This is a genomic window from Thioalkalivibrio sp. ALMg13-2, from assembly GCF_000381185.1.
Lineage (GTDB): Bacteria > Pseudomonadota > Gammaproteobacteria > Ectothiorhodospirales > Ectothiorhodospiraceae > Thioalkalivibrio > Thioalkalivibrio versutus.
The window spans coordinates 1-55,012 of record NZ_KB906117.1; the positions used below are offsets into that span (position 1 = coordinate 1).

Annotated in this window: 44 protein-coding genes and 4 pseudogenes; 37 read left to right on the forward strand and 11 right to left on the reverse strand. The window is 63.5% G+C overall.

What is annotated here, in order from left to right:
• The first annotated feature begins 438 nt into the window (after positions 1-438).
• Positions 439-2,337: an ATP-binding cassette domain-containing protein gene (locus F618_RS0111110; protein WP_019568582.1), complete on the forward strand. Its 1,899-nt coding sequence runs from the start codon at positions 439-441 to the stop codon at positions 2,335-2,337.
• A gap of 164 nt (positions 2,338-2,501) precedes the next feature.
• Positions 2,502-4,517 (forward strand): methyl-accepting chemotaxis protein, encoded by a 2,016-nt coding sequence (locus F618_RS0111115; protein ID WP_019568583.1) that lies wholly within the window; start codon positions 2,502-2,504, stop codon positions 4,515-4,517.
• Between the two features lie 10 nt (positions 4,518-4,527).
• Here the strand turns inward: F618_RS0111115 and F618_RS0111120 are convergent, their stop codons facing one another.
• A complete protein-coding gene (locus F618_RS0111120; protein ID WP_019568584.1) occupies positions 4,528-6,474 on the reverse strand; it encodes a GNAT family N-acetyltransferase in 1,947 nt (648 codons plus the stop codon).
• A 231-nt stretch (positions 6,475-6,705) separates the two neighbouring features.
• On the opposite strand from F618_RS0111120, the gene F618_RS0111125 reads away from it, so the two are divergent.
• The 26 genes from F618_RS0111125 to F618_RS0111255 all read left to right on the forward strand — a co-directional run bounded on the left by F618_RS0111125 (position 6,706) and on the right by F618_RS0111255 (position 34,861).
• A complete protein-coding gene (locus F618_RS0111125) occupies positions 6,706-7,020 on the forward strand; it encodes a lipid asymmetry maintenance protein MlaB (protein ID WP_019568585.1) in 315 nt (104 codons plus the stop codon).
• Complete coding sequence (locus F618_RS0111130) at positions 7,013-7,375, forward strand: response regulator (RefSeq protein ID WP_018169253.1); 363 nt, start codon at positions 7,013-7,015, stop codon at positions 7,373-7,375. The genes F618_RS0111125 and F618_RS0111130 overlap by 8 nt, the downstream gene beginning before the upstream one ends.
• A 2-nt stretch (positions 7,376-7,377) precedes the next feature.
• Positions 7,378-9,447 (forward strand): chemotaxis protein CheA, encoded by a 2,070-nt coding sequence (locus F618_RS0111135; protein WP_019568586.1) that lies wholly within the window; start codon positions 7,378-7,380, stop codon positions 9,445-9,447.
• A gap of 20 nt (positions 9,448-9,467) precedes the next feature.
• A complete protein-coding gene (locus F618_RS0111140; RefSeq protein WP_018938350.1) occupies positions 9,468-9,989 on the forward strand; it encodes a chemotaxis protein CheW in 522 nt (173 codons plus the stop codon).
• A gap of 21 nt (positions 9,990-10,010) precedes the next feature.
• Positions 10,011-10,790, forward strand: a complete 780-nt coding sequence (locus tag F618_RS0111145; RefSeq protein ID WP_018951507.1) for a ParA family protein — start codon at positions 10,011-10,013, stop codon at positions 10,788-10,790.
• Positions 10,791-10,814: 24 nt separating this feature from the next.
• The gene (locus F618_RS0111150) at positions 10,815-13,058 is read left to right on the forward strand and encodes a methyl-accepting chemotaxis protein (protein WP_019568587.1); all 2,244 of its coding nucleotides are present in this window, start codon (positions 10,815-10,817) and stop codon (positions 13,056-13,058) included.
• A gap of 35 nt (positions 13,059-13,093) precedes the next feature.
• Positions 13,094-13,915, forward strand: a complete 822-nt coding sequence (locus F618_RS0111155; protein ID WP_018951509.1) for a protein-glutamate O-methyltransferase CheR — start codon at positions 13,094-13,096, stop codon at positions 13,913-13,915.
• A complete protein-coding gene (gene cheD / locus F618_RS0111160; protein ID WP_019568588.1) occupies positions 13,915-14,538 on the forward strand; it encodes a chemoreceptor glutamine deamidase CheD in 624 nt (207 codons plus the stop codon). Before F618_RS0111155 ends, cheD begins: the two co-directional genes overlap by 1 nt.
• The gene (locus F618_RS0111165) at positions 14,539-15,618 is read left to right on the forward strand and encodes a chemotaxis response regulator protein-glutamate methylesterase (protein WP_019568589.1); all 1,080 of its coding nucleotides are present in this window, start codon (positions 14,539-14,541) and stop codon (positions 15,616-15,618) included.
• A gap of 11 nt (positions 15,619-15,629) precedes the next feature.
• A complete protein-coding gene (locus F618_RS0111170; RefSeq protein ID WP_019568590.1) occupies positions 15,630-16,829 on the forward strand; it encodes a methyl-accepting chemotaxis protein in 1,200 nt (399 codons plus the stop codon).
• Positions 16,830-17,005: 176 nt separating this feature from the next.
• Complete coding sequence (locus F618_RS0111175; RefSeq protein WP_019563018.1) at positions 17,006-17,311, forward strand: STAS domain-containing protein; 306 nt, start codon at positions 17,006-17,008, stop codon at positions 17,309-17,311.
• 9 nt (positions 17,312-17,320) lie between these two features.
• The gene (locus tag F618_RS0111180) at positions 17,321-19,105 is read left to right on the forward strand and encodes a SpoIIE family protein phosphatase (protein ID WP_019563019.1); all 1,785 of its coding nucleotides are present in this window, start codon (positions 17,321-17,323) and stop codon (positions 19,103-19,105) included.
• On the forward strand, positions 19,102-21,261 hold the full coding sequence (locus tag F618_RS0111185) for a bifunctional diguanylate cyclase/phosphodiesterase (protein WP_019563020.1): 2,160 nt from the start codon (positions 19,102-19,104) through the stop codon (positions 21,259-21,261). The genes F618_RS0111180 and F618_RS0111185 overlap by 4 nt, the downstream gene beginning before the upstream one ends.
• A gap of 290 nt (positions 21,262-21,551) precedes the next feature.
• A complete protein-coding gene (locus F618_RS0111195; protein WP_018650621.1) occupies positions 21,552-22,271 on the forward strand; it encodes an SDR family NAD(P)-dependent oxidoreductase in 720 nt (239 codons plus the stop codon).
• 285 nt (positions 22,272-22,556) lie between these two features.
• Positions 22,557-22,778 carry a cold-shock protein gene (locus F618_RS0111200; RefSeq protein WP_196799411.1) on the forward strand — a complete coding sequence of 74 codons (222 nt, stop codon included), beginning with the start codon at positions 22,557-22,559 and terminating at the stop codon, positions 22,776-22,778.
• 404 nt (positions 22,779-23,182) lie between these two features.
• Positions 23,183-24,754 carry a murein biosynthesis integral membrane protein MurJ gene (gene murJ, locus F618_RS0111205; protein WP_019568591.1) on the forward strand — a complete coding sequence of 524 codons (1,572 nt, stop codon included), beginning with the start codon at positions 23,183-23,185 and terminating at the stop codon, positions 24,752-24,754.
• A 54-nt stretch (positions 24,755-24,808) separates the two neighbouring features.
• Positions 24,809-25,771 carry a bifunctional riboflavin kinase/FAD synthetase gene (gene ribF, locus F618_RS0111210; protein WP_018650622.1) on the forward strand — a complete coding sequence of 321 codons (963 nt, stop codon included), beginning with the start codon at positions 24,809-24,811 and terminating at the stop codon, positions 25,769-25,771.
• A gap of 34 nt (positions 25,772-25,805) precedes the next feature.
• Positions 25,806-28,652 carry an isoleucine--tRNA ligase gene (gene ileS, locus F618_RS0111215; RefSeq protein ID WP_019568592.1) on the forward strand — a complete coding sequence of 949 codons (2,847 nt, stop codon included), beginning with the start codon at positions 25,806-25,808 and terminating at the stop codon, positions 28,650-28,652.
• Positions 28,652-29,155, forward strand: coding sequence for a signal peptidase II (lspA, locus tag F618_RS0111220; RefSeq protein ID WP_018169269.1), 504 nt, complete (start codon positions 28,652-28,654; stop codon positions 29,153-29,155). Before ileS ends, lspA begins: the two co-directional genes overlap by 1 nt.
• Before the next feature lie 12 nt (positions 29,156-29,167).
• Positions 29,168-29,602, forward strand: a complete 435-nt coding sequence (locus F618_RS0111225) for a peptidylprolyl isomerase (protein ID WP_018169270.1) — start codon at positions 29,168-29,170, stop codon at positions 29,600-29,602.
• A gap of 18 nt (positions 29,603-29,620) precedes the next feature.
• Entirely contained in the window at positions 29,621-30,571 is a 951-nt protein-coding gene (gene ispH, locus F618_RS0111230; RefSeq protein ID WP_018175583.1) for a 4-hydroxy-3-methylbut-2-enyl diphosphate reductase, read from the forward strand.
• 399 nt (positions 30,572-30,970) lie between these two features.
• A complete protein-coding gene (gene purU, locus F618_RS0111235; protein WP_019563025.1) occupies positions 30,971-31,825 on the forward strand; it encodes a formyltetrahydrofolate deformylase in 855 nt (284 codons plus the stop codon).
• A gap of 119 nt (positions 31,826-31,944) precedes the next feature.
• The gene (locus tag F618_RS0111240) at positions 31,945-32,790 is read left to right on the forward strand and encodes a S1C family serine protease (protein WP_019568593.1); all 846 of its coding nucleotides are present in this window, start codon (positions 31,945-31,947) and stop codon (positions 32,788-32,790) included.
• A 55-nt stretch (positions 32,791-32,845) separates the two neighbouring features.
• The gene (gene galE / locus F618_RS16370; protein WP_019563027.1) at positions 32,846-34,087 is read left to right on the forward strand and encodes a UDP-glucose 4-epimerase GalE; all 1,242 of its coding nucleotides are present in this window, start codon (positions 32,846-32,848) and stop codon (positions 34,085-34,087) included.
• Positions 34,088-34,154: 67 nt separating this feature from the next.
• Complete coding sequence (locus F618_RS0111250) at positions 34,155-34,499, forward strand: nucleotidyltransferase family protein (protein WP_026330466.1); 345 nt, start codon at positions 34,155-34,157, stop codon at positions 34,497-34,499.
• Entirely contained in the window at positions 34,496-34,861 is a 366-nt protein-coding gene (locus F618_RS0111255; RefSeq protein ID WP_019563029.1) for an HI0074 family nucleotidyltransferase substrate-binding subunit, read from the forward strand. The genes F618_RS0111250 and F618_RS0111255 overlap by 4 nt, the downstream gene beginning before the upstream one ends.
• A 54-nt stretch (positions 34,862-34,915) precedes the next feature.
• Here the strand turns inward: F618_RS0111255 and F618_RS0111260 are convergent, their stop codons facing one another.
• Together F618_RS0111260 and F618_RS0111265 are read right to left on the reverse strand one after the other, a co-directional pair.
• Positions 34,916-38,116, reverse strand: a complete 3,201-nt coding sequence (locus F618_RS0111260) for a DEAD/DEAH box helicase (RefSeq protein WP_019568594.1) — start codon at positions 38,114-38,116, stop codon at positions 34,916-34,918.
• Positions 38,113-38,526 (reverse strand): (deoxy)nucleoside triphosphate pyrophosphohydrolase, encoded by a 414-nt coding sequence (locus tag F618_RS0111265; RefSeq protein WP_019568595.1) that lies wholly within the window; start codon positions 38,524-38,526, stop codon positions 38,113-38,115. Before F618_RS0111265 ends, F618_RS0111260 begins: the two co-directional genes overlap by 4 nt.
• A 458-nt stretch (positions 38,527-38,984) precedes the next feature.
• Here F618_RS0111265 and F618_RS15960 point away from each other — a divergent pair, with 458 nt between their 5' ends.
• The 4 genes and pseudogenes from F618_RS15960 to F618_RS14865 all read left to right on the forward strand — a co-directional run bounded on the left by F618_RS15960 (position 38,985) and on the right by F618_RS14865 (position 42,402).
• Positions 38,985-39,647, forward strand: a complete 663-nt coding sequence (locus F618_RS15960; RefSeq protein ID WP_155998004.1) for a hypothetical protein — start codon at positions 38,985-38,987, stop codon at positions 39,645-39,647.
• Positions 39,648-39,862: 215 nt separating this feature from the next.
• Complete coding sequence (locus F618_RS0111275) at positions 39,863-41,380, forward strand: SEC-C metal-binding domain-containing protein (RefSeq protein WP_038071560.1); 1,518 nt, start codon at positions 39,863-39,865, stop codon at positions 41,378-41,380.
• Between the two features lie 222 nt (positions 41,381-41,602).
• Positions 41,603-41,923 carry a hypothetical protein gene (locus F618_RS0111280; RefSeq protein WP_019568598.1) on the forward strand — a complete coding sequence of 107 codons (321 nt, stop codon included), beginning with the start codon at positions 41,603-41,605 and terminating at the stop codon, positions 41,921-41,923.
• A gap of 59 nt (positions 41,924-41,982) precedes the next feature.
• Positions 41,983-42,402, forward strand: a pseudogene (locus tag F618_RS14865) (SRPBCC family protein).
• A 3-nt stretch (positions 42,403-42,405) separates the two neighbouring features.
• Here the strand turns inward: F618_RS14865 and def are convergent.
• The gene (gene def, locus F618_RS0111290) at positions 42,406-42,942 is read right to left on the reverse strand and encodes a peptide deformylase (protein WP_019568601.1); all 537 of its coding nucleotides are present in this window, start codon (positions 42,940-42,942) and stop codon (positions 42,406-42,408) included.
• A 215-nt stretch (positions 42,943-43,157) separates the two neighbouring features.
• On the reverse strand, positions 43,158-43,592 hold the full coding sequence (locus F618_RS16610; RefSeq protein WP_081620888.1) for a helix-turn-helix domain-containing protein: 435 nt from the start codon (positions 43,590-43,592) through the stop codon (positions 43,158-43,160).
• A 69-nt stretch (positions 43,593-43,661) separates the two neighbouring features.
• Here F618_RS16610 and F618_RS16615 point away from each other — a divergent pair, with 69 nt between their 5' ends.
• The gene (locus tag F618_RS16615; protein WP_038071563.1) at positions 43,662-43,862 is read left to right on the forward strand and encodes a helix-turn-helix domain-containing protein; all 201 of its coding nucleotides are present in this window, start codon (positions 43,662-43,664) and stop codon (positions 43,860-43,862) included.
• A 445-nt stretch (positions 43,863-44,307) separates the two neighbouring features.
• Positions 44,308-44,730 (forward strand): hypothetical protein, encoded by a 423-nt coding sequence (locus tag F618_RS15965; protein ID WP_155998006.1) that lies wholly within the window; start codon positions 44,308-44,310, stop codon positions 44,728-44,730.
• Between the two features lie 306 nt (positions 44,731-45,036).
• Here the strand turns inward: F618_RS15965 and F618_RS15970 are convergent, their stop codons facing one another.
• The 6 genes and pseudogenes from F618_RS15970 to F618_RS15990 all read right to left on the reverse strand — a co-directional run bounded on the left by F618_RS15970 (position 45,037) and on the right by F618_RS15990 (position 50,809).
• Positions 45,037-45,855 (reverse strand): hypothetical protein, encoded by an 819-nt coding sequence (locus tag F618_RS15970; protein WP_155998008.1) that lies wholly within the window; start codon positions 45,853-45,855, stop codon positions 45,037-45,039.
• Between the two features lie 826 nt (positions 45,856-46,681).
• A pseudogene (locus F618_RS16620) lies at positions 46,682-48,430 on the reverse strand (cytochrome c biogenesis protein ResB); the annotation flags it as partial.
• 281 nt (positions 48,431-48,711) lie between these two features.
• Positions 48,712-48,945, reverse strand: coding sequence for a hypothetical protein (locus F618_RS15980; protein ID WP_155998010.1), 234 nt, complete (start codon positions 48,943-48,945; stop codon positions 48,712-48,714).
• Positions 48,946-49,142: 197 nt separating this feature from the next.
• A complete protein-coding gene (locus tag F618_RS0111310) occupies positions 49,143-49,895 on the reverse strand; it encodes a hypothetical protein (protein ID WP_019568603.1) in 753 nt (250 codons plus the stop codon).
• Between the two features lie 326 nt (positions 49,896-50,221).
• Positions 50,222-50,494 (reverse strand): annotated as a pseudogene (locus tag F618_RS16625) (transposase); the annotation flags it as partial.
• Positions 50,495-50,515: 21 nt separating this feature from the next.
• Complete coding sequence (locus F618_RS15990) at positions 50,516-50,809, reverse strand: hypothetical protein (protein WP_019568605.1); 294 nt, start codon at positions 50,807-50,809, stop codon at positions 50,516-50,518.
• A gap of 225 nt (positions 50,810-51,034) precedes the next feature.
• Here F618_RS15990 and F618_RS16630 point away from each other — a divergent pair.
• The 3 genes and pseudogenes from F618_RS16630 to F618_RS0111335 form a co-directional block, all read left to right on the forward strand.
• A pseudogene (locus tag F618_RS16630) lies at positions 51,035-54,107 on the forward strand (BPTD_3080 family restriction endonuclease).
• Positions 54,108-54,117: 10 nt separating this feature from the next.
• The gene (locus F618_RS0111330; RefSeq protein ID WP_019568606.1) at positions 54,118-54,741 is read left to right on the forward strand and encodes a hypothetical protein; all 624 of its coding nucleotides are present in this window, start codon (positions 54,118-54,120) and stop codon (positions 54,739-54,741) included.
• Positions 54,742-54,798: 57 nt separating this feature from the next.
• On the forward strand, positions 54,799-55,012 hold a 214-nt coding region (locus F618_RS0111335; RefSeq protein ID WP_019568607.1), incomplete at its 3' end, for a transposase.

Genomic DNA, 55,012 nt, shown 5'->3' on the forward strand with positions numbered 1-55,012 from the left:
CCTCCCCGTTGTCGTCGCGCCGAGTGGAGAGGCTTTTCGCGGGACGATTCTAAATAGACACGGGGCGCTGGATGTCTGAGCGGAGCCGAAGGCGTAGCGAGTTCAGCGCCGCCCGCGAAAAGCCTCGGAGCGAGGGAAACCCCGGCCCGCGCAGCGGGCCGGGGTCGCGGCAGTCGGGCGTGTTTCTTGGGTACTTCTTTGCACGAGCAAAGAAGTACCTCGCGGCGCGCTGGCGAGTCAGCGCCTGGCAGGCGGCCGGACGAAAGCACCGTAAACACCAGATGGCGAACCAGGCCCGGCCTCTCCCGGCAGGCAGTAGAAAGAACGCAATTCGCGCTCCGGGATGGCGAGCCTGAAAGGCCTCACGGTGCGCGCTACGGCACGCCAAGGTGATAGGCTTGGCGCCCGCAACAACACTTGCTCGCGACCGGAATTCGAATGGCACTGCTCACCCTGCGCAACATCCACCTGGCCTACGGCATGGCCTCCCTGCTCGATGGCGTCAACATGAGCCTGGAGCCCGGCGAACGCGTCGCGATCGCCGGGCGCAACGGCGAGGGCAAGTCCACCCTGCTCAAGGTCATCACCGGCGAGGCCCAGGCCGATTCCGGCGAACTGACCCGCCAGGATGGCCTGACCACCGCCTACCTGACCCAGGAACTACCGCCCGGAATCGAAGGGACGGTCTTTGACGTGGTCGCCGAGGGCCTCGGCGAGGCCGGCCGGTTGCTGGAACGCTTCCACCACCTGAGCCAGGCCGCGGCATCGGGTGACATGGACGCTCTGGACAAGATGGGGCCGGTGCAATCGAAACTCGACGCCATCGATGGCTGGAGCCTGCAGAACCGGGTAGAGACCACGATTTCGCACCTGAGCCTGGATCCCGAGGCGCAGTTCGCCGCGCTGTCGGGCGGGCTGAAGCGACGGGTGTGGCTAGCGCGCGAGCTTGTGCAACGCCCGCAACTGCTTCTGCTCGACGAACCCACCAACCACCTGGACGTGGCCGCGATCCGCTGGCTGGAACAGTTCCTGATCGAGAGCGGACTGACCGTGGTGTTCATTAGCCATGATCGTCAGTTCATGGAGAGCGTGGCCACGCGCATCCTCGAGTTGGACCGCGGGCATCTGTACGAGCACCCACCATCCATCGAGGCCTTCCGCGAGCGCCAGGCCGAAAGGCTGGAAACGGAGGCCACCCAGCGCGCGGAGTTCGACCGCAAGCTGGCCCAGGAGGAGGTCTGGGTGCGCCAGGGCATCAAGGCGCGACGCACCCGTAACGAAGGCCGCGTGCGGGCACTCCAGGCATTGCGTCGCAAGCGTGCCGAACGCCGCGAACGCGGCGGCCAGGTGAAGATGAAGCTGAGTCCGGAGCAACGCTCCGGACGCCTGGTGATCGAGGCGGAACACGCCGATTTCGGCTACGACACGCCCATCGTGCGCGACGTGAACCTGCTGCTGCAGCGCGGGGATGCCCTGGGCATCGTCGGACCCAACGGGGCCGGAAAGACCACCCTGCTGCGCGGACTCCTGGGCCAGATGGAGCCGCTCGCAGGCAGCGTCAAGCTGGGCACCCAGCTGGAGATCGCCTACTTCGACCAGGCCCGTGCCCGTCTGGACGAGGCGACCACGGTTCAGGATGCGGTCGGCGAGGGTCGCGACCGGGTCATGGTCAACGGCGAGAGCCGCCACATCCTGTCCTATCTGGAAGACTTCCTGTTCCCGCCCGCGCGTGCCCGCCAGCCGGTATCGGCGCTGTCGGGGGGCGAGCGCAACCGCCTGCTGCTGGCGAAGCTGTTCCTGCGCCCGGCGAACCTGCTGGTGCTCGACGAGCCGACCAACGACCTCGACGTGGAGACCCTGGAGCTGCTGGAGCAGCTGCTGATCGAGTACACCGGCACCGTTATCGTGGTCAGTCACGACCGCTCGTTCCTCGACAACGTCGCGACCTCCACTCTGGTCCTGCCGGGCGATGGCGCGGTCGAGGAGTTCGTCGGCGGCTGGTCCGACCTGCCCGAACGGATCACCCGGCGCCTGCTGGAGGGCGAGTCCGGAGCGACCGCGAAGGCCGAGCCCGCGGCCAAACCCGCGGCGCCCGCACCCGAGCCGGCACCGGCGACCCCACGCAAACGGTCCTACAAGACCGCGCGCGAACTGGAGGCCCTGCCGGCACAGATCGAGGCCCTGGAACAGGAACAGCAAAGCCTGACCACGGCCATGACCGAGCCGGATGCCCTGCGCGACGGTGACCGCATGCGCGAACTGCAGACGCGGCTCGAAGCCGTCGAGTCTGAACTGGCCCTCTGCTACGAGCGCTGGGAACAGCTGGAATCCGACTGAGCCCCGGCACGTCTATCCTCCGGCGACTCCCTGAATAACCGGCTCAACTCTGAGCGCGGCCGGCCGTAACAGGGGTTGAATCACCACCTTTCGAGTCCACGGTCGTAATGGTCGCGGCCGGTTCGTGAAGCGCCGGACACAAGGCGCCCAGAAGGAGTCATCGCATGCTGGACAAACTCTCCATTCGGGGGCTACTGATCGCCGGCTTTGGCCTGGTGGTTGCCATCCTGATCATCAACTCCCTGCTGGCCCTGCGCGCGATGAGTACGGGCAGCCAAGGGGTTGAACAGCTCACCCAGGCCGACTACCCGGCGGTAGCCCGGGTCAATGACGTCGAGCAATTGCTGCAGGAGAGCGCGGCGTTTCTCGGGTTCTACCTGATGAGCGAGGAGCAGTCCCACCGCGACGCGTGGCAAAACGCGATGCGTGACCTCGATGGCGCAACCCGCGCCCTGAACGAAAACCCGGTGATCGCCGCCGACGAGGAACTGTCCGCCAGCGCGACCGAGGTCCGCCGGCTGGTCAACCAGTTCGCCAGCTTCGAGGACCGACTGATCGAGGTGGCCGAAAACCCCGCCGAAAACATGCCGGCGCTGGGCATCGCCAATGCCCGGGCCAACCCCGCCAGCCGCGAGATGACCCAGCAGACCAACATGATGATCAGCGCCGAGATGGGGCTCCCGCGCTTCCAGCGGTCCTGGGATCGTCTCGACACCCTGCATGACCTGCGTATGTCGGTGGTGCAGGTCACCTCGAACCTGCGCGGCTTTATCGCCTTCCGGGACGATGCATTCCGCGAGAATGTCCGACTGTTCTCGACCCGCACCAACGACATCACCGCACAACTGATGGACCAGTTCGACGATCTGGACTTCGAACAGCAGATCGCGCTGGAGGACTTCCAGGGGGCGCTGGACACCCAGAACACGGCGCTGGATGACCTGATCGAGATCCACGGCAGTGAACAGGCACTGCAAGACGCCTACCTGATCCGTACCGAGATCGGGCCCGTGCTGATCGAGGCGCGTGACCACCTCCAGGGACTCAGCGAGCGGATTACCAATCGCGCCGAGCGCAGCGCCGCCGCGCTGACCGCCGACATGCGCGCGACCCAGACCACCCAGGGCGTACTGGCCCTGATTGGCGTGATCCTGGGCTTGGCCGGCGCGGTGTTCATCATCCTGGTGGTCCGGCGCGCCCTGGCCCACTCGACCGCGGCACTCGAGGAGATCGCGGACGGCGACGGCGACCTGAGCCGCCGCCTGGACGAGAACGGCCTGATCGAAACCGCACAGCTGGGCCGGGCCTTCAACCGCTTCACCGACAAGATCGCCCAGGCCATCGGCAATGCCCGCGGCGGCACCGAGACGCTGAATCGCGCCACCGAGAACCTGAACCAGGAGGCCTACCAGGCCCGCGAGGCCGTCTCGCGCCAGCGCGACGAGACCGACCGCGTCGCCACCGCGATCAACGAACTGCAAAGCAGCGCCGAGGAGATCGCCCGCAACACCGATGCGACCTCCCAGGCGGGCCAGGAGGCCGGGAATGCAGTGAACAACGGCTCCGAGGTGATGAGCAAGAACATCGAGTCCATGGCCTCGCTGCTCGGGACGGTCGAACAGGCGGCCGACACCGTGGCCAAACTGGGCGAGGACTCGAAGCAGATCGGGACCATCCTCGAGGTGATCCGTGGCGTGGCCGAACAGACCAACCTGCTGGCCCTGAACGCGGCCATCGAGGCCGCCCGCGCCGGTGAACACGGCCGTGGCTTCGCGGTGGTGGCCGACGAGGTACGCAAGCTGGCGACCCGTACGCAGGAATCCACCGACGAGATCGAAACCATGATCGCGCGCCTGCAGTCCGCCACCACCAGCGCGGTGAAGGCCATGCAGCACGGCCAGGAAGAGGCCGAGAACACCATGGAGCACACCTCCGAGGTGAACGGTGCTCTGCAACAGATCCGCCAGTCGGTGACCACGATCGTGGAGATGACCGAGCAGATCGCGGTCGCCTCGCGCGAACAGAGCACTGTAGTCGAGGACATCAACCGCAACATCGTGCAGATCTCCGACGAGGCGGATCAGTCGGCCAATACCGCCGACCGCGTCAGCGCCGCCTCCGACGAGCTCAAGCAGGTAGAGAAGGAGATCCAGCAGGCACTGGCCCAGTTCCGGCTCTGACCGGGCGGGGTTACAGGCTCCGGGCCTCCAGCCAGTTCCGGGCGGCGCGACGCAACCTTCGGGTGACGCCGCGCCGCCCGGAAACCTCCAGCTCGCGTGCCAGTCGGTCCCAGTCGATGGGCTGCGCCAGGCTCGCCTCGAGCAGCTGACCTTCCGGCTCGTCCGGCGGCGCCACCGCCAACTGCCGCAGCAACGCGGGAAGCGCCCACTCCAGGGGCCGCGCCCGCCGGGAAAAGGCACGGACCTCCTTCAGATCCGCCACCGGGTCAACCGGCGACAAACAACAATCTCCCTCCGCATCCTGATCCCCAAGGACTTCACTCACCATGGCTGCGGTCGTGCCCGGCAGGAACCGTGGATGCCAGGCCGGCCAGTCGCGCCGAAAGGCCGCCAATGCTTGTTGCAGCCGGGGCTGCAATCGGGGCGCGGTCGCACGCAGGACCACACCGCTCACCTGGCCACTGGCCGCATCCGGCTGGATGCCGACTCGCACCAGGCCATAACCCGCGCGCAGCCAAAGGTGCAGCAACACAGGTTGCAGCCCGAAACTCGCGCCAATCAGCGCCATCCCCTTGGCACCAGCCCGGTCCTCGACCGCACGCAACAGACGGCTCCCCAGGCCGCGCCCCTGCCAGTGCGGATGCACCGCAATGCGCTGAATGCGCCACGCGCCCTCCCCCGCCAGGTCGAAGTCACCCCGGGCCGCAACGGTGCACGGCAGGAAATGCCCCTGCGGGCGCCGTTCGCCCGACCAAACCGCTTCGGCTATCGCGCGCTCCAGTCCGCCCTCTTCCTGGATCAGAACCACCCCGAACAGGGCGCCATCCGCCGCCCCTTCCAGCAGCAGCAGGTGAACACCCGCATCATCCAGCCAGCGCGCCAGATCGGAGGGCCGTGTGCGGTAATGGGCATCCGCCAGCAGGCCCATTACCGCCTCCAGGGTTTGCGGCATGTCCGCAAGCGCCGCGCCCGTGCTCCAGCGCAGCCGCACGGCCTGGGAGACCGGGGGGCGACTCGCCGCCTCCAACAGGAACAGCCGATTCAGCCAGTCCTCGAGCGGATCGCCCGGGGCCCAGCGAACCGGTGTATCCAGGGTCTGTAGCCGTACGCGAAAGCCCGCCCCCTCCAGGGCCGGCAGCCCACGCAGCCGAAAGCCCTGCCCGCTCCCCTCGAAGCCGCCGGTCGTGGTCGCCAGCACCAGGCGCCATGCCAACCGGGCCAACTGAAGCAGGCGCTCGACCGGCATGCTCGCAGCCTCGTCGATGATCAAGGTATCCAGCGGTTCCGCCTGTTCCAGCAAAACGTCCGGGGCCCGGTAGTGCCGTTCCGGCGCGTGTGTCCAATGTCGGGCGCGTGCCAGCAATGCGTCCACGGCCCGTGGTGTCGGCGCAGTCAGCGTGATCGTGGATTCGCCGCGCTGCAGTGCCGCGCCCAGGAACTCGCCCAGCAGGGTCGACTTGCCGCGGCCACGCGGGGCGGTCAACGCCACACATTCGCCCGGCGCGAGTCCCGCCAAATGCCCCAGCGCGACGGCCTGATCCGGCGTCCACGCAAACGGGCCCGCCGCCCTCGGCAAGATTCCGGGCCGTCGATCCGCCGACGGCGGCTCCACCGTCCGCACCCACGGCTCGGCCAGCGCCGCCTGCCAGCGGCGGGCAAACGCCCCGTCTCCGCCGGTGCCGTCGAGGATGACCAGGGTGCCGCCGCCGACCAGCAGGCCAGCGACCGTGACCAGCGCGTCCACCGCGAGCGGTTGCCCGGCCTCGAATACCAGGGCCTGTACCTCGTGCCCCAGCCAATGCCCAGCCTGCGCCGATGCCACATGTGGCACCCCGTCGGGCGGCGAGCGGCCCACCCACAGCACCGGCCCCTCCACCGCCGCAGCCCGCAGCCAGTTCGCAGCCACCTGACAGGCTGCGGCATCGGTGGTCAGGCGATAGAGCGTACGGGCCTGCATATCGGCGGCTCCTTCCGATCAAATGACACGTGAGACAAGCGGGTTTCCTGAGCTGAAAGCGGCGAGATGTGCAGACTGTCGAGCCAAAAATCCAGCCCTTTATCGGCTGATCAAGGTGAAGCGCGTCTCAAGTTTTCTTGCTCCCAGCCGTACAAGATTTCTACACAGGACTGGAACAAGCCTGTACAAAACCTGTACAGTGTTCACCCAGACAAGAGAAGGTTACTGCAGATGACCCCCATTGCGTTGCCGGAACGCCTGCGCATCGATACCGCAGCCGAATGCTGGCAGGAACTGCGCGCGGCACTGGATGCAGGCGAAGACCTGCAGCTGGATTCGGCGGCCGTGAATGATGTGGACGCCGCCGGCGTGCAGGTCCTGCTGATGGCCCGCCATTCGGCCGCCCGCAAGGCGCAAGGCTGTTCGCTCATCGGGACCAGCGCGGTTCTGGCCCAGGCCCTGCAGGCACTGGGCGCACCCGAAGACGGTTTTGCGTCGAGCGCCGCACAACACGACGACAAGGATTCAGGAGACATCAATGGCTAAGGTTCTGGTGGTGGACGATTCCGCCTCGATGCGCCAGATGGTCGCATTCACCCTCAAGCAGGCCGGGCACGAGGTCGTCGAGGGCCGCGACGGCAAGGATGGCCTGAGCAAGGCCCAGGGCGCCAAGGCGGATCTGGTGATCACGGACGTGAACATGCCCGCCATGGACGGCCTGCAGCTGACCCGCGAGCTGCGCAAGCTGGGCGACTACAAGTTCACCCCCATTCTGGTGCTCACCACCGAGGCCGGGCCGGAGAAGAAGCAGGAAGGCAAGGCGGCCGGCGCGACGGGCTGGCTGGTCAAGCCGTTTGACCCCGACCAGCTGATGAACACCGTGAACCGGGTGCTGCGCTAGTCATGTCGATCGACATGGCCCAGTTCATCGATGCCTTTCTCGAGGAGAGCTTCGAGGGGCTGGAGCGCATGGAGACCGAACTCCTCGCGCTGGACGACGGCGACCCGGAAACGCTGAACACGATCTTCCGCTGCGCCCACTCGATCAAGGGCGGAGCCGGGACCTTCGGGTTCGGCGCGATCTCCGGGTTCACCCATGGCGTGGAGACCCTGCTGGACCGCATGCGCAACGGCGAGCAGGAGGCGGCCCCGGAGACGGTGAACCTCCTCCTGCGCGCGGTAGACACTCTGCGCGCGCAATTGCACGCCGCCCGCGATGGCGGCGAGGCCGACCCCGCCGAGGTAGCCGAAGTGCGCGCCCTGATCGAGGCCCACCTGGGAGATGCCGTGCCCGCCAGCGAAGCCGGGAACCCGCCGGCAGCCGGTGGCAGCGGTGATACCGATGCCTCCAGCGGCGGGGACCACGGTGGCCCGCGCGGCTGGCGAATCCACTTCCGGCCCTACGCGGACCTGATGCGCACCGGCAACGACCCCCTGCGCATGTTCGAAGTGCTGGAGGAACGGGGCAGGCTGACCGTGCACTGCGACACCGACCGCCTGCCGGACAGCGTCGATGCCTTCGATCCGGAGGACTGCCACCTCGCCTGGACCCTGGAGCTGGAAGGCGATGCCACCCGCGACCAGATCCAGGAGGTCTTCGAATGGGTCGAGGACGAATGCGATCTGGAGATCGAGCCTCTCCAATCGGGCGGCGAATCGGGCGGCGAACCGACCGCTGATGCGCCCGCACTAACCCCCGAGACGGCCGCACCATCCGACAGCCAGCCGGAGACACCGGCCGCACGCGGCGCCAGTGGCGCACGCGGCTCGGAGTCCAGCTCCATGCGGGTGAACACCGGCAAGATCGATGCCCTGATCGACATGGTGGGCGAACTGGTCATCACCCAGTCAATGCTGACCGACATCAGCGAACAACTCGAGGAAGACCCTTCGCAGATGGAGGCGCAGATCGAGCGCCTGCGCACCGGACTGGGCGAACTGGAACGCAATACCCGCGAACTGCAGGAAAGCGTGATGAGCATCCGCATGGTGCCGATCGCGCAGGTCTTCAACCGCTTTCCGCGGCTGGTACACGACATCTCCGGGCAGCTGGGCAAGCAGATCGAGCTGACCCTGAAGGGCGAATACACCGAGGTCGACAAGACCGTCATGGAGCACCTGGGCGACCCGCTGGTACACCTGGTCCGCAACGCCATCGATCACGGCATTGAAATGCCCGAAGAACGCGCTGCGGCCGGCAAGCCGGAGACCGGCCAGGTCACCCTGGAGGCCTTCCATCGGGGTGGCAACGTGGTCATCGAGATCCGCGACGACGGCAAGGGCATGGACGCCGACCGCATCCTCGCCAAGGCCCGCGATGCCGGCCTCGTTGGGCCCAACCAGCATCCGGACCGCCACGAGATCCTGCAGCTGATCTTCGAACCCGGCCTGTCCACGGCCGACCAGGTTAGCGACCTGTCGGGTCGCGGGGTCGGCATGGATGTGGTCAAGAAGAATATCCGCGGTCTCGGCGGCAACGTCGAGCTGGAGTCGGAACCCGGCAAGGGTTCGCGCCTGACCATCCGCCTGCCGCTGACACTGTCGATCATGGATGGCCAGTTGCTGAAGATCGGCGAGGAGACCTTCGTGATCCCGCTGATCGCGATCGTCGAGTCGCTCCAGACCCTGCCAGAGAGCGTGAAACAGGTCTTCGGCAAGCTGCCCCTGTACCGCCTCCGGGACGAATACATTCCGATCGTCGACCTCGCGGCCCTGTTCGGCCGTACCGAGCCCAGCCCACTGCCGGAACGCGCCCTGCTGGTGGTCGCCGAGGCCGACGACCAGCGCGTGGCGCTGCGGGTCGATGACCTGCTCGGTCAGCAACAGGTGGTCATCAAGACGCTGGAAACCAATTTCCGCAAGGTCCCCGGCACGGCCGGCGCGACCATCCTCGGGGACGGCCAGGTGGCCCTGATCCTGGATGTCGCCGGGATCGCGCGCATGGCCAGCGGGCGCGATACCCGCGCGGCCTGATCATCAAGGAGCCGAACGCAATGGCGAACGACGCAACCCAATCGATCCACGACCCGGCCACCGCCGGCGAGGACCAGTACCTCACCTTCATCCTCGCGGAGGAGGAATACGGCGTGGACATCCTGCGGGTGCAGGAGATCAAGGGCTGGGAACGCCCCACACCCCTGCCCAACACGCCGGACTACATCCGCGGCGTGATCAACGTGCGCGGCATGATTGTGCCGATCATCGACATGCGTCTGCGCTTCGGCATGGAGCCGCTGGAATACGGCCCCACCACGGTGGTCATCATGCTGCGCGTGGTCGGCGAGGAACGCGAACGCGTAATGGGCGTGGTCGTGGATGCGGTCTCCGAGGTCTACAACATCGGCTCGGACAACCTGCAGCCGGCACCCGACTTCGGGACCCGCATCGGGGTCAACTTTGTACGCGGTCTGGCGACCGTCGAGGAACAGATGATCCTGGTGCTGGACATCGACACCCTTCTGGGTCCGGGCCTGATCGCCAGCGCCGATGCCATCGAGGCCGAGGCGACGGCGTAAGCCCGACCTCGCACACGGACCATGCGAACCATCGCGGTGATCAACCAGAAAGGCGGGGTCGGAAAGACGACGGTGACCCTGAACCTCTCCCATGCCCTGGCCCTGCAGGGCTACCGGGTGCTGGCGATCGACGCCGACCCGCAAGGCCACCTGAGCATGGCCTTCGGGCTGGAAGACCCCGCCGGCCTGGACCGCGTACTGCAGGACGGGGCCCGGTTGCAGGATGCCTTCAGCGAGGCCGGCAACGGACTGCAAATCGTCGCCGCCGGGGATCAACTGCAGGAGGTCGAGAACCTGAACCAAGGCGGCGCCGAACGCGGCTGGCGCCTGAAGAAGGCCCTGGACGCACTGGATCAGCCATTCGATTTCGTGCTGATCGACTGTCCGCCTTCGGCGGGCTTGCTGGGAATGAACGCGATCATCGCGGCCGACGAGATGCTGATCCCCGTGGCCGGTGACTTCCTGGCCCTGAACGGCCTGTCGCGGCTGATGCGCATCCTCCAGGGCGTCGAGGCGCGCCTGGGCTCGACCCGCAAGAAGTGGATCGTGCTCTCGCGCTTTGTCGAGCAACGCCGGCATGCCCGCGAGGTCCGCGAACGCATCCGCGAGCACTTCGCCGATGCCCTGCTGCCGACCACCATCCGCGAGACGGTGGTGCTGGCCGAGAGCCCGAGCTTCGGGCAGACGATATTCGAGTACCAGCCGCGCCACCGCGCGGCCGGGGACTTTCAGCAACTGGCCGCCGACCTGGTCGCGGCCGGGGCACCAACAACCACCCGCCCGACGGCGGCACACGCCTGAGCCTCGAGCCAGGGAGAACGGGCCATGACGACACGCAAACGCAACAAGCTGGGCAACGACCCGCTGGGCTGGCTGGACGAATCCGGCGCGGCCGGCGAGGCAAGCGGCGACGAGCCCTCGACCGCGCCCCAGCCGACCGCTACGGCCACGCCCGAGCCCCTATCCGGCCCGCAAACCGACACTTCCAAGAAAACGAACAAACCCGCGCGTCGCCGCACCCCGGCATCGCGCCAGACGAACAAGCAAAGCGAGGACACCCCGATGGCCGCCACTCCGCAAACCGACGCCGCACACAATGCCCCGAACGAGATGATGGACGGGCACTTCATGCGTGCCGCCTGCGAAGGCTCGCAGATGGCCGTGATGATGTGCGACACCGACATGAACATCATCTACGCCAACTCGGCCGTGATCAGCCTGCTGCGGAAACGCAGCCATGTCCTGCAGCAGCACTTCCCGAACTTTGACCCGGATAACCTCGTGGGGCAGTCCATCGACCAGTTCCACAAGGACCCGTCGCATCAGCGCGCCATCCTGTCGAACCCGGCACGCATGCCGTACACCGCCGAGATCGAGGTCGGTGGCATCGATTTCAAGCTGCAGGCTTCCGGCATCACCGATGACAACGGCGCGCTCGTCGGCAGCATGGTGGAGTGGCAGGACATGACCGAATGGAACCAGTCGGAACGCGAGCGCGCTCGCTTCAAGGCGGCGATCGATGGCGCTACATCGTCACTCATGATGTGCGACGAGAACATGACCATCACCTTCTCCAACGCAGCGCTGACAACCATGTTCCAGAAGCATCGGGCAGCCTTCACCAAGGCGTTCCCAAGCTTTGATCCGTACAACATGGTTGGCCAGTCCATTGACCAGTTTCACTCGGTTCCGTCGCATCAGCATTCGATCCTGAAAGACCCCTCCAAGCTGCCCTACCAGACCGAAATCAGCCTGGGTGATCTGCGCTTCTGGATTAACGCCACAGCGATCATTGACGAAGACGGCAATTACGCCGGCAACATGCTGGAGTGGCGGGATGTCACCGAGATGCGAAACGCCGAGGCCGAGATCGATACCCTTATCCGGGATGCCGCAAGCGGCAAACTGGGTGAACGCCTTGAGGCCGAGCGCTACAGCGGCTTTACCCAGAGCGTTGCGGAAAGCGTAAACGAACTGCTCGACGCCGTCGTGCCGCCCGTTCGCGAGGGCTCCCGCGTCATGCAGGCCATGGCGGAGGGCGACCTCAGCGTCCGCATGGAGGGCGAATTCCAAGGCGAATTCGGCGAGTTCCGCGACGCCATCCACACCTCGCTGGAAAACCTCGACGACCTGGTCGGGCAGATCCTCGAGGGCGCCGGCAACGTGCGCTCGGCCTCGGCCGAGATCGCCCAGGGCAACACCGACCTGTCCCAGCGCACGGAAGAGCAGGCCTCCTCGTTGGAGGAGACGGCCTCTTCGATGGAGGAGATGACCTCCACGGTGAAATCCAACGCCGACAATGCCCGCCAGGCCAATCAGCTCGCCAGCGCCGCGCGTGACAAGGCTCAGGAAGGCGGCCAGGTCGTGGAGAAGACAGTCTCGGCAATGGGCGAGATCAACCAGTCGTCGAAGAAGATCGCCGATATCATCGGCGTGATCGACGAGATCGCATTCCAGACCAACCTGCTGGCGCTCAACGCGGCAGTGGAAGCCGCCCGCGCCGGCGAACAGGGCCGCGGCTTCGCGGTGGTCGCCACCGAGGTGCGCAACCTCGCACAGCGCAGCGCCCAGGCCGCCAAGGAGATCAAGACCCTGATCAACGACTCGGTGGAGCGCATTGGCGAGGGCAGCAAGCTAGTCGACAACTCCGGCAAGGCGCTGGAGGAGATCGTTGATTCGGTGAAGAAGGTCTCCGACATCATTGCCGAGATCGCCGCCGCCAGCGAGGAGCAGTCCACCGGACTCGACGAGATCAACAAGGCCGTGACCCAGCTCGACGAGGTCACCCAGCAGAACGCCGCTCTGGTCGAAGAGGCGGCGGCCGCCAGCGAGTCACTGGACGACCAGTCACGCGAACTGCTGGACCTGATGAGCTTCTTCAAGGGCGAACAGTCCGCGGCCGCTGGCCGCTCGATGAAACAATCGAACGCCAAGCCGGCACCGCAGCCCGCCTCCGGGAGCGCCGGCGGGCTGAAGCGCCCGGTCTCTGCCGGTGGCAACGCCGCCGCCAAGCGTCCGGCTGCAGCGCCCTCGCGCCAGGAAAGCTCGGAAGAATGGGAAGAGTTTTGAGTCCCGACACTCAACCCATGCCAGGGAGAGACTGATTGGCCGCCTCCGATCGCCTGAGCGAACGCGACTTCCGGCGCGTAGCCCGCCTGACCCAGGAACGCACCGGGATCATGCTCAACGAGAGCAAGAAGGAGCTGGTGTTCAGCCGGCTCTCGCGGCGGCTGCGCGTGCTCGGTCTCGACGCCTTCGACACCTATCTGGACCGGGTCGAGGGGGGGGACGAGGGCGAACTCGAGGAGTTCATCAATGCGCTGACCACCAACCTGACCGCGTTCTTTCGCGAACCGCATCACTTCGAGATGCTGGGTGGCCCAGTGCTGCAGGAGATCCAACGGCTCAACCCGAACGGCCCGCTGAAGGTCTGGTCGGCGGGATGCTCCACCGGCGAGGAGCCCTACTCCATCGCCATGACCCTGGCCGAGGCCCTGCCCTCGCCGGATGACGTACGCATCCTGGCCACCGATATCGACTCGCGCGTGGTCGAGCATGCCGACGCCGGGGTCTATGACGCCAAGCGCGTCACCGGCATCCCGCGGGCACGCCAGAAACGCTGGCTGCTGCGCGGCAAGGGGGCCAACGAGGACCGGGTGAAGATCCGCGACGAGCTGCGCGCCATGGTGCACTTCCGCCAACTGAACCTGTTCGATCCGTGGCCGATGAAGGGCCCGCTGGACGTGATCTTCTGCCGCAACACCCTGATCTACTTCGACAAGCCGACCCAGAAGCAGCTGGTGGAGCGTTTTGCCACGCTGCTACGTCCGGAGGGCTACCTGTTCATCGGCCATTCGGAGTCCCTGTTCCGCGTGACCGAGGACTTCCGGCTGCTGGAACAGACGCTGTACCGGCGGGCCGGCTGATGTCCGCCCGGCCGCAGCTGCACGATGGCGCCTTCGCGCACATCAATCGCTACTGGGATCGGGTGCATGCCTGCCCGGCGGCGAAGCTGCTGCCGGGCGAATGCTATGTCTCGGTCTCGCGTTCGGAGCTGATCACCACGGTGCTTGGCTCCTGCGTCTCCGCCTGCGTGTGGTCATCCGAGGCCGGGGTCGGGGGCATGAACCATTTCATGCTGCCGGATGGCGACCGCGACAGCGGCTGGGGACCGGCCGTCTCCAACGCCACCCGCTACGGTACGCACGCGATGGAGTTCCTGATCAACGAGCTGCTCAAGCTGGGAGCCCGGCGCGAGGATCTGCGCATCAAGATGTTTGGCGGTGGCCGCGTGATGGCCGGAATGAGCGATGTCGGCGCGGGCAACATCGCCTTCATGCGCCGGTTCCTCCGTGACGAGAAACTGGAATTGGTAGCGGAAGATGTAGGCGGGCGCTGGCCGCGCAAGGTCGTGTTCTTTCCCGCCACCGGGCGGGCACGGGTCAAGAAACTCGTGTCCCTGCACAACAACACCCTGCTCGAACGCGAACAGGACTACCGCCGCCGACTGCAGGACGACCCCCTGCAGGGCGACGTGGAGCTCTTCTAGATGTCTGCCACCTCCAAGCCCATTCGCGTCCTGGTCGTCGACGACTCGGCCCTGATCCGCAAGCTGCTTACGGAAATCCTGTCCCAGGCGCCGGAGATCGAGGTCGTGGCTACCGCGGCCGACCCCTTCGACGCTCGCACCAAGATCAAGCAATACGAACCGGACGTGCTGACCCTGGATGTGGAGATGCCGAAGATGGACGGCATCACCTTCCTGCGCAATCTGATGCGGCTGCGCCCGATGCCGGTCGTGATGGTCTCGTCACTGACCGAGGAAGGGGCCGACGTGACCCTGGAGGCGCTGGAGGTCGGCGCGGTGGATTTTGTCACCAAGCCCAAGGTGGATGTCTCCCACGCCCTGCAGGACTATGCCGACGTGCTGATCGACAAGGTCCGCACGGCGGCGCGCGTCCGCCTGCAGGCGCGCAGCGCCACGCCCGCCCCGGCACCGCAGCGGCTGGCCAGCGCGGGCAGCGGGCGTTTCCGAACCACCGACCGGGTCATCGTCCTGGGCGCCTCCACCGGTGGCACCGAGGCCCTGCGCGAGGTCCTGGTCGCCCTGCCACCGGACGCCCCGGGTATCCTCATCACCCAGCACATCCCGGCGGGGTTCAGCCGCGCCTTCGCCGAGCGCATGGACCGCAACACCGCGCTCAGCGTGAAAGAGGCCGAGGACGGCGATATCGTGATGCCGGGGCATGCCTATGTGGCCCCTGGCAGCGACTACCACCTGCGCCTGGCGCGCGACGGCGCCCGCTACATCTGCCGGCTCGACCAGAGCGGCCCGGTAAACCGCCACCGCCCCAGCGTCGACGTGCTGTTCAACTCCGCCGCCGAGCAGGCGGGGGCCAACGTCGTCGCCGCCCTGCTGACCGGCATGGGCGACGATGGCGCCCGCGGTCTGCGAGCGCTGCGCGACGCCGGCGCCCACACCATCGCCCAGAACGAGAACACCAGCCTGGTCTGGGGCATGCCTGGCGAAGCGGTCAAACTGGACGCCGCGGTGCAAGTCCTGCCGCTGGGAGGCATCGCCGCGTCCCTGATCCGTGACCACCGCAACGCCGCCGCATCCGGCCAATAGGAGCAATGTGAATGGACGACCGCATGCAATGGCTCACCCGTGATTCGGCCCAGAAAGCCCTGGCGCTGGTACTGACCGCCCTGCTCCTGCTCGCGGCCATCATCGCCGGCTTCTCCGCCGGCTGGTGGCAGGCACTGGCCGCCGCGATCCTGGCCGGGCTGGCAGCGCTGCTGGCCCTGGGCATCCAGCAGCGCGGGCCGACAACCGCTGACACCGTGTCCGATGAGCGCGCATCCCCGGGCCAGCCCACCGGCGGGAGCGAACTCTCCGACGAGCTGGATCAGGCAATGGACTTCGAACTGGGGCAGCTGTCGGCCGAGATCGGCCGCCAGCGCGGGCTGATCGCCGAGGCGGTGAAGGAACTGGGCACGAGCTTCAACGAGATGCACGAGATCGCCGGACGCCAGATGGAACTGATGACCAGCGATGTCACCGAGGACGGCGACGACGAGGGCATGACCCATGCCGAAGTCATCACTGAGCTGACCCGCAAGTCCGACCAGACCCTGCAGATGTTCATCGACACCCTGGTCCAGATCAGTCGCCAGAGTGTCGAGAGCGCCCACCACATGGAAGACATGAGCCAGCACATGGACGGGGTGTTCAAGCTGCTGGACAGTGCCGGCGCGATCGCCGGGCAGACCAACCTGCTGGCGCTGAACGCCAGCATCGAGGCGGCCCGCGCCGGCGAGGCCGGGCGCGGCTTCTCGGTGGTGGCCGACGAGGTGCGCTCGCTGTCGCAGCGTTCGGCAACCTTCCACGACGACATCCGCAAGCAGATCGACCAGGCCCGCGAGTCGATCAGCAAGGTGCATGGCACGGTGCACGACATGGCGTCGCGCGACATGAGCGAAAGCATGGGTGAAAAGGAGCGCATTACCCACCTGTTCGAATACGCCCGGCGCGCCACCGACGAACTGGACGAGCGCATCCGCGAGGAGGCCGAGTTGAGCGAACGCATGAACCAGGCCGTCGCCCTCGCCGTGCGCTCACTGCAGTTCGAGGACATCGCCCGACAGTCGCTGGGCACCGCCGAAGAGGCGGTTACCCACCTGCAGGAACTGCAGGGTATCCTGCACGAGGCCCGCTCGACCGAAGACGCCCGGGCCATGGCGCAGCGCGTGCGCGAGTGGCGCGACCGGCGCCAGGAGAACTACCACCGCGCGGTGGACCAGCAAAACATGGGCACGGGCGAGGTGGAATTGTTCTGAGCTTTTGCCGTCCTACTCTCCCCTGACGGCTGCCTTGTTACGAAACGCCTGTTGGTCATTTTTCGGCGGGGCGCAGATCCCGCTTGCCGTGCACCATACGCTGAGGCCACCAGAAAGGGGTGCGTCAGTGTTTCCATTACCGGGCAGCAAGCCCGCCAGAACGCCAGGAACCACACATGAGCATCGAGCAACACGCCTCCGACGATGGCAAGGATGTCCGCATTCGGATCAAGGGTCGGTTCGACTTCGAACAGCACCAGGACTTCCGCGCCGCTTACCGCGCAACCGCCGGGACCGGCGTGCGCTACACCGTGGACCTCTCGCAGACCGAGTACATGGACAGCTCGGCGCTGGGCATGCTGCTCCTGCTGCGCGAGCACGCTGGGGGTGAATTTTCCGATGTCACCATCGCCGGCGCCTCCGAGGGTGTGCGCAAGGTCCTGGATATCGCCAATTTCGGCCGCCTGTTCCGCATCCAGTAACGCGGCATCGTGAACCAGCCGACCGATACCTCAGCCACCTACCCGCCCCCTCCGGATGAACTGATCTCCGGCCAGGGCTTGGTGCTAGTCGCGGACGACGACCCCCACAACCGCCGCCTCCTGCGCATGATGCTGATGGGGGCCGGCTACCGAATCCGCGAGGCCAACAACGGCCTTGCCGCGGTCGAGGCCTGCCGCGAGCAGGTACCGGACCTGGTCCTGATGGACGTAATGATGCCGGAGATGGACGGCTACCAGGCCACGTCCATCATCAAGACCGAGATGGGAGATCACTTCGTGCCGGTGATCTTCCTGACTGCCCTGGATGACGAGAACGCCCTGCTGCGCGGTATCGAGTCGGGCGGCGACGACTTCCTCAACAAGCCGCTGAATCTGGCGATCCTCAAGGCCAAGATCCATGCGATGGAGCGCCTGCGCGATCTGCACACGGGGCTGCAAAGCCGCAACGAGGCCCTGCTGCGGGCCCAGGCGCGTCAGGCCTGGGAGGAAGAAACCGCCGAGGGCCTGTTCTCGCGCGCCATCACCCGCCGCAATCGCGGCCTGGATCGGTTGTGGCTCCACCGCTGCGCCGCTTCCACCTTCAGCGGCGACGTGGTGCTCTCCGATTACACCCCCGACGGGGCCCTGCGCGTGCTTGTAGGAGACTTCACCGGCCACGGCCTGACCGCCGCCATCGGCACCTATCCGGTCAGCGAGACCTTCCACACCCTGACCCAGGAGGGCGTGGACGACCAGGAGTTGTTGCACGAACTGAACCACGTCCTGCACGACTTCCTGCCCGCGGCGATGTTCATGGGGGCGGTTCTCGCCACATTCTCCCCCGACGGGCACCGCGTTCGCCTGTGGAACGGCGGCATGCCCGACGCCTGGCTGTGCAACACGCACCAGGACCGCGTGCGACGCATCCAGTCGCAGGCCATGCCGCTGGGTATCCTCGACCGGCTCGACCACGATACCGGCGCCCGTTCCTTCGATCTCGACGAGGGCGACTGGCTCACCCTGGTCAGCGACGGGGTGCTGGAGGCAACCGATGTTGCCGGGGTCGCCTTCGGCGAAGACACCGTCTTTCGCCAATGCCGCGCCAGCCATTCCGCTGCCGACGCCTTCGAGCACATCCGCGAGGCCCTGGACACCCACTGCGGGGACCAGACACCCGCCGATGACATGACCCTGGTGACCATTGACTGCACCCCCACCGTGGTGACCGAGAGTGGCCGCCCGCAAGGCCGCCAGCTGCGGGGCACCCTGCGCTGGTCGCTGGATGCCAGCGACCAGCGCCTGGCGGAAGTCGATCTGGTCGGCGCGGCCCGCACCCAGCTACTCGAATGGCTGCCCAACCTGGGGGGCGGGCACGCCGAGGCACTGCAAACAGTGATCGCCGAGCTTTGCAACAACGCCTTCGAACACGGCGTTCTGCGCCTGGACTCCGACATGAAGGCCACGGTGGAAGGCTTCGAGCAGTACTACCAGCAGCGAGCCGAGGGGCTGCGCGACATTCGCGGCCGGATCGGCGTATCCCTGCGCTACCGACCGATGGCCACCCAGCACTGCATCCGCATTCGGGTCCGCGACAGCGGGCCGGGCTTTGACCACCAGCATCTCCAGGAAACACTGGAAGGCCGGGGAGACAAGCGGCTGTGGGGCCGCGGGCTGACCCTCGTACGCCAGCTCTGTGAAGACGTTCGCTACCACGGCAGTGGCAACCTGGTGGAGGCGGATTACCGCTGGGATGTCGCCCCGGGCGTGACGGACAAGAAGAGGGCATCCGCATGACCTACGCCCTGGAGTCCGTGCGCAGTCCGGCACCGATCAATTTGGTCAACGCCCTGGGCGAGGCGGTCCTTTTCGTGGCAACGGATGGCCACGTGCGTTACGCAAACCCCGCGGCGGAGCGCCTTTTCGGTGCTACCGCCTGCAGCCTGGACGGATGCGATCTGACCACCCGGATCACCCCCCACGACTCGGCCTTCGATCTGATTGAACAGCTACGCGAATCGACCCTGGCCGATGGCCTGATCCCCCGCCGCGACCCGGTGGAGATCCTCTGCGAGGATGGACAGACGCGGTCCGCCCTGCTGGACATCGGAAGCTGCCAGCACCCGCATGAAAGCGTGCAATTCGTGGTGCTGCGCGAGCCGCACACGGACCAGCCCTACGACACGCCGGAACAGGTCGAACACCTGCGCGAGGCCATCGACCTGCTGACCCGCCAGGTGCAAGAACGCATGCGCGCCGAGCAGGCCCTGCAGGATAGTCACCGACGCCTGCTGGCCGCCCAGCGCGTGGCCCGTATTGGGCATTGGGATCTGGACTTGGTGACCGACGAAATCCAGCTTTCTCCGGAAGCCAGTGTGCTGTTCGGGCATGACGACCGCCCCCGCTCCATGACCCGCGAGGCGCTGATCGAAGCGACCCACCCGGATGACCGCGCAGCCCTGGCCTTCGCCCTCCTGCGTCTGGCCAACGGCGAAACCCCGCGGTTCTCCATCCGTCACCGCCTGCTACTGCCGAACGGCGAAGAACGCTACATGCTGGCCGAGGGTGAACGCGCCGGAGACACCCCCGGCCGCATCCTCGGGATCCACCAGGACCTGACCGACCGCGAGAAGACCGAACAGGCGCTGTTCAAGCTGGTCAACTTCGACGCCCTCACCGGCCTGCCCAACCGCACGGGTTTGCGCACCCGTCTGCGGGCGGCCCTGGAAGACGCCGAACGGCAGGGTGAATCGCTGGCGGTGCTGCTGCTCGACATCGACCGGTTCACCTCGATCAACAGCACCCTGGGACACGACGCCGGGGATGCGCTGCTGCGCGCCTTCGCCCAGCGGCTGCAAAACCTGCTGCGCCCGCGCGACACCCTGGCCCGCCTGGCCGCCGACGAGTTCGCCGTGGTCCTTACGGAAATCGACAATCTCGAGCAGGCGAAAGAACGCGCCAACGCCATCCTGCAACACTGTTCGGAACCGTTTGCCGTGAGCGGCGGCCAGCATGTAGCCACCAGCAGTATCGGCGTCAGCCTGTTTCCTCAGGATGCCCATGGCAAGGACGACCTGTTGCGGCATGCCACCGGCGCCCTGCACGAGGCCAAGAACCTCGGGGGCCACACCTACCGCTTCTATACCCAGGAGCTGAACAGCCTGGCGCGCGAACAACTGGAGCTGGAGCAAGCGCTACGCGCCGCGATCCGCCAGCAAGAATTCGAGCTCCACTATCAGCCGCAGACCGGGCTCAATCGCGGCGACACTGTCGGCGTCGAGGCCCTGATCCGCTGGCATCACCCCGAGCGCGGCATGGTATCGCCGGGCGACTTCATCCCGCTGGCGGAGAAGACCGGGCTGATCGTGCCCATCGGCGACTGGGTCCTGCGCACCGCCACCCGGCAACTGGCGGAATGGGATCGCCTGGGCCTGCCACCGCTGCGCCTGGCCATCAACCTGTCCGCCCGGCAGTTCGCCGACCCCGAACTGCCCGAGCGCATCCTGGAAACCCTGCAGGCGGCCGGGCTCGCCCCCGAGCGCCTGGAGGTGGAGATCACCGAAAGCGTACTGGTCGAGGATATCGACGCGGCGGCCGCGATGCTCCAGCGTCTGGTGCACCTGGGCGTCTCGGTGGCGATCGACGACTTCGGCACCGGGCAGTCGTCCCTGCGCTACCTGCGGCGGCTGCCGCTGACCACGCTGAAGATCGACCGTGAATTCACCTGGGGTATCGGCAACGACCCGGACGACGAGGCGATCACGCGCGCGATCATCGGCCTGGCCAAGACCCTGAAGTTGCGGGTCCTGGCCGAGGGCGTGGAGACCGAACAGCAGCACGCCTTCCTGCGCGAAATGGGCTGTGACGAGGTCCAGGGCTTCCTCCTCGGCCGCCCGATGCCCGCCACCCAGCTCGAACGCGAATGGCAGAACCGCGCGCGCACGCCGGGGTAAGGGCCGTTTTGCTCACCACCGAGCACACGGATAGAACCGAGGATGGCCTTGAAGCGAGCAGGATGCTGATGAACGCAGCGAATCGCATCGATCCCACGGGGCAACCCGCCCCCGATGCGTTTCGCATAGCTCAACGCATCCGACCGCTGCACGCCGCGAATCCGCCTGAAGGCCTTGTGGTGTCCTCTGTGCCCTCTATGGTGAAAACGCTTTTCACCTGACCCTTCTGCGTGTCTTCGTGGGCTTCGTGATAGACAATCCCTCCATCGGCAAAACCAAGGAGAAAGAGCATGCAGGACGGCAGTTTCGGTTCGGCACTCGTCACCGGTAACTCCAGCGGTCTGGGCCTGGGCCTCACCCGGGCGCTGCTGGAACGCGGCGCGAAGGTCTACGGCATGAGCCGGCGCGGCTGCCCCGAGGCCGGGGTGAGCGGCGACGAAAAAGTGGATCTGGGCGATTTCAACGCCACCGGGGCCGCAATGGAGCGGCTGCTGGGCGGCGTGGACCGCGTTGATCTGGTGGTGCTAAACGCCGGGCTACTGGGCCACATGCAGCGCATGCAGGACGCGCCGATGGACGAGTTGCGCCTGCTGATGGACGTGAACACCTTCGCCAACAAGGTCATCCTCGACGCGCTGCTGAAGCAGCGCGTGGCCGTCGGCCAGATCATCGCGATCTCCTCCGGCGCGTCGGTCTCCGGGCATGCCGGCTGGAGCGGCTATTCGCTGTCCAAGGCCGCGCTGAACATGATGATGCAGCTCTACGCGCACGAGTTCCCCGAAGAGACCGCCATCAACGCCTTCGCCCCGGGCCTGGTCGACACCGCGATGCAGGACTACCTGTGCGACGAGGCCGACCGCGAGAGCTTCCCGGTGCTCCAGCGCCTGAAGGCGGCGCGCGGCACCCCGGACATGCCCGACCCGGAAAACGCCGCGCGCGCCATCCTGGATGCCCTGCCGCGCCTGCGCCACACGACCCGCGGCAGCTTCGTCGACATCCGCCAACTCTGACGTCCGTTTCGGTTTCGCACGCAGAAAACTGCGGTGGAAACGCTCTTGACGCTGCCCTTCTTCGCGGCTTCGGGCGGTTGGGGCGCGGACCACGACCCAACCCGGAAAATCGGCTTCGCAGCGCCAAAAAAGGTTCATGAAGGTGCGTTGGATTTTGCCTGGGATGGCGCGTATAGTCGGGAGCGTGATTCGTGGTTGAGCGACAACACTAGGAAGTTTCTAGTTTCTGAACCAGTGCTCCCGTTGATCTGTTGGCAGCATGCCGCGAACACATTTGTTAGTTACATGAAGAGGTTACAAGTTGTGAATACTGGTGTTGTGAAGTGGTTCAACGAGAGCAAGGGTTTTGGTTTCATCACCCCCGATGATGGCGGCAAGGACGTGTTCGTCCATTTTTCCGCGATCAGCGGTTCGGGTTTCAAGACCCTGGCCGAAGGCCAGAAGGTCTCCTTTGAAATCCAGGAAACCGCCAAGGGCCTGGCCGCCGGCGAAGTGACCGCCATCTAAGGCGCCACTCCCAAGGCTGACGGCGCCTTCGTTGGACCGTCCGAAAAGGCCGCCTCCGGGCGGCCTTTTTCGTGTCCGGCGTTCTGCATTCACTACCAAACGACCCCCTATCCCCTCTGTGCCCTCTGTGCCCTCTGTGTGCGATCGCTCTTGACTTGGAAGTAACGGGTAGGATGCGTTGAACGCAGTGAAACGCATCGGGGTCGGGCCGTCCCCGGATCGATGCGATTCGCTACGCTCATCAGCATCCTACCCACCACCCAACGCCCTCCCTAACCCCTGCGTCCTCTGCGACCTCTGTGGTGCAATCGCTCTTGAGCGTGCGCTTCGTGGTGAATGCAGAAGTTCATCGAGAATGATTCAAGTACACTGCGGGGCTTTCCCGAAGGCTGCTCCCGCACGCGATGAACCGCCTGTTTCGCTCCACCGCCGTCGTCAGTGGCATGACCATGATCTCCCGGGTCATGGGCTATCTGCGCGACATGGTGCTGGCGGTCACCTTCGGCGCCGGACCGGCCACCGACGCCTTTTTCGTCGCCTTCCGCATCCCGAATTTTCTGCGCCGACTGTTCGCCGAGGGCGCCTTCAACCAGGCCTTCGTTCCGGTGTTCGCGGAGTTCCGCGAGAAGCGCGGGCGCGAGGCCCTGCGTGATTTGCTGGATCACACCGCCGGCACCCTGATGACGGTGGTCACCGTCGTGACCCTGATCGGGATCCTGGCGGCGCCGGCACTGATCTGGGTGTTCGCCCCGGGGCTGGGCACCCAGGAGGCCGGGCGCCAGGACCTCGCCGCAGCCATGCTGCGGATCACCTTCCCTTATCTGCTGTTCATCTCGCTGACCGCGATGGCGGCCGGCATTCTCAACAGCATCGGGCGCTTTGCGGTGCCGGCCTTCACCCCGGTCTTCCTGAACCTGTCGATGATCGTCGCCGCGCTGTGGCTGGCGCCGATGTTCGACGAGCCGGTGGTGGCCCTGGCCTGGGGGGTGTTTATCGCCGGGGCCCTGCAACTGGCCTTCCAGATTCCCTTTCTGTGGCGCGCGGGGCTACTGCCACGTCCGCGCTTTGGACGCGCCCACGAGGGGGTGCGCCGGATCGTGAAGCTGATGCTGCCGGCGATCCTCGGGACCTCGGTGGTACAGATCAACCTGCTGGTGGACACCCTGATCGCGTCGTTCCTGGTGGCCGGATCGATCTCCTGGCTGTACTTCGGCGACCGCTTCGTGGAGCTGCCGCTGGCCCTGTTCGGGATCGCGATCGGCACGGTGATCCTTCCGCGCCTGGCGCGGCAGTACAACCTGGCCGACCCGGCCGCCTTCGGTCGCACCCTGGACTGGGCCCTGCGCCTGGCGATGCTGGTCGCGCTGCCGTCGATGGTCGGCCTGGTCGTGCTCGCAGTGCCGATCCTGGCCACGCTGATCCAGTATCAGGCCTTCACCCAGTTCGATACCTACATGACCGCGATGGCCCTGGCGGCCTATGCCCTGGGCCTGCCCGGTTTCATCCTGATCAAGGTGCTGGCGCCTGGCTTCTTCGCTCGCCAGGACACCAAGACCCCGGTGAAGATCGCGATCATCGCCATGCTCTGGAACATGGCGCTGAACGGCGCCTTTGTGCTGCCGTGGTACCTTTCCGGCACGCCCGGAGCGCACGCCGGACTGGCGCTGGCCACCTCGGCCTCGGCCTATATCAACGCCGGGTTGCTGTACCGCGGGCTGATCCGCGAGGGCATCTACCAGCCAGGACCGGGTTTGCGCTCATTACGCCTGGGGCTGCCCCTGGGGCTCGCCGCGATGATCGGGGTGCTGATCTGGCTCTCGCCGGAGTTCGGCCAGTGGACCGAGTGGCCCGTCGACACCCGCCTGCTGGCGCTCACCGGCCTGATCCTGGCCGGCACCGCCACACTCGCCGCCACGTTGTGGCTGACCGGTGTGCGCCCGCACCACTTGCTGCTGCGCGAAGGCACCGATCAATGATGCCGGGGAAGGCCCCGGCGGGTTATACTTTCGGTTTTGCGCGGGATCGGGGCGATGCGGCTGATTCGCGGCCTGGGGCCGGCCGACAGCAAGGCGTTCGAGGCAGCCGGCATGCATGGCGCGGTGGTGACCATTGGCAACTTTGATGGTCTGCATCGTGGTCATCAGGCTGTTCTGGGACGGCTACTCGAGGCGGCGCAGGATCGCCAGGCGCCGGCGCTCCTGATGACCTTCGAGCCGTTGCCACGCGAGTACTTCGCCGCACGCTCCCAGGCCCCCGCGCCACCCGGCCGCCTGCAGCGGCTGCGCGATCGCCTGGTGACGCTGGGCGACAGCGCCCTCGGCGCAGCCTGGGTCCTGCGTTTCGACGCGCAGCTGGCGGGGCTTTCGGCCACGGCCTTCATGGAGGAGGTCCTGCATCGCCGTCTGGGCGCCCGCCATGTGCTGGTGGGCGACGACTTCCGTTTCGGACGCGGACGCGAGGGCGATCAGTCGGCCCTACAGACGGCCGGCAAACGTCTTGGCTTCACCGTCGAATCCACCCCGACGGTGCGTGACGCCGAGGGGCGCATCAGCAGCACGCGGGTGCGTGCCGCCGCCGTCGCCGGCGACTTCGCCCGCGTGGCTGAGCTCCTGGGGCGGCCCTACCGGCTGCACGGCCGGGTTGCACACGGCGACAAGCGCGGGCGCACCATCGGCTTTCCCACCGCGAACCTGCGCCTGGGGCCATGGCCGCTGGCACTGCGCGGGGTGTACTCCGGCTGGCTGCGCCGGGCCTCCGGCGAGGCCCTGCCCGCCGTCGCCAACATCGGCTGGCGTCCGACGGTGGGTGGCACCGAACAGCGTCTGGAGGCCCACGTACTCGAGGGCCAGCCCGACCTGTACGGCGAGGCCGTCTGTTTTGAACCCGTCGCGCAGGTGCGCGGCGAGCAACGCTTCGAGGGCCTGGAGGCGCTGCGCGCGCAGATCGCGCGTGACGTCGAAACCGCCCGCACGCAACTCTCCGCACACGACTGAAAACCGGCCCGCAGGGCCGATCCGGAACTCGCTAATGGCACGCAAACCGGCACCGCCGAACCCCTACAAGGACACCCTCAACCTGCCCGAGACGGCCTTCCCCATGCGCGCCGGCCTGGCGACGCGGGAGCCGGAGTGGCTGGAGGCCTGGAAGGCCGAGGACCGCTACCAGCGCCTGCGCGAATACTGTGCCGGGCGGCCGCGCTTCGTGCTGGCCGACGGCCCTCCGTATGCGAACGGCTCGATCCACGTCGGCCACGCGGTCAACAAGATCCTCAAGGACGTGATCGTGAAGAGCCGCACGCTGGCCGGCTTCGACGCGCCCTACGTGCCGGGCTGGGACTGCCACGGCCTGCCGATCGAGCTGAAGGTGGAACAGAAGCTGGGCAAGGCCGGGCGCGACGTGGACGCCGCGACCTTCCGCAAGGCCTGTCGCGAATACGCCCAGGAGCAGGTGGACGGCCAGAGCGCGGACTTCCAGCGTCTGGGCGTACTGGGTGACTGGGACAACCCCTACCTGACCATGAACTACCAGGTGGAGGCGGACACCGTCCGCGCGCTGGGCACCATCTTCAAGCGTGGCCACGTGCAGATGGGCGAGAAGCCGGTGCACTGGTGCGTGGACTGCGGCTCGGCCCTGGCCGAGGCCGAGGTCGAGTACGAGGACAAGTTCTCGCAGGCGATCGACGTGCGCTTCCGCGTGGTCGACGACATCGACTTCCTGCGCCGCTTCGACGGCATCGACGGCTCGCGCGGCCCAATCAGCGTGGTGATCTGGACCACCACCCCATGGACCCTGCCGGCCAACCAGGCGGTCGCCCTGCACCCGGAACTGAACTACGCCCTGGTGGAGCTGGAACACGAACGCATCCTGCTGGCGGAGGACCTGGTCGAGGACTGCCTGGCGCGCTACTCCCTGGGCGAAGGCCACATCGTGGCACGCACCAAGGGTCAGGCACTGGAAGGCCTGATGCTGCGCCACCCGTTCCTGGAGCGCGACGTGCCGCTGATCCTCGGCGATCACGTGACCACCGAGACCGGTACCGGCGCGGTGCATACCGCCCCCGGCCACGGCCAGGAGGACTACGCGGTCGGGCTGCAGTACAGCCTGCCGGTGGAAAACCCGGTGGGCCCGGATGGCCGCTTCCTGCCCGACACCCCGCACTTCGCCGGCGAGAACGTGCACCAGGCCAACGGCCACGTGATCGACGTGCTGAAGGAGCACGCCGCGCTGATCGTGGCGGTAAAGTTCGAGCACAGCTATCCGCATTGCTGGCGCCACAAGACCCCGATCATCTTCCGCGCGACGCCGCAGTGGTTCATCAGCATGGACCGCGCCGAGCTGCGCGCCGATGCCCTGAAGGCCATCGCCGACACGGAGTGGATGCCGAGCTGGGGCCAGGCCCGGATCCACGGGATGGTGGTCAACCGCCCGGACTGGTGCATCTCGCGCCAGCGCAACTGGGGTGTGCCGATCCCGTTCTTCGTGCACAAGGAAACCAACCGCCTGCATCCGCATACCGCAGAGCTGATCGAGACCATCGCACAGCGCATCGAGCGCGACGGTATCGAGGCCTGGTTCCAGCTGGATCCGCAGGAATTGCTGGGCGAGAAGGCCGACGACTACGTGAAGCTCAACGACACGCTGGACGTCTGGTTCGACTCCGGCGTGCTGCACTCCACGGTCGTGGAGAAACGCCCGGAACTGGGCGATCTGCCGGTGGACCTGTTCCTGGAGGGCTCGGACCAGCACCGCGGCTGGTTCCAGTCCAGCCTGCTGACCAGCGTTGCCATGCGCGGCGAGGCGCCCTACAAGGCGGTGCTGACCCACGGCTTCACGGTGGACGAGAAGGGCGAGAAGATGTCCAAGTCGCGCGGCAACGTGGTCGCGCCACAAGAGGTGGTCTCCACCCTGGGGGCGGACATCCTGCGCCTGTGGGTCGCGGCGACCGACTTCTCCGGCGAGATGGCGATCTCCAAGGACATCCTCGACCGCACCGCCGATGCCTATCGCCGCATCCGCAACACGACGCGCTTCCTGCTGGGCAACCTGAACGGCTTCGAGCCGGCCGAGCATGCCCTGCCACTGGAGGATCTACTGCCACTGGACCGCTGGATCGTCGCCCGCGCACTGCAGGTGCAGGGCCAGGTCACGCAGGCCTACGACGGCTACCAGTTCCACCAGATCTACCAGCGGGTACACAACTTCTGCTCGGTGGAGCTGGGCAGTTTCTACCTGGACGTGATCAAGGATCGCCAGTACACCACCCAGGCAGACTCGCACGCCCGCCGCTCGGCACAGACCGCGCTATATCACGTGGCCGAGGCCCTGACCCGCTGGGTGGCCCCGATCCTGACCTTCACCGCCGAGGAGATCTGGGAACTGCTGCCCGGCGAGCGTCCGGACAGCGTGCTGTTCGCCACCTGGTACGAGGGGCTGGCGCCCCTGCCGGAAGACGCCACGTTCTCCGATGGCGACTGGGACCGCATCCTGGAGGTGCGCACCCATGTCGCCCGCGCCCTGGAACTGGCGCGCAACGAGCAGGGCATCGGCGCCTCGCTGAATGCCGAGATCGACCTGCACCTGCCGGCCGACTCGAGTGCCCGCCGCCTGCTGGAACGCCTCGGAGACGAATTGCGCTTCGTGCTGATCACCTCCGAGGCCCGCCTCGCCGAAGGCGCCGCACCGGAAGCGGCGCATGCCGCGGAACTCGGCGACGGGACGCCGCTGGGCGTGGCGGTGCACAAGAGCGAACAGCCCAAGTGCGCCCGCTGCTGGCACCGCCGCCCGGACGTCGGTCAACACACCCAGCATCCGGAACTGTGCGGGCGCTGCGTCAGTAACGTGGACGGCCCGGGCGAGACCCGGCGTTTCGCTTGATGGGCTTGCGGGGGTCCGGCCTCGGCCCGGGGCTGCTGATCGCGGTGGCCATCGTGCTGGCCGACCAGGTCACCAAGGTCTGGGCGGAGCATGCGCTGACGCTGTTCGCGCCGGTCGAGGTCACGAGCTTCTTCAACCTGTCGCTGGTGTACAACCCGGGTGCGGCCTTCAGCTTTCTGGCCGGGGCCGGGGACTGGGGCCGCTGGCTGCTGACCGGCATTGCCGTGGTGATCGGGCTTCTGATCCTCGTCTGGCTGGCCCGCCTGCCACGCCAGGCCTGGTGGTCGGTGACCGCCCTGGGCCTGGTGCTGGGCGGCGCCATCGGCAACCTGATCGACCGCGTGCGCTACGGCGCGGTGGTGGATTTTCTGGACTTTCACTGGGCGGGCTATCACTGGCCGGCCTTCAACGTGGCGGACATGGCCATTGTTGTAGGGGCGATCACGCTGATCGTCGCCACCTTCATCGAGGGCGATCGCAGCCACTCGGGCAACACAGACTAGTCGGGAGCACACATGACCACGGCCACCAAGGGCGCGCACATCGAGATGCACTACCGCCTGATCCTGGAAAACGGCTTTGTCGTGGACGGGACGGGCGAAGAACCCATCACCCTGGAGATCGGTTCCGGCGAGATCCTGCCCGGGCTGGAGGATCTGCTGGTCGGTCTTATCGCGGGCGACCACCGGGAATTTGCGATCGAGGCCGGCGTCATGTTCCCGTTTCGGGACCAGGCGGCGGTACAGCAGATGCCGCGCTCGCAGTTCCCGGCCGACCTGCCGCTGGAAGTGGACTACATCTACGAGTTCAACAGCCCGGCCGGCGATGCCGTACCCGGCCGCATCGAAGCGGTGGAGGACGACACCGTGACGGTGGATTTCAACCACCCGCTGGCGGGGCAGAACTTCACCTTCGAGGTGGATGTGCTATCGGTAAGTGAACCGCAATAGGTCGCAGGAGAGTCTCCTATGAGCATGCAGGCCCAGCTCGCCAATCCGCGTGGTTTCTGCGCCGGGGTGGAACGCGCCATCGAGATCGTGGAACGCGCCCTGGAGATCTACGGCGCGCCGCTGTACGTCCGCCATGAAGTGGTGCACAACCGGCACGTGGTCGGGCGTCTGACGGATGCCGGCGTGCGCTTTGTCGACGAGCTGGACGAGGTCCCCGACGGCCAGGTGGTGATCTTCTCCGCCCACGGCGTGCCCAAGCGTGTGCAGCAGGAGGCCGAACAACGCGGCCTGACGGTGTTCGACGCCACCTGCCCGCTGGTCACCAAGGTGCATCTGGAGGTAGCGCGCTATGCCCGCGAGGGCCGCGAGGTGGTGCTGATCGGCCACGCCGGGCACCCCGAGGTCGAAGGCACCCTGGGCCAGTTCGATGATTCCCGGGGCGGGAGCATGATGCTGGTCGAGACCATCGCGGACGTCGAGAACCTCGAGGTGGCCAACCCCGACCGGCTTGCCTTCGTGTCCCAGACCACGCTGTCGATGGACGACACCGCCGGGATCATCGACGCCCTCACCGCGCGCTTCCCGAAGATCGAGGGCCCGCGCAAGATGGACATCTGCTACGCCACCCAGAACCGCCAGGACGCGGTGAAGGACCTGGCGAAGCAATGCGACCTGCTACTGGTGGTCGGCTCGAAGAACAGCTCGAACTCCAACCGCCTGAGCGAGATCGGCGCACGCATGGGCGTGGAGTCCTATCTGGTGGACGGCGCAGCCGACATCGACCCGGCCTGGCTCGAGGGCAAGAGCCGCATTGGCGTCACCGCCGGCGCCTCGGCCCCGGAGGTCCTGGTCAACGAGGTGCTCGACTTCCTGCGCGGACACGGCGTCGACGCCGTCTCCGAACTCGCCGGCCGCGAAGAGACCATCACCTTCTCCATCCCCACCGGCCTGCGCCGCGAATCCGCCTGACCCGCCCCGTCCTTCCTTGCGCCGATTTGTTCACCACGAAGCGCACGAAGAGGCGGCGAATGAACCACAGAGGTCACGGAGATAACCGGGGATGGCTTTGTGGCAGGCAGGATGCTGAGGCGCGCCGCGAATCGCATTGATCCTTTGGCACCGCCCGGACCCGATGCGTAGCAGAATCTCGTCATCCCGGCCGTAGCGCAGTGGAGAGCCGGGATCTTCCAAGGCTGCCACCGACGCATCGCTAACCCCGGGAGATCCCGGATAACCGCTGCGCGGTTTCCGGGATGGCTTCGGTGGGGGCGGTGCCCTCTGTGGTAAAAATGTCCATGACCTTCTCCGCGCCTTTGCGCGCTTCGTGGTGAAACCCGCCCTGGACCTTATTCGGGATACTTAAACGACATGGATGATCGACCCCGTTTTCGGCTGAGTATCCGCTGCCCCGATCAGCACGGAATCGTCGCGCGTATTGCCAACGCAATCGCAAATACCGATGGCTGGATCACCGAGGCGGCCCAGCACACCGATGCCGAGGCCGGCTGGTTCTTCATGCGCTGGGTGTTCTCATTGCCCGTGGACGCCGAGCCCGCCCTGCGTGAACGGCTGGATGAACTGGCCCGCGATCTTGGCATGGACTGGTGGCTGGCGGGGGCCGACACCCGCCCGCGCGTGGTGCTGATGGTCTCGCGCGAACCGCACTGTCTCAGCGACTTGCTGGCCCGCTGGAGCAACGGCGAACTGCCGATGGAGATCCCGGCGATCCTTTCCAACCACCGCGACCTGGCACCGCTGGCGGATTGCTACGGCATCCCGTTCGAGCACATCCCCGTGCCGCGCGAAGATCGCGAGGCCGCCTTTGCCACCCTGCAGGCGCGCCTCGCCGAGCTGGCGCCCGATGCCATCGTGCTGGCGCGCTACATGCAGATCCTGCCGCCCACGCTCTGCGACGAATACCCCGAGCGTATCCTCAACATCCACCACAGCTTCCTGCCGTCGTTCGTCGGTGCCCGCCCCTACCACCAGGCCTTCGCCCGCGGCGTGAAGCTGATCGGCGCCACCTGCCACTACGTCACCGAGGACCTCGACGCCGGCCCGATCATCGAGCAGGACGTCACCCGCATCCGCCACGACGACGGCGTGCAGGACCTGATCCGCAAGGGCCGCGACGTCGAACGCTGGGTCCTCGCCCGCGGCCTCCGCTACCACCTCGAGGGCCGCGTCCTCACTCACGGCAACAAGACCATCGTCTTCAACTGACGGGGCGTCGACGCGGCGTTAAAGCGCCCACTGGCCATGACCCCCTTCGCCTAACGCATCACCACCACGGCCGGAACCGCCTGACCTAGACTCGAACCATCGACTGGCGGGGATGGCCCATGGACAGCACGACGAGCAAGCGATCCGCCCTCTTCTCCCGGGGCTTTTCGGCAGACACCTGGCAGCGCGCGAGGAAGACGCTGAAGGTGCTGGCCACGGCGAGCCTTCTGGCCCTGCTGGTTACCCAGCGCCCGGCTGCCGCCGACGGGCTGCCGGACACGATCGAGCGCATCAAGCCCTCGGTAGTCAGTATCGCGACCCACCAGCCGTCGCGCAGCCCGCGAGCCAATTACCTCGCAACCGGATTTGCGGTCGGCGACGGGCGCCTCATCGTTACGAATCACCATGTGATCCCGGAATCACTGGATCATGCAAACCGCGAGCAACTCGTGGTAGTCAGCGGCGAAGGTCGCGACACCTCCATCCACAGCGCGGAGCTTGTGGCCCATTCGGCGAACGACGACCTGGCCCTGTTGCGGATCGCCGGCCCTCCACTGCCCCCCTTGCGACTGGGATCGTCGGACGCCGTACGCGCGGGCGAGCAGCTAGCTTTCACTGGCTACCCGATCGGCATGATCCTGGGCATCTACCCCGCGACCCATCGTGCCAACGTGGCCGCACGCACCCCCATGGCGATCACCGCCCGCCGCTCGAGAGAACTGAGCGAGGCTCACATCCGGCAACTGCGCGCCGGCGCGCCGATGGTGTTTCAGCTGGATGCCACCGCCTACCCCGGTAACAGCGGCAGCCCCCTCTACCGCATCGACAGTGGCGAAGTCGTCGGCGTAATCAACCAGGTCTTCGTCCAGGGCGGGCGCGAGGCCGCAGTAAGCCGGCCCAGCGGGATCAGTTACGCGGTCCCGGCCGACCGGATTCGCCCGCTGCTGGCCGGCTACCAGGAGTAGGCCGATCCGCATCCCCTCCCCTCACGGCAAGTCCGAGCCGGACAAAGGCACACCCATGGCGGCCTCATCGTCCGATACTCGCTGCGTTTACCGCCAGATCCACATCGATGTGGCCCGCAACGCCACGGACGACTTCAACCCATTCCATGACGGCGACAAGTGGACGCGCATCCGCGGCAATCCGTTTGGCGGACCGATCGTGCTGGGCTTTCAGCTGGAGTGTCTGGCAGAGGCCCTGGTGACCCGGATGCGGATCGCCGAGGGCGATGCCGGAAGCACCTCGCAACTCCGGTTCCGCAACTACCAATTCACGTTCGCCGGCGCCCTGCGCGTCGACGAGCCGTTCACCACCGTGGTCAAGCCCACCCTCCGGGGCACGGATGCGTCGGGACAGCCGCAGGTATCCAATCGCATCGCGATGCGCAAAGGCAGCGGACTGGTGCTGCTCGGCCATGTACGCGACTCCCTGACACCCCAGGCGTTGCCTGGCGAGTCATTGCCGCTGCCCGCGGATGTCCGACTCGAGCAGCTCGAGGATCGCTGCGTGCTCGCGGACAACGGGTGGTTCCACAAGCGCAAGTTCATGTCCAACAGCAACACCTTCAACCTGCTGGAGGCCTGCGCCGCCACCGGCGTGCGCTACTTCGTGTTCTCCTCCACCGCCGCCGTCTACGGCATCCCCGACACCGTCTCGGTCGCGGAAGACGCACCCCTGCAGCCGATCAACCCCTACGGCGCCTCCAAGATGATGTCCGAACGGATGCTCATGGACCTGGGCGCCGCCTCCGACCTGCGCTACGTCAGCCTGCGCTACTTCAACGTCGCCGGCGCCGACCCCGAAGGCCGGCTGGGCCAGGCCACCCCGGACGCCACCCACCTGATCAAGGTCGCCTGCCAGGCCGCCACCGGCCAGCGCGACGGCATCACCGTATTCGGCACCGACTACGCCACCCGCGACGGCACCTGCGAACGCGACTACATCCACGTCGAGGACCTCGCCGCCGCCCACGTCCGCGCCCTGGAACACCTCGACGGTGGCGGCAACTCGCAGGTGCTCAACTGCGGCTACGGCCACGCCTACAGCGTGCTCGAGGTCCTCAACGCCGTAAAACGCGCCAGCGGCGTCGACTTCCACGTCACGCTCGGCCCGCGCCGCGAAGGCGACCCGCCCGCCCTGATGGCCGACGCCCGCCGCATCCGCCAGACCCTCGCCTGGGAACCGCAATACGCCGACCTCGACCAGATCGTCCGCCACGCCCTCGCCTGGGAACAGAAGACCGCTCTGCAGACCGCCTGATCCGCGTCTCCCCAGCCATTGAGGGCCGAATGCTATAGTCGAGCCATACCCCAACGCGGTCCGAACCATGGCATCGACCCCCCACGCCAGCACCGGAAACACGGCAGAGGCACTCCCGCCCCGCGAACGCGTGAACCACCTCGCGCATGTGGCCGCGGAACTCGTGCGCGAAGAGTTCGGCCAGGATGCACAGGTGTTCTGGTTCGGCTCCTGGCCGCGCGGCACCGCACGGTGGAACTCGGATATCGACCTCGCCGTACTCCCGGCCAGAGAGGTTTCCATCAGCGAGTGGGGCCGACTCCGCGGGCACATCGAGGACCTGCGCACCCTCTACACCTTCGACCTGGTTGACATGACCGAGGTCAGCGACGAGTTGCGCAAGGAAATCGAAAGCGAGGGAATCCCGCTTTGACCACCGTCCGCGAAAGTTTCGGCAAGGCCCTCGGCCGGCTTGAAGAAGCCCTGCAGGCACCCACCAGCGACCTGGCCCGGGATGCCAGCATCCAGCGTTTCGAATTCACCTTCGAACTGGCGTGGAAATCCGTAAAGGCAGCCGCGGTGCCCGAAGGGCTGGAGTGCGCGTCGCCGCGATCCTGCCTGCGATTGGCTCTGAGCCAGAGCTGGGTATCGGATGAGGCCATCTGGCTCGCCATGCTGGATGACCGGAACCGCGCCTCGCACACCTACGACGAGAAGCTGGCCGAGCAACTCTACTCCCGGCTGCCGGGATATCTGCCCGCCTTGCGGGAGTTGCAGGCCGCGCTACCCGCCTGAGAGAAAATCTCCAGGCGGGTAGCCCGCAAGCAAGCCTGGACACCTCTTCTTCCTTTACAGGACCGTGCGGCGGGCGAGGTGCAGAAGCCGGGCGGGCAGTTCGTAATCCAGCTCCCAGACGATGCTCATCGGCTTGCTGCCTTCGTGACGCTGGTAGCGAACCGGTCCGCAGAAGGTGAATGGCTGGCTCAGGCCGGTGGCGTCGCGCTTGGCCGGGCGTATGAACAGCATGGGGGTGTAACCGAGCTCTTCGTGATGGATGTAGCGCTGCCCGGTCTGCGAGGTGGGTGAGGTGCCGGACTGCGACTGCCAGTGGAACCGCCGCTCGTTAAGCGCGTAGTCCTCGTACATGGTGGTGGGGGAGAACTCCTGCTCGGATTTTTCCAGGGTGACGAACAGCGCATCCACTCGCCGTTCCGGTACGTGCCGGACGCCCTCCTGCTGGGTGATGGGCTTTTCCAGGCTGCCGAGTCCCAGGGCCAGCAGGATCTGCTCGCGGGTGTAGGACGCGTGCAGTTCCAACGGACCCGTCTGCTCTAGGAAGGTGATGCCGCTGGCGGGGACGATGCGCTCGCGTCGCCAGGCAGCGACTTCCTGGAGGTCATGGTAAAGGGGGCGCTGTTCGCGGACGAAACCGTCCACGGCCGAGAGGTCCCCATCCCCCGGCCGTGTCTTGCCCCATAGCGTGCTGTGGACGAGGGCCAGTCGGAGCTGATCCTCTTCGGCAAGCTGCTCCACGTTCGCCGCCGGCTGCGCCAGATGGGTCTGCAGGGTTTCCAGCAACTGCCGATCGTCACACCGCGCCAGGCGCTGCAGCCCGCGTTTGAGGCTGCTGGCATAGGGTTCCAGCGCTTCGGTCGACTCGCCTCCGCAGTCCGCCCGCAGCCGGGAGGGTAGGTCCTTGCGCAGCAGGTCTTCGGCATCATCCATATGCAGGCAGTCGAGCATCTTGGGCAGGCTCGCGGAGTCGATGTCCTCCTGGAAACAGGCCTTCAGCTCGCGCACGATCTGCGGGCGCTGGCGGTTGATCTGTGCACGGATGTTGTCGAGGACCCGCTGGGTGGCCAGGCGGTCGAGGTGGATCAGGCAGCCGCTGGGCAGCCAGGGGAAGCCCTCCTGGATCTGGTGATCCACCCGCTTCTCCGGCCGCGCACTCAAGGCCCGGAACCGATCGGCGTAACGAAAACGCCGATCCTGCGGTGCGACGAAATCCAGCACGGTCAGGTGCGGCTTGCCCTCGTGCAAACGCAGGCCGCGGCCAATCTGCTGCAGGTAGACGGTCAGGCTCTCGGTCGGGCGCAGCAGCAAAACGGTGTCCACCTCCGGCAGGTCCACGCCCTCGTTGTAGAGGTCCACGGTAAAGATGAAGCGGATGCGCCCCTCGCGCAGGTCGCGCTGTACCGACTGCCGCTCGTGGTCCGAGCTCTCGCCGGTCAGCACCGCGCTGGGCACCTGCTTGGCCGAGAAATGCTCGGCCATGAACCGGGCATGGGCGCGACTGATGCAAAAGCCCAATCCTCGGACCGAGCCGAGATCGGTGGCGTGTTCCTGGGCCTGCTGCAGGACCCAATCGGCGCGCGCCCGGTTGCCGGTGAACACCCCTTCCAGTTCTTGGGCGTCATAGCCCCCGCGCTGCCAGCTCACCCGGCTCAGGTCCACGGATTCGTGGTCGGCCACGCCGAAGTAATGGAACGGCACCAGAAGCCGACGCTCGATCGCATCCGGCAGGCGGATCTCGTGGGTGTAGCGGTGGCCGAAGTGTTTGCGGATGTCGTCGGCATCCGTGCGCTCCGGCGTCGCCGTCAGGCCCAGCAGGCACTTGGGCCGCACATGGTCGAGGATGCGCTGGTAGCTGCCGGCGCTACTGTGGTGCGCCTCATCCAGCACCACGTAATCGAAATGCTCCGGGGCCAGCCGGTCGAGGTCCCGGGCATTCCAGCTCGCCACCGTACAGAACAGATGGCGGTCCTGACTCGGGCGCGCCCCGCCCACCAGCAAGTCACCAAACTCGTGGTCCTGTAGTACCTGCCGGAAGCTCGCCATCGCCTGACGCAGGATCTCCTCGCGGTGGGCGATGAACAGCAACGACGGACGCCCCTTATCCGCCTGGTCACGTGCAAAGCGCCGATAGTCGAAAGCGGCAATCATGGTCTTGCCGGTCCCGGTGGCGGCGATCACCAGATGGCGGTCGATCCCCGAACGGCGCTCGCGCTGGATGTCCTCCAGGATCTCCTGCTGGAAGGCATACGGCCGCAGGTCGAAGAACGCGGTGGCGTCTTTCTGCGCCCTGGGCCCCGAGCTGGATTCCGACTCCAGTGCCTGTTGCAGGCGGGGTAGGTCATCCGTGGTGAGCGGTTCGAACTCCGCCGGGTCTGCCCAATGCGCCTCGAACGAGGCTTCGATCTGGCGCCACATGTGCGGCAGCTCGTACTCGCTGACCTTGGCCGTCCATTCCAGCCCCTCATCCATCGCCACCCGCGAGACATTTGCCGAGCCGATGTAGGCGCTACCGAAGCCGGTGTTGCGGTGGAACAGGTAGGCCTTGGCGTGCAGGCGCGTGCGATGCGTGTCGTAGGAGACCCGAATCTCCGTGTTCGGCAGGCTTAGCAGAAACTCGATCGCTTTGAGATCGGTGGCCCCGAGGTACGAGGTCGTCGCGATCCGCAGCCTGGGCGCGCCATCAGCGGTCGGGGTTTCGGTAAAGCGCTTCAGCGTCTCGCGCAGGGCGCGAATACCACTCCACTTGATGAACGACACCAACCAATCGGCCCGCTCCGCACTGGCCAGCTCTTTCTCGATCTGCGTCACCAGACTCGGTGTGCGATCGGACCCAGTCAGCAGGCTGGACAGAGCCAGCGGAACATCCGGCCGTGGCGTCTCCTGCTGCCCAACCTGATCAGCCGACGGGGAACGCACCTCCAGCAACTGCCGAAACGGCGGCTGCGGAAGGTCTTCCTCGATCCCGGATAGCGGATGCCCCGCTGCCGCCAGCGCATCCGCCAGCCCCTGCACGGCGCACACCCAGTCCTCATGCCCCTTTTCGCGTAGCTCTCCGGCTCGCTCCGCCAGCCGTTGGGCCAGTTCGGCCGCCAGGGCCATCCCAAGGTCGTCGCCCTCCAGGCCCTGGCTCCAGCGCGCGTGGTCCTCCAGACCCAGGGCCTCGAGCGCTTGCCGTACCCGCGGCGTATCCAGCCGTTCATGCAGGCCGACCCATTCGACTCCGGATAAAGATTTGCCGGCGCTATCTCGGCTCATTCGGAACGCGCAGCAATATGGGCTTCGAGCAATGGGATGTCCGCAGGCGCAAGCTCGAGCCCTTGAGCCTCCAATGGCGACACCCAGCACCACCGATCGTGCACGGTCAGCACCGGGCTCTCGTCTTCCGTCCAGGCTCGCAGCGCCACCAACTCAAGGCCCCCATTACCCGGAATCGGCGTGCGCCCGATCTCTTCCCCCACCCGAAGCTCCATCGCAAGCTCTTCACGAAATTCGCGGCACAAGGCCGCCCCCAGGCTTTCTCCCGGTTCCGCCTTGCCACCGGGAAATTCCCAATACCCCGCCAGCGCCTGATCGGGCCCGCGACGCGCCAGAAAGACCCGCCCATGCGCGTCCTCCAGGATGCCGCAGACCACCACCGCCTGATTCGCTTCTATGAGCGTTTCCAACACGGCTCTCCATTTCGCCTGGTCGGATCGTACCAGGGAACGCCGCCACAGCTGCCGCAGGACCTCCGATTCTCGGCCCACGCGTGGTCGCTCCTCCCGTCACGCCACACCGGGATAACGGTGACATACCGGTTCTTTATGACACCGCGCTCTGTCACGCTCGTGCCGCCAATCTCCTCGTCTCGACCCGGCTCAGTACACCTGCAAGCCTCTAACGTCGGCCCCTGCGTCTCATCTATGTTGGACCGGTGGGCCGGTGTAGGCCTTTGACCAAGCGCCGAAAATCGTTGGTCCCAGCGCGCGGGGCGCCGTGCCCCTCGACGCGACGCCCACGACCATGATAAAAGCATGGTTTCCCTTTGGCGGTGTGCCACCGAGAGGAGAACGCCGGGATGATATGCAGAATCTGTATATCACCAATATGACAGATTCGGTCTAATCTACTGTTAGGGCCAAATATGATCGAGCAACTTGCCAATTTCATTCCTACGTCGGTCATGAGCCGGTCGGGGTCTGTTTTTTACTCCGGCCGTTCGGCTTTCACCGGTAACCGACAGCTCTATCTTCTGGGCTTAAATCCGGGTGGATCACCCGAGTTGCAGAGCAATGAAACGATTCAGTGGCATACAGAAAGGGTGCTTCAGGAAAAGCCGAAAGAATGGTCTGAGTATCAAGACGAGAAGTGGTTAGGAAAGCCCGCTGGAACTCACGGGTTACAGCCTCGCGTCCTCCACCTGCTAGGTGAACTCAATCTTCTGCCAAGAAACGTACCTGCCAGCAATGTCGTCTTCGTTCGCACCGCGAGGGAACAGGAACTGAAAAACGAGTTTGTTGATTTGGCCGAAGAATGTTGGCCTTTTCATGCCCACGTGATGCGAGAATTGAACATCAAAACAGTCTTGTGCTTTGGTCATACGGCAGGAAACTGGGTACGAGAGAAAATTGAGGCTTCGGAACCCATCGGGATCTTCGAAGAACGAAACAAACGCAAATGGAAAAGTCGGGCCTTCAAGAACAAAGATGGCATTTCGGTTGTGGTTGCCACGCATCCAAGTATCGCTGCTTGGAATACTCCAGCCGCAAACCCGGTGTCTCTAGTACGAAGGGCGCTTGCTTGCTGAATCAGCAAAAAGCCCTAACAAGGCGGTCAAGCCATTCGTCGCTATGCTCCTCCTTCGGACGCTCTCCACTCCGCAGCTGCTCGCGCATGGCTTCGCCATTGTTGCGCGAGCAGCCGCTCCGAGCTGAGCGCCGCTTACCTGGGCGTTAACCTCCGGGTTCCTCAGAGTACTGGGCGAGCGGCCCACGACGAGAGTATGTTTTTGGGAGGTCGTGGTTGGTTGGATATACCGCAGATGAAGTATTTCTCCAGTCGCTAGCGCGTCGCTCTTTCCTGAGGTTCTGGAGTTGGCCAAACCTGTTCCGCGATCAGGGCCACGCCACCCGAGGTGGTGACGGGAAAGAGATCTGCGACCTCGTGATTATCTTTGGCGATGACATCCTTCTGTTTAGCGACAAGAGAATTTCGTTCCCATCCGGCAAGGATGTGAGGGTTGCGTGGTCTAGGTGGGCCAGGAAAGCGATCGCAGCATCTGCCAAGCAGGTTCATGGTGCCCGGCGCTGGCTCCAGAGCTACCCAGATAGAGTATTCCTCGATGAGAAATGCATCGAGCGAGTGCCGATAACATTACCACGCTTGGATCAAGTACAGTTTCACAGCATTGTTGTCTGTCATGGTATCGAGGAGGAGCTTCTCGCGGCACGCAGGGAACCGTCCTTCGGCTTTGATAACTCGATATCCAGGAGCAGAATCTGGACACCGGAGGAATGCGAGCCGTTCGTTGTCGGAAACGTTGCCGAGGTTGAGTTTGTTCATGTTTTCAATGAGAAGACTGTTGAGCTAGTGTTGAAGGAGTTCGATACCGCTAAGGACTTTGTGTCCTATCTGCGCGAAAGGGAAGTTATATTAACTTGGCCGCAACCGTTGCGGATCGAGTCTGAGTCGGACATCGTGCAGATGTACTACGAGAGCTTCGACGAGGCCGAGCAGCGACGGTCGATTGCGACTGCCGAAGAGTTGACAGCGGGCCAGAAGCATATTGATAAGGGCGGGATCGAGAATCTCTACCAGAGCAGAAGCTTTCTCCTTAAGAAGCAGGCTGACAGGGTTAGCTATTTCTGGGATGACCTCATCGAGAGCTTCGCGTTCCATATCTTGGGCGGTACCGCCGAGCATCGAACATGGCAGTATCCGCATGAGGCCGAGCCCGCCCTCAGGCTTTTAGCAGCAACGAGTCGCTTCGAACGCAGGTTTCTTTCAGAAAGCTTTCTGAGCTTTTATGACAAGGCGCTCCCAGGCCAGCGCGGCACTCGACTAGTCTTGGATCCCTCCGATTGCGCGGTTGGCTACCTGTTCTTCATGCTTCCCTACATGGACGGGCGGGACTACGGAGAATACCGGCAGGTTCGCCGAAGCATGCTAGAGGACTACTGCATGATCACAAAGCTGGATAATCCAGGGCTCAAATGTGTGATCGGACTTGGGGCGCAGACTAGAAGATTGGATCAATCTCTTACTCCAGAGTTCTTCGCGGAGGGGCAGGACTTCATTGTCTTGGACGCTGCAGAGTGGGACGACGCATCTCGGAGGCATGCTGAAGAGCTGAAGCAGTCTTATATAGGCAATGGACTGCTAGCCAGTAGGGCCCGCTTTGAAGGCAAGGTGTCGGAATTTCCTGAAGGAGGCCAAGGCCAGCGAAGGACGGAACCGCGGCGGCGAGCTAAAGGCTCTGAACGGAATAAGCCGTGCTCGTGCGGAAGCGGCGTCAAAGCGAAGAAGTGCTGCCTTCGATGAGGGGAGAACCAAGGGGGGGTCAGACCTTGCCTTTTAGGCTGCGCTGTCCCTCCGCGAAGCAATCCACCATGCCGTTGATGAAATACGGCATAGCCCCTTCCCCATCGCTTCCGGGGTCACCTTTGACCGCCTCGGGAACGGGGTCTAGCGTCAAAGGACATGGACGGAGAACGGCGCGACGGAATCCGACGCAACCTCGCGTAATCGCGAAGGAGGCACACCATGCGCAGCGTAGACAACATGCCGGTCCTCGACTGGCAGGACGGCAAGAACGCCTTGCGGGCGAAGTTTCAGGTGATGCACGAGGAACCGGTGGTGCTGAAGATGCCGGCCGGCATGGACTGGTCGGTGAATGGCGGCGAGTTTGGCTGCACGCTGGACGAGAACGGCATGCCGCGTGACTGCGAGGGCGGCAGCCTGCTGCATCGTCTGGCGGAGCTTAATGACATGCCGGGACTGGAGGACATCGCGAAGGCCTGTGCCTACTCCAGCTCCCGCGTGGATATCGACGCCGCGGGCTCCCGCATCATCGTGCACGACTGATCGGGGGCTGCGCCGCCGGGACCGCCCGGCGGTGACCCTGCAACCTGGAGCGGTGGCCGATGTCGGTGATCCACCACGAGATGGAGATCGACGCCGCTCCGGAGGCGGTGTTCGATCTGATGGCCCGAATGGAGGCGTTCGCCGCCTACAGCGAGGCCATCGAGTCCATCACGCGCGTCGGGCCCGATCGCTACCGCTAGCGTGTGCGGGTGGCCGGGGCGCCGCTGATCTTGGACGTGTAGGTGCTGGTCGCCGTCCCGCCGCGTCTTCTCGGCTGGCGCGCGCTGGCCGGATTGTCCTGCGAGGGCTGCTACCGGCTGACGCCGAGCGGGCGCGGTACGCATCTGCAGCTGGCCGTGCGCTGCGGCGACGAGAATCCCCTGACCGATGGCCTGCTCGGCCTGGCTGCCCACCCGCTGCTGGACGCGCTGGGGGCGGAGGCAGGGCGCAACACCTGGCCGTGCCTCCACCGGGCGTGAAGCCTACGCTTCGGCGTGGAATTCGCGGTATTCGTCGAGGAAGGCGAGGCGCGTGGGGTCGGTGACGCGGTCGATGTAGAGCTTGCCGTCGAGGTGGTCGATCTCGTGCTGGAAGACGGTGGCGAGAAAGCCTTCGGGCTCCAGGTGGCGCGGCGTTCCGTCCGGCTCGCGGTAGTCCACGGCAATGTGCCGCGGTCGCGCGACTTCGCCACGCAGGCCGGGTACGGAGAGGCAACCTTCCCAGTAGCGCTGCGGCGTCGGGTCGAGCACGGTCACGGCCGGGTTGACGAGGACCAGGCGGCCGGAGGGCACGGCATCGGGGTAGCGGCTGTTACCGGGCTCGATCTCGATCACGGCAACGCGTTGAGGCACACCGAGCTGGGCGGCGGCCAGGCCGAGCCCTTCGTTGGCGTGCATGGTGTCGACGAGGTCGTCCACCAGGGCGTGCAGCCGGGGGCTGTCAAAATCGGATTCGGGTACCGGGTCGCAGGTGCGACGCAGGTCGGGGTGTCCCATGCGCAGGATATGGCGAACGCTCATGGGAAAGATGGTGCCACAAGGGGGAAATAATGGTGGCCGGGGACGGAATCGAACCGCCGACACGGGGATTTTCAATCCCCTGTTCCCTCTTGCAACCTCTGATAGAAGTCTATATATCAATACTTTAAGAAGCAAGCGGCCGATTAGGGGGAATCCAGGGGGGAACCGACGCTATTTCGCTGCCAGCCTGAAGCGATTCACAAGCCGAACTGAGCCTACAACAAGCCTCGCACTTTCCTCCGGTTTCCCGCCCGATCGACCTTGCTTACGTATCCGTATAACCCTTCGACCTCCAGGATCCGAATCGCCGTGCCAGGATGCATCGAGGTTCCCTGCTCCCTCAAGTACCGAGCAATCGCCGTAGGCGAACCGAATTCCCCCGTCTTCGCCAGACGAACCACCTCTCCTCGCACATCATCGCGTTTCCGCCTGCCGTGTCGCCGAGGCCGACTCGACCGAGCGTCCAACGCCCTCGCATCACCCGATTCGTATCTCGCGACACGCTCCCGCCACCGATAGTAGGTCGAGCGGTCGACGCCGAATTCGGCACACGCTTCCGCAACAGTCCAATACCCCGCGCCTACCCCTGCGTCGATTCCTTTCACCACTCTCACTCGCTCCTCCTTGGATAGTTCTCGCCAACGAATCATCGCTTTTCTAATTACCTCTGCGACCCGCCAACGGTCTCCCGCATAAATAAGCGTAAAGGAGATAAAACGATGGCAAGACTAATTGATTTAAATGAAATTTCCGACCGGGATTTTGTAGACAAAGGAGTGGTTGCCAGATGTTTGGGCCTCTCTGTCAGAACCGTTGAAACACTGACGAGCAAAAGAGAACTTCCCGTTTACAAATTTGGATCATCCGTCAGATACCGATTCGGAGAAATTCTAGAATGGGCAGAACAAAAACGATTATAAATACGAGGTGACTATGAAGAACGAACTCGAAACCCAATATCTAACACGCTATTTACGCGACTTAGCCGAGTACGAGCTCACTCCTTCAGACCTTGAAGATATCGCGCAGGATATATGCCGGTACAAAACACTTTCACTAAGCATAGAAGAAATAGAGAAAGCGGTTTCCGCTTCGCTCCAAAACGAATAACAACTAAATAGGCACAAAACAACGGCGACAAATTAACTATTCTACAACCCTCACTTAAGGCTAGAGGCCACTTGACGAGGAATATTTAACCGATCGCCTAAAAACACCAGACAGAGAAATCACACATGTGCTTTCCTTGGCTTGGCTATTCTCTAAAAAATATAAAACTTTAAAAGGAGAACATTAATTAATATCAGAAACGAGATTATTAATTACATAGAAGGCGGCCAATACTGTTATTTTATTACCTTAACGATGCATGAGAAAGCCAATACTCTTGATGCTGAAGAGGCATGTAGACAATTCTATAAATCAATAAATATTGAAACCTTCCATAAATCAAAGAACGCAGTTCGGATGCTGTTTGTATTGGAATACCACAAATCCGGGGTTCCTCATATTCATTTATTATCGGAAGACCCGACATACAGAATTCTTAACAACAAAAAAAGAAATAACTTCGACTTTAAGAAAGTTGTTAGAAGCTCTTGGATTAATGCAGGCAAAAAGACTTGCGCACCAGAAAAGACCTGCGGTCTTTCAAACAGATGGTTTGAGACAATAAATGAATCTGACCGCGTCACGCAATACGTGACCAAGCATATTCCCGATGAGGAGCGCGGTGAAATCCTTTGGGAGCTCTACGCGCCAGAGGGCCGGAGAATACCTTCCATCTAAGTAGCACCAAAAAAACCATCAAAAAAAACATAAAACCGGCAGGGTTAGCTGCAGCAATATGTTTTTCACGTGAAATGTTTTATTTAATGCCCGACCAGTGAAAACATCGGCAATTAACAAAAGAATAAAGAACAAAGAAGAGACAAACATTTTTTCATTTTTTATTATTCGCCACTAATAGTCCTAGCACGTGGCCGGGCAATTCGCGCACGCAACAGGTACAGAAGGTCTGTTCCTCTACCGAACCCAGGCCAATGCTCATGAAGCACATTCAAAAACATACCGGTGTTTTGTCATTGAGTTAGGTCAAAGACCCGAAGAGCTATCCGCTCCGACAGGGTCCGGCTCGTCAAGCCGATCTAAGTAATTTCGGTACTTAACGTAGTGATAGCCACCCTGTAACTGATCTCGACCAAATTGTGTATCTGATTTGTATTCTATCTCTCCATTATATGTTTTAAATGACAAACGCGAACCACCAATGCCATATATTTGGTAGTTATCTGGATTCTTCAAGTAACCAGGGGTTCCCGCGTAGGTGTCCTCAAACACTTTTACTATTCCATCGCGCCGCGTAATGTATTCCTTGTAGTCAATGGGATCTAGGCTTACTCCTCCAACTACCGAAGGAAATACGCACAACTCAGATTCACAGACAGCCCGCGATAACCCTTCCTCGTAATACCAATACGCCATCATTTCATAGGAACGCTCAAAACTGATGGATACCGTATATTCAACGTCATTAAGATAGACTGGCGATAACTCTACGGGCTGCGATCTCGACACCAGGAAGGCCTTTCCTTCAACTTTACGGGCTCCCTGGGGGATACTGAAACCTACGTTATTACGGGGATCTGGCAAATGAAATCCAAACGACTGATAATCGTCGATCAGGCTACAAAACTCTTCCATATCACCACTTTTTACTACGTCGATATGCCTACCGATAGTATATTTCTCGACAGTTTGAAAATCAGGATGATTGCACACCACCCTAACAACGTCTTCAAAGGTGCTCTCCCACTCCAAGTCGGAAAACGGACTGAAGTCCGTTTGGTCAGCCCAGACGCTGGGTGCTGCGAGGAGAAACATCGGCGCGATAAAGTAGCCTTTCGATATCAAAAAAATCCTCCTGGTCTTACCTTAGACCCAAAACGCTATATTACAAGTAAGCGATATGGTTCAGTTTATCGATAGGGAAACACGGGCTTATTTGGTCGCCGCTCCCGCTTCGAGTCCGAGTCGACTTGATAGTCGGGTAACTCACTAGGTGTCTTCCGCATCAGTCTGCGCCTGCTGTCGTGGCCCTGAAATCTACGTTAGGCCATACAGGGGTTCCATGGAACAAGGTTGGCAGACAGGGCGGCTTCGAAAGATAGCGTGAGATTCTTTGCTCTACGTGGTGATCCAAGGCCCCTACGTAAGGGTTCGATTTGCCTGCATACGGATGCAGTCACCTAGCCGGCCCGACAAGGGGCTGGACCATGTCGTCAAAGTCTGACAACAAGGTCATCAGGTCAAGGATAGGCATTGTTGGTTCACCCCCAGCCACAATCGCTCCTTCGTCAAGCATAAAATCCAGGAAAACCCGGTCTTCTTTAACGGTCACCAACGGGAAGTCGCGCACACCCTGCATCAACGTAGCCACCACCTCCTCGGCCTCGCGGTCAGTGTGCGCTGCGGGGCGACTTGGTTCACGCAGGGCCATGTCTGCGCGCACGACGCTACGAATTAGCCCCTGGTCCACAAATGCGTTCAGATCGCCGAAAGGATAGCTGAACGGAAAAGAGCGCTCCCAAGCCGACTGCGGAATCTCCCCGGTCTCTAGATTTAGGCTGGCATCCATCTCGTTTCCGTCGACGTCGATCACACGAAGTTCGCGGAGATTTAGGCCCACACCATGGGTCACCGTCTCCATCAACCAGCGCTGGTACAATGTGTCAGGCCCTTCGAAGTCCTTCAGGTGGAAGAAGAACGGCGACTGGTACAGGCTGATCGCGTTGATTGCCGAGATCGTATCCTCCAGGAAGCGCTGTTCCTCTTCCTGGATCGAGACCACGCCTTCGTCCTGCAGGACCTCCATGTAAAGCCCCTGAAGGCCGGCGTGGAGGATGCGGATCATCAGGTCGCGGACTTCCTCGATGCGCTCTGCCGGCACGCGGCGTTCGATTTCGTTGTGCACTGCCGGGTAGCCACCCTGGGCAAACAGGCCCATCAGCTCCGCAGAGGTTTGTGCAATCGCCTGGTTCTGCGACCCTTCGACCGTATCGTCGTCACGGGCAACCTGGCGCGCGATTTCGTTGCGCACGTCGGGGTTGTGCAGCATGGCGAGATAGGTGCGGAAGCGCTCCAGCGAGTCATCGGCGTCGGCCGGCAGGAACAGGTAATGAAACTCGTCGGCCGGGCTCTCGCGGACGCCGCTCAGGAAGTACATCGCACCTTCCTGCAGGGCCGGGCGCTGGTAGTTGCGGTAGTACAGGCCATGGCCGGTGCGGTCCATTAGGCGGAAGTCGAAACTCGGGCCCAGCTGCCGGTTCTCGCGCACACCGTCTTCATTGAGCAGCGGGACCACGTTCTCCGACTGGAAGTTGATGAATTCGATCGTGCGGGTATCGCCATCCGGGGTCGGGATGTCCATCTCCTGGGATACCTGGCCCGGGACCTCGAGCTCTTGCAACGCCTCGGCACCCAGCGGGATAGCGTCGATGGTCATGCTGATGCTGTGTTCAAGGGCTGCAACCTCACGCTCCATTTCGATCAGGTCACGCAAAGACCCCGCGTCAATATTCAAGTGCAATTCGGCTGTCAGCTCCTGCAGACCGAACGACTCACCCACGCGGGTTTCACCGAGTGCCAGTGCGAGGTTAATGAGGGCGCGGCGGTCCATTTCGCGTGTCACGTGGGCGAGACGGAAGCCATTCAGCTCGAAATTGTCACCGTAGAGCTGCGCTTGGATCCGCTCCAGGGCCAGTTCGGAGTCACTCGCGAACAAACGCGAACCTTCGATCACTATCTCATCTCCGCGTAGACGCAGCCCAGCAACCTGCAGGTCCACGTCGCCGGGCACACTTACCCAAGCCCTTGGGAGCTCTCCGTTCAGATCATGTATCACTCCCTTGGAATCCAGCCAAAAAGAAGCTTTCCATTCGGCCCAATACACTTCGCCGATCCGTTCCTGTCCAGCCATCAGCAGATCGCCGTCATAGCCGACACCTTTCAGCTGAATGAACGTATCTCCATCCGAGCCGTGGCCAATTTCAAAGCTCGTCCAGTAATCGTATTCGAGCCCTGGCAGGCTCGAGGCGACCGATTCAGCCCAAGGAAGGGTTCCCGTTGCGCGGATCGGTCGGCCAACAACCCAAGAGACCAGTCCGTAATCCTCAACCTCCATTTGACCGTTAACACTCACTCTTGGACTCGCCGGTCCTAGCAACTCGGCAAACGACTCGTACAAGGCATCTTCAGGGTCCGGGCGATAACGAAAGCGATAGTCCACGGTCCCACCATCCCTGTCGTAATCGAGTCGGATGATGTCGAACTCGTCAATCGCTTCGGCATGTGCTTCGAATCGGTCCAGGAGATCTTGAAGGTTGTCTTGAAACTTCACTTTCACCAGGAGGTCTGCGCCAATCCATGCTGCAGCGGCCAATGCCAGTAGGCCCAGACCCACTGCGCCCTTCTTTAGTAAGCGTCCCATAAAGATCCTCCCTTGATAAGCCGTTCCATGTCCCCTCTACGCACAATGGCACAGGCGCTATCCTTGACACCATGTGCCACTAAACTGGTTTAGCTATGCTTCGATTGCTGCACCCGTGGCGCCACCGGAATAGTTCAGTCCGCCCCGCCGGCTTGTAAAAATACAAAGAAGACACCGGCGATTCGCCAATTGGCACGGAACATTATCTCTCAATACCAGATAACGGCCATGCGTAACCGCCGGTAACTCCACCTATTCCAGTGTCCAAGTTTTAGTGATTGTTACGCCTTAATTCCTACGATATCTTTGCTCACCCCAATCTTTGATGCAATATACTCAATAAGCTCGCCTTCAGAACGGAACTCAGCGTTATCGATAAGCTCTTGATGATCCTTCAACTCGCTTCCGTATTCATCTTCTGATATCACGGATCCACAACGAATAACTCCTGACATATAATCTGGAACATCATCGTCAAGGTGCACGGATACATATGCTATTTTTTTGTTACTCAAAGCAAATCCTCTTGATTTTATTGAATTTCATATCGAAGGTTCCTCTATCTACCATGTTGCGAATTTAGTTAATCCAGTTTTACGGCCAGCGCCACCTTAAGTCTAAAGCACTACTACATCCTCACCGACCTGCGAAAATCTGAAGGTAGACCTCATGGACCCCATCCATGCTTTTTATCGGCTTCTTCAACTTCGAATCACCGCTTTACAAGCGCAGCAAATGACGCGATAAATGCGACCCACGACAGCAAGAGCGAATCAAAGAACCGATCATAGTAATTCAGTCCGTAAAACGAGCCATCAAGGTGAAAAGCAAACCCCTTTCCGCTCCATAGAATGGCGTTGGAATTGAAAAGGTTCCACATAAAACCCTCAATCGAAGACAATCCCAATGATAACTGTGTTGTCTGTAGATCTTCCCCCGAAATTGGCATCCAACCTCCAATGTAGAGAAATCCGAAGATCAGCGTCCCCCTAACAAAAATAAACAGGAAAAGACTATCGTCGGTCGCCTTCTTACTCGGTTCCTCCACGTTCGTTTCAACTCCCTTTGTTTTCCGGAGCCCTCTCGAGTTACCCTCCTCCAGATGTGCGTATCCTTCCTCCTCTGGCGGAACGTATTTGTCGCTATCAAATCGTTTAGAACATAGCGATTCGTCTAAGGGTTCCGACTTATCTCTACCTCCACCATCCGTGATCGGCGACGCCTGTTGGCCCAATACTCTCCGCCCCCCGAGCTCCTGCTGCGGCGAGGCCAACTCTGAATCTACATCTGTTGGCGATAGAAGCCGGATCGCCTTGCCGTCAGCATCGAACGGATCGGTAATTACGTCCGCTTCGTAGTCCGGATAGCACTCCATTACCGCGAGCAAGGCTTCATCGGTCGATTGCCCTTCTCCGAAATCTTCTTGAACTTCGTACTTGCCCTCAATCTTGCGTACTACTCGCACGACACATCCCCTGTGCTGAATCCAACGATCAAGTCAACAACTATGTGGACCATCTCAAACCACTGGCGGACATTCTGCCCAACTGCGCAACCACAAAATTTGGAGTGTGGCTCGCACCCCACTACGGAGCCGCTGATTATGACGCTTCCCCACCAGCCGATAGTCCACAAGCCGATTCTAGGACAACACTGATTAATATGCCTGCACCCGGCTCCGTGCCCCGCCGAAGCATTTTTGGAAGGGCACTGGGGCCATGACGGCCGGCCTGGGCGCCTGTAACCGCCGTTTTTGCCGGTTCCAGGGCGACTTCCGGTCCTGCGGACACACTACCCCTGCGGCAGCAGCCCCCATCTTCGCGCACGGTACAGGTTCGCCAGAGCGAACAGGCTGTGCAGCTGCGCGGTGTTCTTCTTGAGGCCCCGGTAGCGCACCTTGCGATACCCGAACAGGTTCTTCAGCACATGGAACGGATGCTCCACAATCGAACGCAACTGGGCCTTCTGCCGTTCATCGGCGCGGACCTGATCGCGTTCCGGAGCCTCTGGCATCGCGCGCACCGTGCCGCGATTGCGTGCGATGTGGGTCTCCGGGCCATGCCCTTTGTAGCGGTGGACACTCCCCTAATGCTGCTCCATGTCGACCGGGTTCGATGGCAGGTTCCAGTGGACGACGGAATGGCACCAGGAGTGAAAATCCAGCCCCTCCTGTCCCACCGACGTGCTGGCCAAAACGAAGGGGCGAAACGGTGAATTAAAGCGGCCCGTACCTAAACCTGCGCGCGCGACGGCACCGCCGTTATCGCCACGCATGTCACCAAAGCCCAGGATATAACGGCACCGGATCATGACCTCGTCGACGGTGAGGCGGCGATGCTCCACGCGAACGTCATCCACCTTGAGCCGCACCGAGCGCATGGCCAGCGACTCCGCTACAGCCCTGGCGACGACATCGGTGCCTGGTCGCCACGTTGTCGGCCAAATGACCCGGACAAAGTCGGATTAGTACCTTCAGCGACAGCCCGATATCCCTCTGTTACGCTCCTTGAAAACAGAATGGCACTGCATCAACACAGAGAATGGACTCCCCATTCTCGTAGGAAGCAGATCGTCATCAACGGCGCAGGTAGCAAGGCGGGGAACATGGAACCATTCTTCGAGCGACCCATACTTAACTCTCCCTATCAGTACCCCGGTCGCCACTGGGAGCTGGATAATCAGGGCCAGCCCACCCAAAAAATCCTCGAGAAGCGTCGCCGGGCGGAGTTCATCACCCCGATTCCCCAACCGAAGAAGCGCAAGCATGGCGGCAAGCAAGCCACCATGGCGTTCGACGAAGGCCTGGGGCTCTCCAACGACGAACAGCAGTACGATCACACGGCCGTCATCAATGCCGTGCGTGAGGAAGTGGATAAATGGCGCCGCCTTCCCAACCCCAACGACTGGCGAGTAACCCCGGAAACCGCAAGGCTGCTTCAGCACTGGCGACACCATGACTTCTCGGGCATCCGTCCCTTCTTCTGCCAGGTAGAGGCCGTGGAGACCGCCATCTGGTTGACCGAGGTCGCCCCGCAGATCGGCAAGAACGGCGCACGCTTCCTGGAGCACCTGGCCAACGCCAACAACGAGGCCAACCCGGAGCTGATGCGCCTGGCGCTCAAGCTCGCCACAGGCGCCGGCAAGACCACCGTCATGGCCATGCTAATCGCCTGGCAGACCATCAATGCTGTCCGCAGGCCCAACAGCAAGAAGTTCACCCGGGGCTTTCTGCTGGTCGCTCCCGGCATCACCATTCGCGATCGTCTCCGCGTGCTGATGCCCAATGACCCGAACAGCTATTACAAAAGCCGCGAGTTGGTCCCGAGCGACATGATGGATGACCTGGGCAAGGCCAAGATCGTCATCACGAACTACCACGCCTTCAAACGACGCGAACGCCTGGAGCTCTCCAAGGGTGGCCGTCTACTGCTGCAGGGCCGGGGCGGTGATGACCTCAATACGACGGAAACCGAGGGCCAGATGCTGCAACGGGTCATGCCCGAGCTGATGGGCCTGAAAAACATCCTCGTCATCAACGACGAAGCCCACCACTGCTACCGCGAGAAACCCGGCGGCGCAGACGAGGAAACCCTCAAGGGCGACGAGAAGAAAGAAGCCGAGAAAAACAAGGAAGCCGCTCGTCTCTGGATCAGCGGCGTGGAGGCCGTCAATCGCAAGCTGGGCGTTGCGCGCGTGTACGATCTCTCCGCCACGCCCTTCTTCCTTAGCGGCTCCGGCTATGTGGAAGGCACCCTCTTCCCCTGGACCATGAGCGACTTCTCGCTGATGGACGCCATCGAATGCGGCATCGTCAAGCTGCCCCGCGTCCCCGTGGCTGAGAACATCCCCGGCAACGAAATGCCCATGTTCCGCGAGCTGTGGAAACATATCGGCAAGAAGATGCCCAAGAAAGGTCGTGGACAGAGCAAGGAGCTCGATCCCCTCAGCATCCCGGTGGAGCTGCAGACCGCGCTGCAGGCCCTCTACGGCCACTACGAGAAGACCTGGCAGCTCTGGCAGAAGGCCGGCATGAAGGTGCCCCCCTGTTTCATCGTGGTCTGTAACAATACCGCCACCTCAAAACTGGTTTACGACTATAATCTCCGGCTTCATCCGCGAGCACGAGGACGGCACCTCCAACGTCGAGAACGGCCGCCTTGAACTGTTCCGCAATTTCGACGAGCACGAAAACCCACTCCCCCGCCCCAACACCCTGCTGATCGACAGCGAGCAGCTGGAATCCGGCGAGGTACTGGATGCGAATTTCCGCACGCTTGCCGCCGACGAGATCGAGCGCTTCAAGCGCGAGGCACTGGAGCGGGGCGGGGCCCTGGCCAACGACCTGCGCGCCGGCAAGGAAATCGACGACGCGACCCTGCTGCGTGAGGTCATGAACACCGTCGGCAAAGAAGGCCAGCTCGGCGAATCCATCCGCTGCGTCGTTTCAGTCTCCATGCTCACCGAGGGCTGGGATGCCAGCACCGTCACCCACGTGCTGGGCGTGCGCGCCTTCGGTACCCAGTTGCTCTGCGAGCAGGTCATAGGCCGTGCCCTGCGTCGCCAGTCCTATGAACTGAATGAAGAGGGCCTGTTCGACGTTGAATACGCCGACGTGCTTGGCATCCCATTCGACTTCACCGCCAAGCCGGTAATCGCCCCACCGCAACCGCCGCGGGACACCGTGCATGTCAAGGCTGTGCTGCCGGAACGCGAGGCGCTGGAGATCACCTTCCCCCGCGTGGCTGGCTACCGTGTGGAGCTCCCCGAGGAGCGACTCAGCGCGCACTTCAATGATGACTCGGTGTTCGAGCTCACCCCAGCCAACGTCGGTCCCTCCATCACCAAGAACTCCGGCATAATCGGTGAGGCGGTCGATCTCAGTCTCGAGCATATCCGCGACATGCGTCGCTCCTCGCTGCTGTTCCACCTCACCCAACGCCTGCTTGTCACCAAATGGCGTGACCCCGGCGAGGAACCGAAACTGCACCTGTTCGGCCAGCTCAAGCGCATCAGCCGGGAGTGGCTGGACACCTGCCTGGTCTGCAAAGGCGACACCTACCCCGGCCTGTTGATGTACCAGGCCTTGGCCGACGTCGCCTGCGACCGCATCACAGCGGCCATTACCCGCGCCGAGCAGGGCAATCGGCCCATCAAGGCCGTGCTCGACCCCTACAACCCCACCGGATCCACGGCGAACGTCAACTTCAACACATCCAAGATTGATCGCTACGAGACCGACAGCCGCCGCTGCCAGCTCAACTGGGTGGTGCTCGACAGTGACTGGGAAGCCGAGTTCTGTCGCGTCGCCGAGGCCCACCCCAGGGTCCTGGCCTACGTTAAGAACCACAACCTCGGACTGGATGTGCCCTACCGCTACGCCTCGGAAACCCGCATCTACCGCCCGGATTTCATCGTTCAGGTCGATGATGGCCACGGCGAGGACAACCCGTTGAATCTGATCGTCGAGATCAAGGGCTACCGCGGCGAGGATGCCAAGGAGAAGAAGGCAACCATGGACACCTACTGGGTGCCGGGGGTGAACCACCTGGGCAGCTACGGCCGCTGGGCCTTCGCCGAGTTCACCGATGTGTTCCAGATGCAGGACGACTTCGCCAGCAAGGTAGAAGCGGAGTTCAACCAGATGATCAGCCGCGTGGCCGCCGAGCCGTCAGCGTAAGGGATTTACCATGGCAAGAAAGACACAACCTAAGAGCCCCAAGTCCATCGAGTCTCTCACCCACGACGAGGCGACGCGCAGCAACATCCCCACCGCCGAGTACCAGTCGGTGATGAAGAAGGACGAACAGGATCCCGTCAGCGTCAGCTACCCGCGCGGAAACGGTGAGCTGGGCGAAGAGAAGGAAAGCCGCAACCGCGACCTGGATCCACAACTGGTCTGGCGAGGCAAGGATCAGCAGGATTGGTCCGACCTGGTGGTGCATGCCCCGCCGCTCTACATCCAGGAGAAGGTGCACCCCAAGGTATTGATCGACGACCTGCGCCTGCGCAGCGAGGCCGATCAACAGGCCAGCGACGATCAAGCCGACCTCTTCGCCGATTTCAACGGCCTGGACAACGACGCGGAGATCACCGAGTTCTACCAGCACGACGCCCACTGGACCAACCGCATGATCCTCGGCGATTCGTTGCAGGTGATGGCCAGCCTGGCCGAGCGTGAAGGCCTGCGCGGCAAGGTGCAGTGCATCTATCTCGATCCGCCCTACGGCATCAAATTCAACTCCAACTTCCAGTGGTCCACCACCAGCCGCGACGTCAAGGACGGCAACGCCGCCCATGTCGCCTTCCCGTAAATTCGGTCCATTGAAAACTGGAGGTCTCCGGGCACACTAGAGCCAAAGGAGGCCGAGATGCGCAAGAGTCGGTTTACGGAGAGTCAGATTGTTCAGACGCTGAAGCAGGTCGAAGGCGGCCGGAAGGTGAAGGACGTCTGTCGGGAGATCGGGGTCTCTGAGGCGACCTACTACCAGTGGAAGTCGAAGTACGGTGGCATGGAGGCTGCGGACGTCCGACGGCTGAAGGAGCTGGAGGACGAGAACAACCGGCTCAAACGGATGTATGCCG

What these genes read in the sequence shown, in the direction of transcription:
- ribF (WP_018650622.1), top strand. Translation starts at nt 24,809, where the DNA reads ATGCGGCTGATTCGCGGCCTGGGGCCGGCCGACAGCAAGGCGTTCGAG.
- F618_RS0111185 (WP_019563020.1), top strand. Translation starts at nt 19,102, where the DNA reads ATGACCTACGCCCTGGAGTCCGTGCGCAGTCCGGCACCGATCAATTTG.
- F618_RS0111140 (WP_018938350.1), top strand. Translation starts at nt 9,468, where the DNA reads ATGGCGAACGACGCAACCCAATCGATCCACGACCCGGCCACCGCCGGC.
- F618_RS0111280 (WP_019568598.1), top strand. Translation starts at nt 41,603, where the DNA reads ATGCGCAGCGTAGACAACATGCCGGTCCTCGACTGGCAGGACGGCAAG.
- F618_RS0111165 (WP_019568589.1), top strand. Translation starts at nt 14,539, where the DNA reads ATGTCTGCCACCTCCAAGCCCATTCGCGTCCTGGTCGTCGACGACTCG.
- F618_RS0111110 (WP_019568582.1), top strand. Translation starts at nt 439, where the DNA reads ATGGCACTGCTCACCCTGCGCAACATCCACCTGGCCTACGGCATGGCC.
- F618_RS0111125 (WP_019568585.1), top strand. Translation starts at nt 6,706, where the DNA reads ATGACCCCCATTGCGTTGCCGGAACGCCTGCGCATCGATACCGCAGCC.
- ispH (WP_018175583.1), top strand. Translation starts at nt 29,621, where the DNA reads ATGAGCATGCAGGCCCAGCTCGCCAATCCGCGTGGTTTCTGCGCCGGG.
- F618_RS0111240 (WP_019568593.1), top strand. Translation starts at nt 31,945, where the DNA reads ATGGACAGCACGACGAGCAAGCGATCCGCCCTCTTCTCCCGGGGCTTT.
- F618_RS15965 (WP_155998006.1), top strand. Translation starts at nt 44,308, where the DNA reads ATGCATGAGAAAGCCAATACTCTTGATGCTGAAGAGGCATGTAGACAA.
- F618_RS0111195 (WP_018650621.1), top strand. Translation starts at nt 21,552, where the DNA reads ATGCAGGACGGCAGTTTCGGTTCGGCACTCGTCACCGGTAACTCCAGC.
- F618_RS0111225 (WP_018169270.1), top strand. Translation starts at nt 29,168, where the DNA reads ATGACCACGGCCACCAAGGGCGCGCACATCGAGATGCACTACCGCCTG.
- F618_RS0111130 (WP_018169253.1), top strand. Translation starts at nt 7,013, where the DNA reads ATGGCTAAGGTTCTGGTGGTGGACGATTCCGCCTCGATGCGCCAGATG.
- F618_RS0111250 (WP_026330466.1), top strand. Translation starts at nt 34,155, where the DNA reads ATGGCATCGACCCCCCACGCCAGCACCGGAAACACGGCAGAGGCACTC.
- F618_RS0111330 (WP_019568606.1), top strand. Translation starts at nt 54,118, where the DNA reads ATGGCAAGAAAGACACAACCTAAGAGCCCCAAGTCCATCGAGTCTCTC.
- F618_RS0111260 (WP_019568594.1), bottom strand. Translation starts at nt 38,116, where the DNA reads ATGAGCCGAGATAGCGCCGGCAAATCTTTATCCGGAGTCGAATGGGTC.
- def (WP_019568601.1), bottom strand. Translation starts at nt 42,942, where the DNA reads ATGAGCGTTCGCCATATCCTGCGCATGGGACACCCCGACCTGCGTCGC.
- F618_RS0111150 (WP_019568587.1), top strand. Translation starts at nt 10,815, where the DNA reads ATGACGACACGCAAACGCAACAAGCTGGGCAACGACCCGCTGGGCTGG.
- F618_RS0111175 (WP_019563018.1), top strand. Translation starts at nt 17,006, where the DNA reads ATGAGCATCGAGCAACACGCCTCCGACGATGGCAAGGATGTCCGCATT.
- murJ (WP_019568591.1), top strand. Translation starts at nt 23,183, where the DNA reads ATGAACCGCCTGTTTCGCTCCACCGCCGTCGTCAGTGGCATGACCATG.
- galE (WP_019563027.1), top strand. Translation starts at nt 32,846, where the DNA reads ATGGCGGCCTCATCGTCCGATACTCGCTGCGTTTACCGCCAGATCCAC.
- lspA (WP_018169269.1), top strand. Translation starts at nt 28,652, where the DNA reads ATGGGCTTGCGGGGGTCCGGCCTCGGCCCGGGGCTGCTGATCGCGGTG.
- purU (WP_019563025.1), top strand. Translation starts at nt 30,971, where the DNA reads ATGGATGATCGACCCCGTTTTCGGCTGAGTATCCGCTGCCCCGATCAG.
- F618_RS15990 (WP_019568605.1), bottom strand. Translation starts at nt 50,809, where the DNA reads ATGCGCTCGGTGCGGCTCAAGGTGGATGACGTTCGCGTGGAGCATCGC.
- F618_RS16615 (WP_038071563.1), top strand. Translation starts at nt 43,662, where the DNA reads ATGGCAAGACTAATTGATTTAAATGAAATTTCCGACCGGGATTTTGTA.
- F618_RS16610 (WP_081620888.1), bottom strand. Translation starts at nt 43,592, where the DNA reads ATGATTCGTTGGCGAGAACTATCCAAGGAGGAGCGAGTGAGAGTGGTG.
- cheD (WP_019568588.1), top strand. Translation starts at nt 13,915, where the DNA reads ATGTCCGCCCGGCCGCAGCTGCACGATGGCGCCTTCGCGCACATCAAT.
- F618_RS0111200 (WP_196799411.1), top strand. Translation starts at nt 22,557, where the DNA reads ATGAAGAGGTTACAAGTTGTGAATACTGGTGTTGTGAAGTGGTTCAAC.
- F618_RS0111145 (WP_018951507.1), top strand. Translation starts at nt 10,011, where the DNA reads ATGCGAACCATCGCGGTGATCAACCAGAAAGGCGGGGTCGGAAAGACG.
- F618_RS0111115 (WP_019568583.1), top strand. Translation starts at nt 2,502, where the DNA reads ATGCTGGACAAACTCTCCATTCGGGGGCTACTGATCGCCGGCTTTGGC.
- F618_RS15960 (WP_155998004.1), top strand. Translation starts at nt 38,985, where the DNA reads ATGATCGAGCAACTTGCCAATTTCATTCCTACGTCGGTCATGAGCCGG.
- F618_RS0111135 (WP_019568586.1), top strand. Translation starts at nt 7,378, where the DNA reads ATGTCGATCGACATGGCCCAGTTCATCGATGCCTTTCTCGAGGAGAGC.
- ileS (WP_019568592.1), top strand. Translation starts at nt 25,806, where the DNA reads ATGGCACGCAAACCGGCACCGCCGAACCCCTACAAGGACACCCTCAAC.
- F618_RS0111170 (WP_019568590.1), top strand. Translation starts at nt 15,630, where the DNA reads ATGGACGACCGCATGCAATGGCTCACCCGTGATTCGGCCCAGAAAGCC.
- F618_RS0111120 (WP_019568584.1), bottom strand. Translation starts at nt 6,474, where the DNA reads ATGCAGGCCCGTACGCTCTATCGCCTGACCACCGATGCCGCAGCCTGT.